58 protein-coding genes and 1 pseudogene (2 of these 59 running past the window's edge) are annotated in these 57,671 nt (G+C 34.2%); 48 read left to right on the plus strand and 11 right to left on the minus strand.

The window, feature by feature from the left end; genetic code table 11:
- The 8 genes from MHB70_RS10100 to MHB70_RS10135 form a co-directional block, all read left to right on the plus strand.
- Positions 1 to 369 carry the 3' portion of a CoA transferase subunit B gene (locus MHB70_RS10100; protein WP_000525286.1) on the plus strand. The gene continues 294 nt to the left of window position 1, outside the view, so only the last 369 of its 663 coding nucleotides appear in the window; the start codon falls outside the window, past its left edge; the stop codon is at positions 367 to 369.
- A gap of 14 nt (positions 370 to 383) precedes the next feature.
- A complete protein-coding gene (locus tag MHB70_RS10105) occupies positions 384 to 1,652 on the plus strand; it encodes a peptidase (protein WP_000811521.1) in 1,269 nt (422 codons plus the stop codon).
- Entirely contained in the window at positions 1,649 to 2,506 is an 858-nt protein-coding gene (gene ablB, locus MHB70_RS10110; RefSeq protein WP_061529947.1) for a putative beta-lysine N-acetyltransferase, read from the plus strand. The genes MHB70_RS10105 and ablB overlap by 4 nt, the downstream gene beginning before the upstream one ends.
- Positions 2,507 to 2,714: 208 nt before the next feature.
- Positions 2,715 to 4,100 (plus strand): arginine utilization transcriptional regulator RocR, encoded by a 1,386-nt coding sequence (rocR, locus tag MHB70_RS10115; protein ID WP_002038616.1) that lies wholly within the window; start codon positions 2,715 to 2,717, stop codon positions 4,098 to 4,100.
- 210 nt (positions 4,101 to 4,310) lie between these two features.
- Positions 4,311 to 5,732, plus strand: coding sequence for a lysine 2,3-aminomutase (gene ablA, locus MHB70_RS10120; RefSeq protein WP_000902144.1), 1,422 nt, complete (start codon positions 4,311 to 4,313; stop codon positions 5,730 to 5,732).
- Complete coding sequence (locus tag MHB70_RS10125; protein ID WP_000995765.1) at positions 5,729 to 6,001, plus strand: YokU family protein; 273 nt, start codon at positions 5,729 to 5,731, stop codon at positions 5,999 to 6,001. The genes ablA and MHB70_RS10125 overlap by 4 nt, the downstream gene beginning before the upstream one ends.
- Before the next feature lie 72 nt (positions 6,002 to 6,073).
- Positions 6,074 to 6,289: a YozE family protein gene (locus tag MHB70_RS10130; RefSeq protein ID WP_000750718.1), complete on the plus strand. Its 216-nt coding sequence runs from the start codon at positions 6,074 to 6,076 to the stop codon at positions 6,287 to 6,289.
- A gap of 248 nt (positions 6,290 to 6,537) precedes the next feature.
- The gene (locus tag MHB70_RS10135) at positions 6,538 to 7,200 is read left to right on the plus strand and encodes a hypothetical protein (RefSeq protein ID WP_000101503.1); all 663 of its coding nucleotides are present in this window, start codon (positions 6,538 to 6,540) and stop codon (positions 7,198 to 7,200) included.
- A 4-nt stretch (positions 7,201 to 7,204) separates the two neighbouring features.
- Here the strand turns inward: MHB70_RS10135 and MHB70_RS10140 are convergent, their stop codons facing one another.
- Positions 7,205 to 7,360 carry a DUF3930 family protein gene (locus MHB70_RS10140; protein WP_000456536.1) on the minus strand — a complete coding sequence of 52 codons (156 nt, stop codon included), beginning with the start codon at positions 7,358 to 7,360 and terminating at the stop codon, positions 7,205 to 7,207.
- A gap of 150 nt (positions 7,361 to 7,510) precedes the next feature.
- Here MHB70_RS10140 and MHB70_RS10145 point away from each other — a divergent pair, with 150 nt between their 5' ends.
- The 5 genes from MHB70_RS10145 (at position 7,511) to MHB70_RS10165 (ending at position 10,254) form a co-directional block, all read left to right on the plus strand.
- Positions 7,511 to 7,690 (plus strand): YozD family protein, encoded by a 180-nt coding sequence (locus tag MHB70_RS10145; protein ID WP_000658452.1) that lies wholly within the window; start codon positions 7,511 to 7,513, stop codon positions 7,688 to 7,690.
- A 110-nt stretch (positions 7,691 to 7,800) separates the two neighbouring features.
- On the plus strand, positions 7,801 to 7,983 hold the full coding sequence (locus tag MHB70_RS10150; RefSeq protein ID WP_000473369.1) for a hypothetical protein: 183 nt from the start codon (positions 7,801 to 7,803) through the stop codon (positions 7,981 to 7,983).
- Positions 7,983 to 8,804, plus strand: coding sequence for a serine/threonine protein kinase (locus MHB70_RS10155; protein ID WP_000871042.1), 822 nt, complete (start codon positions 7,983 to 7,985; stop codon positions 8,802 to 8,804). The genes MHB70_RS10150 and MHB70_RS10155 overlap by 1 nt, the downstream gene beginning before the upstream one ends.
- Entirely contained in the window at positions 8,786 to 9,541 is a 756-nt protein-coding gene (locus MHB70_RS10160; protein ID WP_000486638.1) for a sporulation protein, read from the plus strand. Before MHB70_RS10155 ends, MHB70_RS10160 begins: the two co-directional genes overlap by 19 nt.
- A 77-nt stretch (positions 9,542 to 9,618) precedes the next feature.
- Positions 9,619 to 10,254 (plus strand): phosphatase PAP2 family protein, encoded by a 636-nt coding sequence (locus MHB70_RS10165; protein WP_002093763.1) that lies wholly within the window; start codon positions 9,619 to 9,621, stop codon positions 10,252 to 10,254.
- Here the strand turns inward: MHB70_RS10165 and MHB70_RS10170 are convergent.
- Together MHB70_RS10170 and MHB70_RS10175 are read right to left on the minus strand one after the other, a co-directional pair.
- The gene (locus MHB70_RS10170) at positions 10,244 to 11,125 is read right to left on the minus strand and encodes a cation diffusion facilitator family transporter (RefSeq protein ID WP_000380382.1); all 882 of its coding nucleotides are present in this window, start codon (positions 11,123 to 11,125) and stop codon (positions 10,244 to 10,246) included. The genes MHB70_RS10165 and MHB70_RS10170 overlap by 11 nt on opposite strands.
- Before the next feature lie 629 nt (positions 11,126 to 11,754).
- The gene (locus tag MHB70_RS10175) at positions 11,755 to 12,069 is read right to left on the minus strand and encodes a thioredoxin family protein (protein ID WP_001206937.1); all 315 of its coding nucleotides are present in this window, start codon (positions 12,067 to 12,069) and stop codon (positions 11,755 to 11,757) included.
- Positions 12,070 to 12,705: 636 nt separating this feature from the next.
- On the opposite strand from MHB70_RS10175, the gene MHB70_RS10185 reads away from it, so the two are divergent.
- The 5 genes from MHB70_RS10185 to MHB70_RS10205 all read left to right on the plus strand — a co-directional run bounded on the left by MHB70_RS10185 (position 12,706) and on the right by MHB70_RS10205 (position 16,009).
- The gene (locus tag MHB70_RS10185) at positions 12,706 to 13,446 is read left to right on the plus strand and encodes an N-acetylmuramoyl-L-alanine amidase (RefSeq protein ID WP_000135303.1); all 741 of its coding nucleotides are present in this window, start codon (positions 12,706 to 12,708) and stop codon (positions 13,444 to 13,446) included.
- 200 nt (positions 13,447 to 13,646) lie between these two features.
- Complete coding sequence (locus tag MHB70_RS10190) at positions 13,647 to 13,925, plus strand: hypothetical protein (protein ID WP_002093762.1); 279 nt, start codon at positions 13,647 to 13,649, stop codon at positions 13,923 to 13,925.
- A gap of 414 nt (positions 13,926 to 14,339) precedes the next feature.
- Positions 14,340 to 14,606: a DUF3947 family protein gene (locus MHB70_RS10195; RefSeq protein WP_000500115.1), complete on the plus strand. Its 267-nt coding sequence runs from the start codon at positions 14,340 to 14,342 to the stop codon at positions 14,604 to 14,606.
- Positions 14,607 to 14,737: 131 nt separating this feature from the next.
- Positions 14,738 to 15,274, plus strand: a complete 537-nt coding sequence (locus MHB70_RS10200; RefSeq protein WP_001278084.1) for a C1q-like domain-containing protein — start codon at positions 14,738 to 14,740, stop codon at positions 15,272 to 15,274.
- A gap of 117 nt (positions 15,275 to 15,391) precedes the next feature.
- On the plus strand, positions 15,392 to 16,009 hold the full coding sequence (locus tag MHB70_RS10205; RefSeq protein ID WP_080451844.1) for a hypothetical protein: 618 nt from the start codon (positions 15,392 to 15,394) through the stop codon (positions 16,007 to 16,009).
- 426 nt (positions 16,010 to 16,435) lie between these two features.
- Here MHB70_RS10205 and MHB70_RS10210 read toward each other — a convergent pair whose 3' ends face one another.
- Positions 16,436 to 16,630, minus strand: a complete 195-nt coding sequence (locus MHB70_RS10210) for a hypothetical protein (protein ID WP_061529949.1) — start codon at positions 16,628 to 16,630, stop codon at positions 16,436 to 16,438.
- Positions 16,631 to 16,902: 272 nt separating this feature from the next.
- On the opposite strand from MHB70_RS10210, the gene MHB70_RS10215 reads away from it, so the two are divergent.
- The 5 genes from MHB70_RS10215 to MHB70_RS10235 all read left to right on the plus strand — a co-directional run bounded on the left by MHB70_RS10215 (position 16,903) and on the right by MHB70_RS10235 (position 21,782).
- Positions 16,903 to 17,499: a hypothetical protein gene (locus MHB70_RS10215; RefSeq protein WP_001157702.1), complete on the plus strand. Its 597-nt coding sequence runs from the start codon at positions 16,903 to 16,905 to the stop codon at positions 17,497 to 17,499.
- A gap of 488 nt (positions 17,500 to 17,987) precedes the next feature.
- Complete coding sequence (locus MHB70_RS10220; protein ID WP_061529950.1) at positions 17,988 to 18,986, plus strand: glycoside hydrolase family 25 protein; 999 nt, start codon at positions 17,988 to 17,990, stop codon at positions 18,984 to 18,986.
- Positions 18,987 to 19,184: 198 nt separating this feature from the next.
- On the plus strand, positions 19,185 to 20,036 hold the full coding sequence (locus MHB70_RS10225; RefSeq protein ID WP_000727478.1) for a peptidylprolyl isomerase PrsA: 852 nt from the start codon (positions 19,185 to 19,187) through the stop codon (positions 20,034 to 20,036).
- Positions 20,037 to 20,606: 570 nt separating this feature from the next.
- Complete coding sequence (locus tag MHB70_RS10230; RefSeq protein WP_000864289.1) at positions 20,607 to 20,825, plus strand: hypothetical protein; 219 nt, start codon at positions 20,607 to 20,609, stop codon at positions 20,823 to 20,825.
- A gap of 621 nt (positions 20,826 to 21,446) precedes the next feature.
- Positions 21,447 to 21,782, plus strand: coding sequence for a YolD-like family protein (locus MHB70_RS10235; RefSeq protein WP_033658415.1), 336 nt, complete (start codon positions 21,447 to 21,449; stop codon positions 21,780 to 21,782).
- A 208-nt stretch (positions 21,783 to 21,990) separates the two neighbouring features.
- Here MHB70_RS10235 and gerPF read toward each other — a convergent pair whose 3' ends face one another.
- Positions 21,991 to 22,206 carry a spore germination protein GerPF gene (gerPF, locus tag MHB70_RS10240; protein WP_001141565.1) on the minus strand — a complete coding sequence of 72 codons (216 nt, stop codon included), beginning with the start codon at positions 22,204 to 22,206 and terminating at the stop codon, positions 21,991 to 21,993.
- A 204-nt stretch (positions 22,207 to 22,410) separates the two neighbouring features.
- Here gerPF and MHB70_RS10245 point away from each other — a divergent pair, with 204 nt between their 5' ends.
- The 4 genes from MHB70_RS10245 to MHB70_RS10265 all read left to right on the plus strand — a co-directional run bounded on the left by MHB70_RS10245 (position 22,411) and on the right by MHB70_RS10265 (position 25,114).
- Positions 22,411 to 22,746, plus strand: a complete 336-nt coding sequence (locus MHB70_RS10245) for a hypothetical protein (protein WP_001066863.1) — start codon at positions 22,411 to 22,413, stop codon at positions 22,744 to 22,746.
- Positions 22,747 to 23,107: 361 nt separating this feature from the next.
- Positions 23,108 to 23,836, plus strand: a complete 729-nt coding sequence (locus MHB70_RS10255) for an SDR family oxidoreductase (protein WP_000238413.1) — start codon at positions 23,108 to 23,110, stop codon at positions 23,834 to 23,836.
- Between the two features lie 191 nt (positions 23,837 to 24,027).
- On the plus strand, positions 24,028 to 24,729 hold the full coding sequence (locus MHB70_RS10260; protein WP_061529951.1) for a DUF6944 family repetitive protein: 702 nt from the start codon (positions 24,028 to 24,030) through the stop codon (positions 24,727 to 24,729).
- Positions 24,730 to 24,901: 172 nt separating this feature from the next.
- Entirely contained in the window at positions 24,902 to 25,114 is a 213-nt protein-coding gene (locus MHB70_RS10265; RefSeq protein WP_061529952.1) for a YqaE/Pmp3 family membrane protein, read from the plus strand.
- Between the two features lie 68 nt (positions 25,115 to 25,182).
- On the opposite strand, the gene MHB70_RS10270 is transcribed toward MHB70_RS10265, so the two are convergent.
- On the minus strand, positions 25,183 to 25,389 hold the full coding sequence (locus MHB70_RS10270; RefSeq protein WP_000777816.1) for a KTSC domain-containing protein: 207 nt from the start codon (positions 25,387 to 25,389) through the stop codon (positions 25,183 to 25,185).
- A gap of 466 nt (positions 25,390 to 25,855) precedes the next feature.
- Between MHB70_RS10270 and MHB70_RS10275 the strand changes: the two genes are divergently transcribed.
- Positions 25,856 to 28,345 carry a transglycosylase domain-containing protein gene (locus tag MHB70_RS10275; RefSeq protein WP_001294004.1) on the plus strand — a complete coding sequence of 830 codons (2,490 nt, stop codon included), beginning with the start codon at positions 25,856 to 25,858 and terminating at the stop codon, positions 28,343 to 28,345.
- A gap of 112 nt (positions 28,346 to 28,457) precedes the next feature.
- On the opposite strand, the gene MHB70_RS10280 is transcribed toward MHB70_RS10275, so the two are convergent.
- On the minus strand, positions 28,458 to 28,739 hold the full coding sequence (locus MHB70_RS10280) for a hypothetical protein (protein WP_000270098.1): 282 nt from the start codon (positions 28,737 to 28,739) through the stop codon (positions 28,458 to 28,460).
- 237 nt (positions 28,740 to 28,976) lie between these two features.
- Between MHB70_RS10280 and MHB70_RS10285 the strand changes: the two genes are divergently transcribed.
- The 8 genes and pseudogenes from MHB70_RS10285 to MHB70_RS10320 all read left to right on the plus strand — a co-directional run bounded on the left by MHB70_RS10285 (position 28,977) and on the right by MHB70_RS10320 (position 38,658).
- Positions 28,977 to 30,131 (plus strand): MFS transporter, encoded by a 1,155-nt coding sequence (locus tag MHB70_RS10285; protein WP_000440643.1) that lies wholly within the window; start codon positions 28,977 to 28,979, stop codon positions 30,129 to 30,131.
- Between the two features lie 56 nt (positions 30,132 to 30,187).
- Positions 30,188 to 30,405 (plus strand): annotated as a pseudogene (locus MHB70_RS10290) (HesB/YadR/YfhF family protein).
- Between the two features lie 417 nt (positions 30,406 to 30,822).
- Positions 30,823 to 31,941 carry a citrate synthase gene (gene mmgD / locus MHB70_RS10295; protein WP_000642649.1) on the plus strand — a complete coding sequence of 373 codons (1,119 nt, stop codon included), beginning with the start codon at positions 30,823 to 30,825 and terminating at the stop codon, positions 31,939 to 31,941.
- Between the two features lie 98 nt (positions 31,942 to 32,039).
- Positions 32,040 to 33,476, plus strand: a complete 1,437-nt coding sequence (gene prpD / locus MHB70_RS10300; RefSeq protein WP_000598146.1) for a 2-methylcitrate dehydratase — start codon at positions 32,040 to 32,042, stop codon at positions 33,474 to 33,476.
- An 18-nt stretch (positions 33,477 to 33,494) separates the two neighbouring features.
- The gene (gene prpB, locus MHB70_RS10305) at positions 33,495 to 34,403 is read left to right on the plus strand and encodes a methylisocitrate lyase (RefSeq protein ID WP_000312644.1); all 909 of its coding nucleotides are present in this window, start codon (positions 33,495 to 33,497) and stop codon (positions 34,401 to 34,403) included.
- 155 nt (positions 34,404 to 34,558) lie between these two features.
- Entirely contained in the window at positions 34,559 to 36,268 is a 1,710-nt protein-coding gene (locus MHB70_RS10310; protein WP_061529953.1) for an acyl-CoA dehydrogenase family protein, read from the plus strand.
- A 16-nt stretch (positions 36,269 to 36,284) separates the two neighbouring features.
- Positions 36,285 to 37,175, plus strand: a complete 891-nt coding sequence (locus tag MHB70_RS10315; protein WP_000719424.1) for an NAD(P)-dependent oxidoreductase — start codon at positions 36,285 to 36,287, stop codon at positions 37,173 to 37,175.
- 22 nt (positions 37,176 to 37,197) lie between these two features.
- On the plus strand, positions 37,198 to 38,658 hold the full coding sequence (locus MHB70_RS10320) for a CoA-acylating methylmalonate-semialdehyde dehydrogenase (RefSeq protein ID WP_000633339.1): 1,461 nt from the start codon (positions 37,198 to 37,200) through the stop codon (positions 38,656 to 38,658).
- 228 nt (positions 38,659 to 38,886) lie between these two features.
- On the opposite strand, the gene MHB70_RS10325 is transcribed toward MHB70_RS10320, so the two are convergent.
- Both MHB70_RS10325 and MHB70_RS10330 read right to left on the minus strand, forming a co-directional pair.
- The gene (locus MHB70_RS10325) at positions 38,887 to 39,519 is read right to left on the minus strand and encodes a LysE family translocator (RefSeq protein WP_000572351.1); all 633 of its coding nucleotides are present in this window, start codon (positions 39,517 to 39,519) and stop codon (positions 38,887 to 38,889) included.
- A 149-nt stretch (positions 39,520 to 39,668) separates the two neighbouring features.
- A complete protein-coding gene (locus MHB70_RS10330) occupies positions 39,669 to 40,721 on the minus strand; it encodes an enoyl-CoA hydratase/isomerase family protein (RefSeq protein WP_000138562.1) in 1,053 nt (350 codons plus the stop codon).
- Between the two features lie 460 nt (positions 40,722 to 41,181).
- Here MHB70_RS10330 and MHB70_RS10335 point away from each other — a divergent pair, with 460 nt between their 5' ends.
- The 4 genes from MHB70_RS10335 (at position 41,182) to MHB70_RS10350 (ending at position 46,120) form a co-directional block, all read left to right on the plus strand.
- Entirely contained in the window at positions 41,182 to 41,439 is a 258-nt protein-coding gene (locus MHB70_RS10335; protein ID WP_002093761.1) for a hypothetical protein, read from the plus strand.
- Between the two features lie 182 nt (positions 41,440 to 41,621).
- Positions 41,622 to 41,861 carry a DUF2584 domain-containing protein gene (locus tag MHB70_RS10340; protein WP_000667358.1) on the plus strand — a complete coding sequence of 80 codons (240 nt, stop codon included), beginning with the start codon at positions 41,622 to 41,624 and terminating at the stop codon, positions 41,859 to 41,861.
- A 15-nt stretch (positions 41,862 to 41,876) separates the two neighbouring features.
- Positions 41,877 to 43,034: an exonuclease SbcCD subunit D gene (locus MHB70_RS10345; protein ID WP_000765125.1), complete on the plus strand. Its 1,158-nt coding sequence runs from the start codon at positions 41,877 to 41,879 to the stop codon at positions 43,032 to 43,034.
- Positions 43,031 to 46,120, plus strand: coding sequence for an SbcC/MukB-like Walker B domain-containing protein (locus MHB70_RS10350; protein WP_016108342.1), 3,090 nt, complete (start codon positions 43,031 to 43,033; stop codon positions 46,118 to 46,120). The genes MHB70_RS10345 and MHB70_RS10350 overlap by 4 nt, the downstream gene beginning before the upstream one ends.
- Positions 46,121 to 46,356: 236 nt before the next feature.
- On the opposite strand, the gene MHB70_RS10355 is transcribed toward MHB70_RS10350, so the two are convergent.
- Positions 46,357 to 46,530 (minus strand): hypothetical protein, encoded by a 174-nt coding sequence (locus tag MHB70_RS10355; protein WP_001142745.1) that lies wholly within the window; start codon positions 46,528 to 46,530, stop codon positions 46,357 to 46,359.
- A 371-nt stretch (positions 46,531 to 46,901) separates the two neighbouring features.
- Between MHB70_RS10355 and MHB70_RS10360 the strand changes: the two genes are divergently transcribed.
- A complete protein-coding gene (locus MHB70_RS10360) occupies positions 46,902 to 47,201 on the plus strand; it encodes an ArsR/SmtB family transcription factor (protein ID WP_000214792.1) in 300 nt (99 codons plus the stop codon).
- A gap of 179 nt (positions 47,202 to 47,380) precedes the next feature.
- On the opposite strand, the gene MHB70_RS10365 is transcribed toward MHB70_RS10360, so the two are convergent.
- A complete protein-coding gene (locus tag MHB70_RS10365; RefSeq protein WP_000646787.1) occupies positions 47,381 to 47,566 on the minus strand; it encodes a YkvS family protein in 186 nt (61 codons plus the stop codon).
- A gap of 649 nt (positions 47,567 to 48,215) precedes the next feature.
- Here MHB70_RS10365 and MHB70_RS10370 point away from each other — a divergent pair.
- The 7 genes from MHB70_RS10370 to MHB70_RS10400 form a co-directional block, all read left to right on the plus strand.
- Positions 48,216 to 48,533, plus strand: coding sequence for a hypothetical protein (locus MHB70_RS10370; RefSeq protein ID WP_000627296.1), 318 nt, complete (start codon positions 48,216 to 48,218; stop codon positions 48,531 to 48,533).
- Between the two features lie 796 nt (positions 48,534 to 49,329).
- Positions 49,330 to 50,532 (plus strand): L-lactate MFS transporter, encoded by a 1,203-nt coding sequence (locus MHB70_RS10375; RefSeq protein WP_000750116.1) that lies wholly within the window; start codon positions 49,330 to 49,332, stop codon positions 50,530 to 50,532.
- 716 nt (positions 50,533 to 51,248) lie between these two features.
- Positions 51,249 to 52,034 (plus strand): 2,3-dihydro-2,3-dihydroxybenzoate dehydrogenase, encoded by a 786-nt coding sequence (dhbA, locus tag MHB70_RS10380; protein WP_000991101.1) that lies wholly within the window; start codon positions 51,249 to 51,251, stop codon positions 52,032 to 52,034.
- Between the two features lie 26 nt (positions 52,035 to 52,060).
- Positions 52,061 to 53,260 carry an isochorismate synthase DhbC gene (gene dhbC / locus MHB70_RS10385; protein ID WP_061529954.1) on the plus strand — a complete coding sequence of 400 codons (1,200 nt, stop codon included), beginning with the start codon at positions 52,061 to 52,063 and terminating at the stop codon, positions 53,258 to 53,260.
- Positions 53,261 to 53,272: 12 nt separating this feature from the next.
- On the plus strand, positions 53,273 to 54,889 hold the full coding sequence (locus MHB70_RS10390; RefSeq protein WP_000955332.1) for a (2,3-dihydroxybenzoyl)adenylate synthase: 1,617 nt from the start codon (positions 53,273 to 53,275) through the stop codon (positions 54,887 to 54,889).
- Positions 54,890 to 54,913: 24 nt separating this feature from the next.
- Positions 54,914 to 55,807, plus strand: a complete 894-nt coding sequence (locus MHB70_RS10395; protein WP_001007270.1) for an isochorismatase family protein — start codon at positions 54,914 to 54,916, stop codon at positions 55,805 to 55,807.
- A gap of 33 nt (positions 55,808 to 55,840) precedes the next feature.
- Positions 55,841 to 57,671 carry the start of an amino acid adenylation domain-containing protein gene (locus MHB70_RS10400; RefSeq protein WP_061529955.1) on the plus strand. The gene runs 5,327 nt beyond the window's last position, so only the first 1,831 of its 7,158 coding nucleotides appear in the window; it begins with the start codon at positions 55,841 to 55,843; its stop codon lies beyond the right edge, outside the window.

The following is a 57,671-nucleotide window of genomic DNA, read 5'->3' on the forward strand; positions in this document are numbered from 1 at the left end:
TTACTAGATATAACGATTCTTGGTTCATTACAAGTGAGTGAGAATGGAGATTTAGCAAACTGGATTGTACCAGGGAAACGTGTGCCCGGTATTGGGGGAGCGATGGATTTAGCACAAAAAGCGAAGCGTGTCGTTGTTGTGATGAATCATGTTGATAAATACGGAAATGCAAAAATTGTTTCAGAGTGTACATTGCCATTAACGTCAAAGAAATGTGTAGATTTAATTATTACAGATATGGCGGTTATGGAAGTGACTTCGAGTGGACTCATTTTACAAGAATTAATGAGCCCGTATACAGTAGAAGATATAAAGCGACATACGGAAGCTGAGTTTCAAATTGGCTCTAACTTACTAGTTATTGAATGAGGGAGATGTAATATATGAAGCAATTAAAAAAGCAAGTTTGTGATTATATTGAGAGTCATGAAGAGGAAAGTGTGAAATTTTTAACACGGTTAATTCAAGAAAAAAGCGTATCTGGTGATGAAAGTGGTGCGCAGGCAATTGTGATTGAAAAATTACGTGAGCTAGGTTTAGATCTTGATATTTGGGAACCATCTTTTTCTAAAATGAAAGATCATCCTTATTTTGTATCACCACGTACAAGTTTTTCAGACAGCCCGAACATTGTGGCAACTTTAAAAGGAAGCGGCGATGGAAAATCTATGATATTAAATGGGCATATTGATGTAGTACCAGAAGGCGATGTGAATCAATGGGACCATCACCCATATAGTGGTGAGAAAATAGGGAATCGTATATATGGCCGCGGAACGACGGATATGAAAGGCGGCAATGTCGCACTTATGCTTGCGATGGAAGCGATCATTGAATCTGGTGTTGAATTAAAAGGAGATATATATTTTCAAAGTGTCATAGAAGAAGAAAGTGGCGGGGCAGGGACATTAGCGACTATATTACGAGGATATAAGGCAGATGGTGTCATTATTCCAGAACCGACTAATATGAAGTTTTTCCCGAAGCAACAAGGGTCAATGTGGTTCCGTCTACATGTAAAAGGGAAAGCTGCACACGGTGGTACACGTTATGAAGGAGTAAGTGCAATTGAAAAAAGCATGTTTGTTATAGATCATTTGAGAAAATTAGAAGAGAAGAGAAATGGTCGAATTACTGATCCGTTATTTAAAGGAATTCCGATTCCAATTCCAATTAATATTGGAAAAATTGAAGGTGGTAGCTGGCCAAGTTCTGTTCCTGATTCGTTAATTTTAGAAGGAAGATATGGTATTGCGCCGAATGAGACTATAGAGGCAGCAAAAGAAGAGTTTGAGAGTTGGATCGCTGAATTACATGATGTGGACAATTGGTTTGTTGAAAATCCAGTAGAAGTAGAATGGTTTGGAGCGAGATGGGTTCCTGGTGAACTAGAAGAAAACCATGAGTTAATTACAACACTTCAGCATAACTTTGTTGAAATTGAAGGGAAGGAACCAATGATTGAAGCATCTCCGTGGGGGACTGATGGAGGTTTATTTACACAAATCTCAGGTGTACCAACGATAGTATTTGGTCCGGGAGAGACGAAAGTAGCACACTATCCAAACGAATATATAGAAATTGATAAAATGATAGCTGCCGCAAAAATTATTGCATGTACATTACTAGATTGGTGTGAGGTGAAAAAATGAAATACTATGAATCTTTTAGAGAGCAGACAAATTGCCATACAGTAGAAGGAGTTTTAGATTATTTTAATAAACGTATTCGAATAGATCACTATACAGGAAATGTTGAAAGTATTATACAGACAATTGACGGACTAGCAAAGAAACATTCTTTCACTAAATGTATTATTAAAGGAAAGGGAGAGCATGTTTCAACATGGCTCTCTTTCGGTTTCTTATTGGAAGCGACGATACCTCATTATTTTCAAGGACACGATGCATACTTCTTTGTGAAATATAATAATGATGAAAGACGAAATAGTATTCATTGGTCTGAGGAAGATACTATTTTAAGTGGTGTAAAAGCAAAAGAAGTAAAAGAAAAAGTAGTCCCGGAGAAATTTCTGTTAAGAAAAGCGACTGAAGAAGATGCAGAAGAATTAGCAACTGTCTTTGGAAAAGTATTTGAAGTGTATCCGACACCTTTAAATGAAGCGAGTTATGTATTACAGACGATGAAAGAAGACGATACAATTTACTACGTATATGAATTCGAGGGGAAAATCATTAGTACAGCGTCTGCAGAAATGAACGTAAAGGAAGGCAATGCAGAATTAACGAATTGTGCTACTTTACCTGAATATCGTAAACATGGGTTTATGAAAAGTTTGCTCATTAAGTTAGAAGAAGAGCTTCAAGAAAAATCTATTTTCTGTTCCTATACAATTGCTCGATCGCTATCTTTCGGTATGAATGCTGCCTTTCATCAGTTAGGCTATACATATACAGGAAGACTGGCGAACAATTGCTACATTTTCGATAAGTTGGAAGATATGAATATATGGGTAAAAGATTTATCTAGCTATTCAAAAGCATGAAGGCTCCCGCCTCAAAATTCGGCTGTAAAGTAAAAAAGTTAGGTGGGAATCTGGCTGCTCGTAAAAGCCCGACTAATTAAAGTTTTACGTTATCTAATCAAAAATAAATTTCATCAAAATATTAGAACGGAATCGTCATGCTTATAATCGCACATAGGTATGCCGGAAATTCGGCATAGTATTTGCTGAATTTTCGGCAAAAGGGGGGATGACATTGCTAGCAGTTTCGACACAAGAAGTCATTGAAGCGATTTTGGGCAGTATTGATGAGGCTATACACGCAGTAGATGAAAATGGTATTACAATTTTTTATAATACAGTTGCTGCGAAACACGATGGATCCAAAATTGAAAAAGTGTTAGGAAAGCATTTGTTAGAGGCGTTCCCATCTTTAACTAGGGAAACGAGTACATTGATGAAAGTTTTAGATACAAAAAAACCAATTGTACATCAAGTGCAACATTATCAAAATTTAAATGGAGAAGATGTTTGTACCGTAAATACGACGTTACCTATTTTTATAGATGGGAATATTGCTGGTGCTGTTGAAATTGCGAAAGACTACTCTACAATTCAAAAGCTAACTGATACCATTGTCGATTTACAGTCGAAAATAAAGCGATCGTCTAGAAAAAAAGTGATTAAAAAGCATGCTGCATTTGAGACGATAGTGACAAATGATTCTCGCTTTAAACAGACGAAAGAGTTAGCGCAAAAAGTAGCGCCAACAGATGCAAACGTTTTAATATATGGTGAAACGGGAACAGGAAAAGAACTGTTCGTGCAAGCAATTCATGAAGCTTCTAAAAGAAAAAACAAGCCATTTATTGCACAAAACTGTGCAGCTTTACCAGAATCACTATTAGAAAGCTTACTGTTTGGAACGACAAAAGGTAGCTATACAGGGGCGATTGAACGGGCAGGCTTATTTGAACTTGTAGATGGAGGAACATTATTTTTAGATGAACTGAATTCAATGCCGCTCGATTTACAAGCGAAAATGCTACGTGTATTAGAGGATGGAGTCATTAGACGAATCGGTGATAATAAGACGAGGAAAGTAGATGTTCGCGTGATTACCGCGATGAATCAGCCGCCAGAAGTATGTTTACGAGAAAATAAAATTCGCACTGATTTATATTATAGATTAAATGTGTTTTCATTATATATCCCGCCACTACGTGAAAGAACTGAGGATGTATTACTATTAGCTTCTTATTTCTTGAAAGAATATAATAAAAGCTATAAAAAAGGTGTACTTCAAATTGATAAGGAAGCGAAAGAAAGACTACAAGCTTATCAATGGCCTGGAAATGTTCGTGAGTTAAAACATACAATTGAACATGCTGTCATTATTGCGGAAGGAAATGCATTAACCGCAAATTGTTTACCTCGTATATTTAAGAAAGAGAAACTTCCAAAGAAGAAAAGTATATTACCGCTTCGGGAAGCTCTTCATCAAACAGAAAAGGAATTAATAGACCAAGCGTTGATTGAAACGGAAGGAAATATTTTGCAAGCAGCAAAAATGTTAGGTATTCCGCGTCAAACTCTTCAATATAAACTGAGTAAGTACGACAAAACCGCCGAATAATCGGCGGTTTTTGTGTGTTTGCACCAATAAAAGAACGTTTACATATATAAAAGGTAATGAATATGATAGTTAATATTCTGTTATTACTGCACTTGAAAATATTTTTTCTCCTATATAATAGGGTATTTCGCACATTTACTTATCAAGAATATGAAGTTGGCATAACAATTGCTTATATAAAGGATGAGCGTATAAAAAGGGGGAATAGCAATGTTACATGATGTATACAAACCAAATCGTCACTGGAAGGATATCGAATTATGGAAAGATGTTACTGAAGAGCAATGGAATGATTGGGTTTGGCAATTAACGAATACGATCAAAACGTTAGATGACTTAAGGAAAGTGATTAACTTAACACCTGAAGAAGAAGAGGGCGTTAAAATTTCAACGAAAACGATCCCGTTAAATATTACACCGTATTATGCTTGGCTAATGAATCCTGATGACCCACGCTGTCCGATTCGGATGCAATCTGTACCGATCTCGGAAGAGTTATATAAAACGAAATATGATTTAGAAGATCCACTTCATGAAGATGAAGATTCACCAGTTCCAGGGCTAACACATCGTTATCCTGACCGCGTATTATTCTTAGTAACGAATCAATGTTCTATGTATTGTCGTTACTGTACACGCCGTCGTTTTAGTGGACAAATTGGAATGGGTGTACCGAAGAAACAATTAGACGATGCGATTGCTTATATTAGTGAAACACCACAAGTACGTGACGTTTTAATCTCTGGTGGTGACGGTCTTCTAATTAATGATAAAATTTTAGAATACGTATTAAAAAATTTACGAGAGATTCCGCATGTTGAAATTATTCGTATCGGAACGAGAGCACCAGTAGTATTCCCGCAACGTATTACAGAAAACTTATGTAACATTATTAAAAAGTACCATCCAGTATGGTTAAATACACATTTCAACACTTCTATTGAAATTACAGAGGAATCGAAAAAAGCATGTGAAATGCTAGCGAACGCGGGTGTTCCAATTGGAAACCAAGCGGTAATTTTAGCAGGTATTAACGATAGCGTTCCAATTATGAAAAAGCTAATGCATGACTTAGTAAAAATCCGTGTACGTCCATATTACATTTACCAATGTGACTTATCTGAAGGTATTGGACATTTCCGTGCACCAGTTTCTAAAGGTCTTGAAATTATTGAAGGCTTACGTGGACATACTTCTGGCTATGCAGTACCGACATTCGTTGTGGATGCACCGGGCGGAGGCGGAAAAATTGCGCTTCAGCCAAACTATTTAATTTCACAAAGTGCGGATAAAGTTGTACTTCGTAACTTTGAAGGGGTTATTACGACGTATCCAGAACCAGAGAGCTACATTCCAGGAAGAGCTGAAGGTTACTTTAAAGAAATTTATCCGAACTATGAAGAAAAACGTTCAGATGTTGGTATTGCAGGTCTTATGAGCGATAAGAAATTTAACCTTGTTCCAGATGATTTACAGCGTATGAACCGTCGTAAAGACTATGAAGATAATGATACGCATGCATCTTTAAAAGATAAACGTGATAAGCGAGACCAATTAAAAGATAAAAAATATCAATCGCAAATGGCTAAATTAGAAGAAAACGACAAAAAAACTGAGGGTGATGCAGTATGAATTGTATGTGGTGTGACAGTACAGAAGCGAAAGAAAGCTTGAATACTGTGTATTGGGAACTACCAGATGGTACGAAAGCCATTGAAATCCAAAAGACACCATGTATTTCTTGTTCCTCATGTGGAATGGACTATCAAGCAGACCATACTGTAAAAGAAATTGAAGATCAGTTGTTTTTAATTTATACGAAAGATTTGCCAAAACAACTAACATATGAAGAGTTAATGGGAAGACCAAGACTATTAAAAAGAAATTATTTCGACTTTTAACCAGCTTTTATGCTGGTTTTTTTCTTTTTTGCCTTGTATAATGTATCCAAGTTAGAAAGGCAGGGAATATTTTTGAAAAAGACATTTTACCATTATATGATGAAGCATCGCGCAGCTTTATTTAGAAATGAAATTTCAGATTTAGCAGAGGCAATGTATGATGATTTAAGTTTTCCGAAGCAATCTGAAGACTATGATGAAATTAGTTCATACTTAGAGTTAAGTGGAATGCTAGAAAGTATGTCTATATTTGATGAAGCGTGGGATTTATACATACAAGAAGGATAAAAACGATTTGAAAACATACAGAATACATTACTTTTTGAAAGTGAAGTATTCTGTATGTTTTTTTATATGAAATGTCTTGATTTAAAGCTAGTCTATTTACTAGCTTTTTTTGCGTTTCACATAAATTTTATGTAGTGATATTTTTTTATCGAAAAAATTTATGAATATAAGCTTCTGTGATAAGCGTTTTTAAGTAGGTTGCATATACTGTTATCAAAATCACGACGTCAAAAAAAGGAGAGATAGAGATGGCAAGAAAAAAACAACCTAAATACAACGTAGGGGACATAGTCGTGATTACGCTATATGGAACCGTTGGTAAAATCACAAATATGAAAGTTTTAGATGGGGTTTATGTATACGAAGTCAATAATCACGATGGATTTTATGTAGAACAAACATTGCAGCACGTTACAGAGCAAGAAATGAAAAAGGGCGATACGGAGTGGATTGAATTAAATTATAATTTCACCTTTGGTGATCTCGTGCAAGTGACTGGATATGATAAAGATGTTTTCCGTATTGTTGGTTTTCGTACAGAGGTATGGAGATACAAAAATGACGCATGGGAAGATACGATATATGAGTTATCACGAATTACGGATGGTGAATGGTTAGAAGCGGATGAATCAGATTTAACTTTACTTGCCAATGCTCAAACGGCAAATGCAATTTTGAAGAAAATGAAACAAGATAAAGCCGGCATGAATAAATTGGATTTAGGAAAATTAAAGTCAATTAACAACTCGAAAAAAGTGAGTGTTAAGACAAATCGTCAAGAAATCATAGATGGGTTACTTGATATTTATAACGATTATCAATTGTTATTTGATACATTTAAAGATGAAGAATATAAAATTGTTATGGATGTTGTTCATAATTATTTAGTTAAATTGACAGAGAAAAAATAGTTAACTAGACAGAGAGAATAAATTGAACAACAACATATGCAGTATAAGGTATGCCTACAATTATTAAAAAAATAAAAAGCCATTTAATAAGAGAGTCTGCCCATTGATCTTCATGCATGAACTCTTCTTTTGTTTGTTCTACTTCGTATTGGTATTCCATTATTATTTCCCCCTTTTGGATAGCTTGTACTACCATCGTATGCACCTCGTCCAAATGATATGACCTATAAAAAAAGAAAAACTATTTTTCTAATCTCATATACATAATTTTGAGATTTTTTCATAAAACAGAAATAAAGGAGTGATGCTCATGAAGGAAATTGAAGTCGTAATTGATACGGAAGAGATTGCGGAGTTTTTTTATGAGCAACTAATTGAAAGGGGATACGTCCCAAAGCGAGAGGAAATTGAAGATCTCGCAGATATTACATTCGAGTATTTATTAGAGAAATGCATGATTGACGAAGTTTTTGATGAAGAGGAAGATTGAAAGTAACGGCGGGCTAAACTCGTCGTTTTTTACTCTTTACAAACTTGTCACAAATGTGCTTATAAATTATTGGTATAATTAAGAGAAAATTTTACTAAAGAGGTGAAGGGATGTTCAAAAAAATTATTGATTCTTTATTAGGAAAGAAAAAAAATCGTTCGTATTCGAGTAGTGATTATCGTCATAGAGGGCGCTCTTATTCAAGTAGTGACTATAAGCGACGTTCTTCTGGTTATGGACACCAACATTATAAAAGAAAACGTAAAAGCCGTAGCTTCTTTTCAAGTAGCTGATGAAATGGCATCGTGTACTAGCTTTATTTGATAGACCACTGCGAAAAAATACAATTGTAGCAGAACGTTATAAAATTGAATCAGTAATTGGAATGGGCAGTTATGGGGTTACATATGTCGTTAATGATTTACAAATAAATAGATATAAAGTCTTAAAACAGTTAAGACAAAGTAAACAAAGATATGAGTCTGGTAGAAAATCATTTGAGCAAGAGAAAATGATTTTACAAACATTGAATCATCAAGCAATTCCTAGTTTCTATGATCAGTTCTTATGGGAGAAAAAAAGCTTTTTTGTGATGGAATATATGCCTGGTGAAAATTTTGAAGATTATATTTTCTCAGATGGGCGTGTATATAAAGAACGTGAAGTTTTTGAAATTTTATATGAAATATTAGGAATTGTTTCAGTTTTTCATAGTAAAGGTATTATTCACCGAGATTTACGTATTCCGAACATATTAATGAAAGAAAATCAAATTAGTATTATTGATTTTGGATTAGCTAAATATAAAGGTGAGGATGATGAGCGAGCTACAACGTATGAAGGTGAACAAGCTTTGATGCGAGAAGTTCACTTTCGTAGCGATTTTTATGCGCTTGGCCATTTCTCGTTATTTTTATTATATGCAGGATATGAATCTATTGAAAAACATGAAAAGCCATGGTATGAAGAGTTAACTTTGAAAAATGATAATCGTGAAATATTGATGCGAATGTTACAAATAAAAACACCGTACTATGAGAATGTACAAGATTTAAAAAAAGATATAGCTTTTGCTTTAGAAAGGATGGAGACTCCATGTTTCAAAAGTTTTTAGCGAGTGTTGGCATTGGTAGTGCAAAAGTAGATACTGTTCTTGAAAAAGAGGAGTATGTAGTTGGAGAAACGATAGTAGGGAAGGTTCGTATAACTGGGGGATCAGTTAGCCAACAAATTGAAAGCATTTACTTAACGTTATCTACATCATATGTAAGAGAAGTGGATGATAAAAAAGTAACAGCAACGTTTGACTTAGAGCGAGTTCGTTTAACAGATCCATTTTCTGTAGAGCCAAATGAAAAGAAAGAAATTCCATTTTCATTTAAGATGCCAATTGAAGCACCACTAACACTTGGAATGAAAACGGTTTGGGTTCATACAGGCCTTGATATTAAAAATAGTATTGATCCAAGTGACCGTGATTACATTCAAGTGTTGCCAAATGCACTATTGAACAGTGTATTAGAGAGTGTAAATCAATTAGGTTTTAAAGCGCGTCATATAGAATGCGAAGAATTACCATATCGATTACGTAAGCAAGTACCATTCGCACAAGAGTTTGAGTTTATTCCTGTTTCAGGACAGTATTATGGGAAATTAGATGAATTAGAATTATTAATCTTGCCAAGTTCCCACGATCGGTTAGAAATCATTATGGAAGTAGATAGAAAATCACGTGGATTGGCAGGTTTATTTGCAGAAGCACTTGATCTGGATGAGAAGGTTATTCGCTTTACAGTAACGAATGAAGATATCCCAACGATGCAGCAAAAAATTAACAATTATATTTTTTAATAAACTATGCATAAAAAAGAAATGGAGAGGAAAACTAAAACAACCGCTCCATTTTTTTGCATAGTGAGGTTATGTATGTGAAACGATATCGACATTTATACTTGTTAAGCTTTACTCTACTCATTTGTTTTGTCGCACTATCACTTTCGTATCATACCGCTTGTATTGAGAAATTTGACAATATAGTTGCACACTTTATTCAAAGTTTTCGAAACGATTATTTGACAACCTATTTTACTTGGGTGTCCTTTATCGGTTCCAAAAGAATATATTTTCCGTTACTCATTATTCTTGTAATGTATTTTCTCGTTAGAAAAAAGTTGCTTAGTGCATTACTTCTAACAATTAATTACTACGGATCTCGTTATTTAAACAGTATGCTTAAACTATGGTATGAACGGGCAAGACCTGATGTAACGCAGCTTGTTACTGCAACTGGATATAGTTTTCCGAGCGGTCATACGATGAATGCTACTGCTTTTTTAGGATTTATTGCATACGTCACAATTACTGAAGAGCGTATTTCATTGCATAAAAAACTGTTGATTATTCTTATAGCAAGCTTTGTTGTATTATCTATTTCAGTTAGCCGAATATATCTTGGCGTGCATTTTCCATCTGACATATTAGCAGGATGGGCAGCTGGCGGTAGCTGGCTCGTTTTATGTGTTATATTTCATAAAGCGTTTATAAAAAAAGAACCTATGTCATAATAGGTTCTTTTTCCATTGGTTCAACATGAATGTGGGCATGGTAAATTCCGAATTTTTTTCGAAGCATGGCTTCGATGTTGTCAGTAATACAGTGACTTTCTCCAACATCCATACGAGCGTCTACCTCGATTGTAATATCAACGTACGTTTGATTCCCGTACATACGCGCTCGAATATCTACAATGTTTTCCACACCAGAAATATGCTCAATAGCATCAGCATATTCTTCCATTTTATTAGGATCAATGCCATCTGTTAGCATATGAGAAGCTTCTACGAAAATTTCCCATGCAGTTTTACAAATAATAAGGCCGACAATTAGAGCGGCAATAGGATCTAAAATAGGCATTTGGAACTGTGAGCCGACAATGCCTACAACTGTACCAATACTTACGAGCGCATCTGATAAATTATCCTTTGCGGCAGCTTCTAATGATTTACTCTTTGTTCGAATTGCAATCTTTTTCGTATACCTAAATACACAGTACATAACGACAGCAGAAAATAAAGCTACCCATGCAGCAAGTACATTGGGCGCAGCTTGTTTCGGATTTAAAAATGATTGAATGGCACTAATAACAACTTCTAATCCGACCGTTGCCATAATGAAAGAAGCAACAAGCGAAGCTATTTGTTCTGCACGCGAATGCCCATATGGATGATCTGGATCTCGAGGTTTACGAGAAATTTTTAAACCGATTAATATTGCTAAAGAGGCACCAATATCCGTTAAGTTATTCAAACCGTCAGCACGTAATGCGCTAGAGAGGGTAATATAACTGATGATAATTTTCATAGAGGATAAAAATATGTAGGCCATAATGCTGACAATAGCACCTTTATCAGCTTCTTTATGAGAAAGAGTATCCATTTTAATCACGCACCTTTCTTTAAAGGAATTTCTTTCTATACATAGAGTATCAAATGAAACTCGTGTGGGTCTATACAAACATTGTTGACACTTTATAGCTTTTTAAGTAGGGGGTAACAATGTTTCGTTAAGGAAAAATATGTTGAAAAGTACAAAGTGAGGGTATGAATATAATTGGGAATCATTCACAATGAAAGGGATACGATGGTAGGTGGATGTAGAAACGAATACTTTTCTTACTATGTATTTTTCTAATAATGACTGGATGTAATTCATCAAATGATGAAATTGTGAAGAAGTATTATATTTCTAAATGATCAATATCTACATGTAAAGGATACGGTGGATTAAATGAAAGATATGTAATGAACATAGAAAACAAACAAATAATCAATGGGGTTCATAATTTTTGGATTGAAATGAAAAAACAAAAGGAAAGTGGCGAAATACGACAATACGATATATTAATTACATATGAAAGTGGTGATACGAACGTATACATCTATACTTAGGGGATGAAGGGGGAAAGGAGTGTAATTATATACATTGGTCATGAAGAAAGAGCTACGACAATAATTGTGAAAAAAGATGAAAATCCTCTGAAAAATATTTTTCAGAGGATTTTCATCTTAGTATGCTTCTAAAAACTCAGTAACTTGCTCTTCAGTTTTTGCATTAGCACTATGTAAGTGGCCTAGCTTCTCGCCATTTTGATATACAAGTAAACTTGGAATACCCATTACTTGATACTCTTCAGCGATACTTGGGAACTCATCTTTATTAATAGAATACCATTCAAACTTATTGAACTCTTCCATTACCTCTCCGATAAAGTTGTCCATGCGTACACAATCTGGGCACCATGTAGTAAAGAACTTAACAACTACTGGCTCCTCACTTGCGATGATGTCTTTGAATTCTTTTTCAGACTTGATTTCTCTCATGTTTTTGACTCCTCTCAATGTTACACGGATAAGCTAGTATTTGTATGCGAAATCCGTAATTGCAAACATTAGTATTTTTGAAATAGATTGTTTGCAAAATCTTCGACTGCTTTTTCTTGTAGGTCTGGTACAACTTGTGAGTAGGTGTCTAATGTGTTGCCTACTCTTTCATGTCCTAATCATTCGCTTACGATCTTTAGTTAAATACATTATTGCAACATTAATGTTAAGGGATTGCTTTAGATTATGAAACCGAATATCAGGAACCTCACTTTTCTTTATAAGCTTTTTCTTCATTTTTTGCAAGTAGCTGGGATGGCATGATTAGAAATTTCTTTAGATATTTATGGGGAAGTATCGTTAATAGAGTGACATTAAAACTAAATGGACTAGATAATTAGAAAGTGAGAGTGATTCATAATGAATTTTTCAAAAGAGAATACAAAAAAGATTCCGTAACTGAAAAAATGGGTTGCGGTTTTTTCTTTACTTGAATTTTATTATATTAAATTCGGTATGCGAAAAGATTTTAGATGAATTAGCGCCTTATTTGTCTGCACTTGGTATGGACTTAGGTATATGGACAGACCATGAGGAAATCTCTGAATATACTAATAAAAAAGGAGATGTTGAGTAATGGCGCGTTATAGTTTACATGGAGGACACAATAGTATTGTACAAGGGGCTAACTGGGGAAATCGGAAAGAGCATGTTTTGGATCGTCAAGTTAAAGATGCGGTTGCGGCCAAGTTAAAAGCTTTAGGACACACAGTCTATGATGATACGGACGAAGTAGGAAGCACTCAAGCTCAAAATTTAAATAATATTATTCGTAATAGTAATTCACATGTTGTAGATTTAGCTATTGCTTTTCACCTTAATGCAAGTGATGGGACTGGGCAGGGTGTTGAAGTGCTGTATTATGATCAGAATGAACTAGCATCTAAAATTTCAGCTCAACTAGCAAAAGATATTGGATGGCGTGATCGTGGTGCGAAACAACGTAAAGATTTAGCAGTATTGAATGGGACTAAAGCACCAGCTATTCTTATCGAATTAGGATTCATTGATAATGATTCCGATATGGCAAAATGGGATGTTGATAAAATCGCTAATTCAATCGTTTTTGCTTTAACTGGACAATCTGGTGGAGGTAGCCAACCACCTCAAAAACGTAATATTGTCGAAGTTGGTGGAATAGGTAAAGAAAACTTGGCTGAATTAGTAAGTGCTTTAAACTCAGTTAAGATGACAGGTAACTTAATTCTTAGAAGTGATGGCTATGTTTATCCTGTAACTGATCCAACTAGCGATACTCAATTAAAAGCATTCACTGATTATCTTGACCGTAAAGGCTGGGCATATACTGTTAAGTAAACATACTATGTAAATACAAATAAGCCTATGTAAAGCGAAAAAAAGAGGCCTACTCGTATGATGAGTAGGCTGCTTTTTTATTTTATAAAATAAATTAATTTGAATAGAGGTTTTCCTCAAGCATTTATTAAAGCTACGAATATTTATAAGAATATGAGTATGGAAACAGGTCTAATTTTGGAATAGCGGAGGAGATTGTTGTGGACATAACTCAAAGTGTGGCAAGAATAGTGGTAAATGGGAAAGACCTTCCGTTCACTGCAGTTCAAACTTCTGCGTGGAATAATGGTCCTGTATATGATGTAACTGTTTCAACAAAGCAGAGAGTGAACGAGCTTTATCAATTTATGTGGTCACAGGTACCAGTTACACTTACGATGTATTTTCTTCAAGGAGCAGACTTAATGCGATTTGTAAGGATTACTGGGATTAATGAAAGTGTAACGGGAGAATATATATATCATTTCTCTTGGGGATAAAAGCAATTTAAAGTAGCCTAAAAGCTACTTTTTTATTTTGTTAAGGAATTATCGGAAAATCGTGAATGAAAAGTCCCTCCAAAATATATGAAGTGACTTTTCATTCACAAATACTAATAAATTAAGAATGTATGAAAAAGGTTGTAAGTTCACCTATATAAGGAGGGCTGATAGAGCTAGCCACATATAGTTTTTTATTTGAGGTACATTTATTTTTGGATCATAAAATCACCTTTAATAGTTAAAGTATTATTAGCAGATGAAGCTTGGAAGTGAAATAGGAAATTAGGAGGGCAATAGAAACGTTTAAAATGAAAAACGTGCTAAAGGCTAGTAGACTAGCTCTTAGCACTCACTGAAATAATTATACATAACATACTTTGTAATAACTTATTCGAAAGTGAGTTGAAATTAATGTTTTATTCATATGTGGATTCTCAAGTTGGCATACGACCAGCGTATGGTACGGCTATAACGTATAGCGGGGCACAAAGTACAGTTCAAGCTGTTCAACAAGCATTGCAAATGCAACAACAAATGCAAATGCAACAACAAATGCAAATGCAGCAAGGTATACAACCGTATTATTCCTCAATGGAGTATTTTTACCCAACGCAACATTTTACACCATATGGAATTGCTTTTACTTCAATTCCATATGGAACAGTATTCAATTTATAAATATAGAGGAATAAAATGAATACAAAAGGGTGCAAGTAAAAAGCACCCTTTTAAAAATAAGAATAGCTAGTCCAAACCTCTCTAATCAATCTTGCATAATATGTAGTAATAAGCTTGAAAGGGGAACGAGTATGTCCTGTTATTACTACTGTAAGTATTGTAAGGATTATAAAAAGAAGCAACATGATTGTCGTAATAACACTAGTAAGTGTCATGCCAACAAGGATAACCTTGTTAGGGCATCAGCATTTAGAGCTAGAAATACTGTAAATCAAAATGTTCCTGCTAATACTTTTGTGAAAGTGTCATTCCAAAATGAACAATTTGATTTAGCAAATGAGTATAATCCAGCAACGTCTATTTTTATGCCGAAGACGAAAGGCGTATATTCTATTATTGGAACGATTGGTTTCTTTCCAAACGATACAAATTTAAATTATAGAGCTCGTGTAGAAATTCGTGTGAATGGAAATGCAGCAATAGCTATAGATAATGACTTTTTTGGTCCAATAGGTTTTGGAAATGTTGTAAGTGTTTCAACAATCATTCAATTGAATGCAGGAGATACAGTTGAGATTTATGCACAAAGTAGTATAGATGGTGTTTTAAGCCCCTTAGAAGATGGTTCGCACTTTGAAGCGGCAAGATTTCCGTCTCCTACTAAATAAAGTAGGTAATTTAAAAATGAATAGAAGTTTAATAATAGATCCTCACCAAACAGGTGGGGATTCATTTTTTTATTAATAATAGTAACTGCTCATCCAAGCTTTTCTAATCAATTTTGCATAGTATGTAATAATAAATTTAAAGGGGGACTTACTACGTCTTATTATTACTGTAAGTATTGTAACGAGTACAAAAAGAAGAGTCATGATTGTTATAGGAAAAGTAGTCAATGTGATGGGAAGTATGTAAAAGTAAATTGTTGTGGTAATAAGAAAGAGGAGCTTGTAAGAGCGTCGGCATTTAGAGCTGTGAATACAGTTAATCAACCTATTCTGGCAAATACGTCTGTTAAAGTGTTATTTCAAAATGAACAATTTGATTTAGCAAATGAATATAATCCAGTAACATCCACTTTTATGCCTAAGACTAGAGGGGTGTATAGTGTATTAGGGAATATAACATTCTCACCAAATGATATTAATGTGAATTACAGAGCTAGAGTAGAAATTCGTGTAAATGGAAATACAGCAATAGCTATAGATAATGATTACTTTGGGACAGGGGTATTTTTTAATAATGATGTTTCAGTCACTTCTATTCTTCAATTAGAAGCAGGGGATGTAGTTGGAATTTTCGCAGAAAGTAGTATTGATGGCGTTATTGTACAAAACGTTAATGGTTTAAATACTGTTCATTTTGAAGCGGCAAGGTTTCCTTCTCCAATTGAATGGAGCTGATAAGTAGATGTTTTATAGAAAGTTTGTTAAGACCCTCACTAAATAGTGTGGGCTTTTTATTGTTTTTCTAAAATATATAAGCAATCAGATTTAATTTCGTTTATTATATGAGTGTTTTATGAATTAGATATAATAGAAGAGAAATGAATGGTAATAGTGAGAGTATAATATATAGAAGGTTATTGTCGAATCCACACGATGGATATAAAAAAAGAGCATACATAAAAAGTATGCTCAAAAGAAAGATAGGTTTTATGAGTGGATAATCTCCATAGGATAATATATGCGTGTTTAATGAAAATGTGTAAAGAATCAATAAATTATCAATGGAATATCATGAAATGAGTAATTTTAGTTTAGGGATGTAGTTGTTTTCTTTCGAAATAATCTAGGTAACAAAGTTGTGAAAATCGTGCATGATGGGGACTAACAATGGGATAATGATTGTACTTCAGTTACATATTTCTTAAAGGTTGGATATTGCGTGATAGTTTGGCATTTAGGGGTGAGTAGTTGATTAATTATAGAAACATTTGTAATTACTTCGTTACAAGGACCGAAAAATGTAACTTTTAGTTTTGAATTCGGTGGAACTTTGAACACGATAGGTTCTTTTTTCATGAAATCAGCTCCTAATATTCCACATTATATGTGCTTCACCTTTTGATTTAAATGATTATTAAGGTGTATTTATATAATATGAAATCTTTGTTAAGTTGATTATAATATAGAACCTCATTGTCGTATAAGTACATAAACATGTGGGGAAAAGCGGAGAATACTCTATGAAATGTATAATTAATATAATATGAAAAATGATTTGATTATCTAATGCATTTTATGTCCTGATACATATTACGGTAGTAAGAATAGTATGAGGAGGTAATAAAAGAATGCAAGAAAATGTACAAGCTCAGCCACAGCTTTCACCACCGTGGATCACACATTTTAATGAACTAAGAAATTCAATTGGTGCTGATCCAACAGTTACAGTGGGGCCACTTATTCCGGTTGGCGGGAATTATATTATTTTAGTGCATGCGTTAAGTAATGAAAAAGCGAGAGCATTAGCAACGCTTCTAAAATCTTCTGTACAATTTGGAAATGTAAGTGTAACGGTTATTGTAACGAATAATGAAAATGAAATTGTAAATCCATTTCCTTGTCCACTAGATGCATTTGAAATTGCGCATTTATTTCAAGTAGCGTTAGAGAATAATCCTTATTTTGAACAAGTTGTGGTACAACCTCAGTTCCCTGGTGGAGTGAATGTTGTATTTCCAGTTTTTAAAGCGGAAGTGATTCAATTTTTTAATGATGATATTTCAAATCTATGTCAAACGTTTACAGGTGTTGCTGCAAATGTGTTTCGTGATGTAATGCAGGATGATGTTTGTGATATCCCAATATTATTTTCCACAAGTTGCGTTATGAACAGTGAAAATCCACAATTACAAAATAAAGATTTAGAACCAAAGTTGTTTTATTAAGATGCAAAAAGACATTTTCAAAAATCGGAAATGTCTTTTTTTATGTATTAATATTATTTTGTACCAAAATTTATTGCTGGCAATCAGTGGTAAAATGTAAAAAAATTATAGTTTTACTCAATTTTAAATAGGCTGGATAGCGTATGGAATTGTTGATTACAGATAGAAATGAAATAAACAATGAGTGCTAGGCTAGACTATTATAAAAAGATAGTTCACATATAGGGGTTTTCTACGTACAAGCAAATAAACATAGGACATATAGAAGATTTTATATTATCAACAGAAAAATCATTTTTAAATAAATTGATATTTTCACGCCTAATTATATGAGTTAGAGGAGAGATTGAAAGAAGTAGTTTTAAAGATTATATATTTCAAAAAATAAAGATTTCTTCTTATTTATATTATAGATAGATAGTAATAGATATATGTGGATTACGCTAAAACAAGCTTTGAATATGATAATAAAAAGGAGTTGAATTGTAATGGGTTACATTGTTGATATTTCAAAGTGGAATGGAACTATTAATTGGGAAATTGCAGCGCCTCAACTAGATTTAGTTATTGCTAGAGTGCAAGATGGTTCAAATACGGTGGATTTTATGTATCAAAATTATGTGAATGCAATGAAGAAGCATAGTGTTCCGTTTGGTAATTATGCATTTTGTCGTTTTATTTCTATTGCAGATGCAAAGAAAGAGGCACAAGATTTTTGGAATCGTGGCGATAAGTCTGCTGCGTTTTGGGTGGCGGATGTTGAAGTACAAACGATGGTAGATATGCAAGGCGGGACACAAGTATTTATAGATGAATTACGTCGTTTAGGTGCGAAAAAAGTAGGTTTATATGTTGGGCATCACACGTATGTATCGTTTGGAGCGCGTAATATTGATGCTGATTTTGTATGGATTCCTCGTTATGGAGGGAATAAGCCGGCGTATCCGTGTGATATTTGGCAATATACGGATTCGGGGAATGTTCCTGGGATCGGGAAATGTGATTTGAATCAATTAATAGGAAATAAGTCACTTTCCTGGTTTATAGATTCGAATCAAGAAAATCAATCTAATGTAGTGGATTTGCAGCAATCAAGTGGTATTGGTATTGCAGTTTCAAAATATCCTGATGGATACGGCATAAATTTATATGAAAATCCTGTGAACCCCCAGTATACAGGTGCAATCACTAAGAAAATCCCGCATTTAATTTTAAACAGTTATTGGGGAGGCGGCGATAAAGATATGATTTGCTTAGGGAATGATAAGCAGTGGGTATATTTAAACCATTTTGATGTGAGATGGTATTATGCTTCTTCAAAATATCCTGTCGGGTACGGAGTGAATTATTATGGAGAGCCTGAATGTATTAATTATAAAGGAAATATAGATGGATCAACATCTTACCGTGTGTGGGGAAGAGTAAAAAATGCGGTAGATATCGGACAAAGTAGTTGGATACCGGAAAAACATTTAATCATTAAGTAACCTTAGTCGTTAAATGTTTTTGAGGCATTCGTAAAGAGTCTTCTCATTAATAAATAGTGAGAAGATTTTTCATATTTGTGTATAAAAAATATGATACATATTTGATTCAAATGAAATGAATTACATATGGAAAACACACTGTTTTCACAATAACGGTGTATAGTTACGTTGCATAATAATAAAAGTGAGGTATTTGAATTGAAAAAGAAAAAGCTATTTTTGGGAACAATTATTTCATGCGTGGTACTCGCATTATCTGCATGTGGTTCCTCAGACAACGTAGTAACATCAAAAGTAGGAAATGTTACAGAGAAAGAGTTAAGTAAAGAATTAAAACAAAAATATGGAGAAAGTACATTATATCAAATGGTATTAAGTAAGGCGCTGCTAGATAAATATAAAGTTTCAGATGAGGAAGCAACAAAACAAGTAAAAGAAGCAAAAGATAAAATGGGTGACAATTTTAAAGAGACTTTAGAAAAACTTGGGTTAAAAAACGAAGATGAATTAAAAGAAAAAATGAAACCAGAAATTGCATTTGAAAAAGCGATTAAAGCGACTGTCACAGAAAAAGATGTAAAAGATAACTATAAACCAGAAATGAAGGTAAGTCATATTTTAGTAAAAGATGAAAAAACCGCTAAAGAAGTAAAAGAGAAAGTGAATAATGGTGAAGATTTTGCCGCTTTAGCGAAGCAGTACTCAGAAGATACTGGTTCAAAGGAACAGGGCGGGGAAATAGCTGGTTTTGGCCCTGGGCAAACTGTTAAAGAATTTGAGGAAGCTGCGTATAAATTAAATGCAGGACAAGTAAGTGAACCAGTTAAAACATCTTACGGTTACCATATTATTAAAGTGACCGATAAAAAAGAGTTGAAACCATTTGAAGAAGTGAAGGATAAGATCCGTAAAGATTTAGAACAACAAAGATTACAAGATACGACAGGTAAATGGAAACAGCAAGTAGTCAATGATTTATTAAAAGATGCTGATATTAAGGTGAATGATAAAGAATATAAAGAGACATTTAAATTTCTAGAAAAGAAATAATACGAATAAAAAAACAGAAATGTAGCATTTTGCTAGACTTCTGTTTTTTGTTTTTTTGAAAAAAGAATGCAGACTTCTTCGGTAAACACAATCATACTAGAATGATTCGGATAAGTAAAAAACAAAAAACTAAATAAAATAAAATTTTTAAAGGTAAAACTCTAGAAGTATTATGTAACTTGAATTAGAAAAGGGAACTCATATTGAGTTCCCTTTTCTAATTAGTGTGTGTGTTATAAAAAAGATAGTAAGACAATATAATATTACATTTAAATATTAAGAATTACAATGGAAAATTGTAGGAAAATGAAATTGGAAATAATAATCGTTTTAAAAAATGTTGATATAGTAATGTTTTGATTATTTTATTACATATAAATTAAGTATATAAATTTTTATAGTGGATCAACATAATTTGAAGAATAGTACATATAATATTTTTGAATAAACATTTGCAATATTATAGGAAGTGAAAAGTTGAGCATTCTATTAAAAAGGATGTTCTTTTTGTTATGAATATTTCTAAATGTATTATTTACTAGATGAATAAATGAAAGTGAGGGAGAATATATGAAAGTGATTTTTCAAAGAGAAGACGGAGGGAAAGTTTTTGAATCGAATGATGAAAATATAAGTGATTTATTAGCTATATTAAAAGAAACGAAAGGGATTAAAATTGGGATGGTTGAGTATGAAGTGTTAAAATATGAAATAGAGTATTTTCGTCATCCGAAAAGAGGAGAAACGGAGAGAGAGTTACATATAACCATACATCCTAAATATATGTAATGAATGGTAGCGATATCAAACTATTATGAAAGCAAAGGAGTATTTGATATTGTAATATGATATGTACGAAAAGAGAGTGTGGAAATCGCCCTCTTTTCACAGAAAACCTATAAGGAATAAATTGAATTACATTATAAATTTCTTAAATTTTGTGAGTTCGTTCATTATAATGTATGTTTGCGTTTAAGAATGGTTCATGCAAAAAAATAAAGGTTTGTAGTGTAGGCAGGGATTTTATATTCGATTAAACGAATATAATGTTGTAGTTTGTTGACGAATAATAAATGAAACTTTCATTCAGAAAGAAAGCTAGTCAAGATAAAAAAATAAAGTTGAAAATATAACGTATTAGAAAAAACGATTTCACTTTATGTGAAATCGTTTTTTATTCGCTAAATGTGTTTCAATGTGTAGAGAGTGAAAAGTTTGTTTTAAGGGAAAAAAATATAAATATGCTCCTTCTCAAAAGAACGTAGGTTCGTGTATAATTAGAACGAATGTTCTTTTTTTGGTGCAGACCTTATACAATTTAGAAATAAATACGAACTTAGTAATTACTAAAAATGATGGAGTAACAGTATGTGTGAAATAGAGTGGATAAATGATCAAGGAGATAAAGAAATGAATCATGTAAAGAGGCAGAAAGAAGAAAGAGAGTGGGTTCCATTTACAGTAATGTCGGAACAATTGTTAAGTATGAGAAAGGTTATTGGTGAGAAATTAAAAGTGCAAAGGCCGATAGTAACAAATGAAGAAAAAGAAAGAATTTCTGATAAATTGCTAACGGCATTATTGTCTGAGCAAGAAATATTGGTGACATATTTTGAAGATGGCTACATACTTACAAGTTATATGACAGTCGTTCATATAGACCCGGTAAGGCAGATTATAATGTGCACAGACGCATTTTATAAAACTCACGTAATGAGTTTTACAGATGTAATTGAAATAATGTAATAGAAGCTGAACTTTAATATCCAGCTTCTATTATTTCTGATAGATGGAAGAAATAATGCGAAATAGCAGCTAGCTTCATGCTAACTGCTAAGCCCCAGGGAAAGGGAGAAAAAGATAGGGTACTCCAACATTCAATAATAGCTGTGAAACAGCCTGATTATAGTATAGACAAATTTAAAATTCCTATACAGAAAGATGAAAAATAGGGTTAGGCTGTACCCACTTGATTTTGATCTGCAAGGTCCGAATCAAACGTATTAGTCGCACTAACACCGTTAAAAGTATTAACAACAAAACCAACGTTTGATGCGCCAGATCCATTGTAAGCTTTCGTATTTTCTTTCGGAGAAACGTTGTAGAAATCACCTAAGTTAAATGATCCGTTACTATTTTGTACAACTAAATTCCCTACAACTGAGGGCATAATTTTCACCTGCTTTATAATGAATTGTTAACATTACTATATGGGAGTAAAGTCCAAATGGTTCATGTAACAAAAATTGTGGAATAGTAAAACGTTTCAAGCGTGGCTTTCAATAAAAGTGTGTTAAACTTAATATGAGTTGGATAATAAAAAAGAAATAATTTGTATAATTAATATATACGAAAACAAAGGAGGCAAAATGTTATGAATAACGTTATAAAAAAAGTAGATTTATCAGATGCAAAATCAAGTAATCTTGTTGCGCTTATTTATAGCAATGAAGTTATATTGATTGAAAACGCATTTTGTCCAAATGAAATAAAATTAAAGTTTAATGAGATTGCAATTTTATCTGCAATTAAAACAGCTCATATTGCAAAAGTGTCCATCAGAAAAGAACTTGAAGCGCTTTTTCATGATACAGGAGTATTACTGGTGAAACAAAGTGCTGAAGTTGGTAGCAGTCAATCTATAACAATGCATTTTGAGCAGTTCAAAAAATTACAATATGAAATTGAGCTTTTAAATAAAAGTATGTAATCAGGCTAGTTGAAGATTTTTTCACAAAAGTGGACTGTGTTATGTTGAAAAGTGGATTGGAAATTATTTGGATGAATCGCACTATAAACATAAATATAGTTTTATGAAAATGCAGGGTAATGAGGATTTTCAAGCTGGTAAATTAGGTACAGTTTATATGTATCAATGTAAAAATGCGGGAAAGAAAAGTTGCAATTTAAAAATTAATAATGAAATAAACAACGAATTTTTAAATATGTAAACGGGAGTAACCATTATGGTTACTCTTTTGTTTATGTGTGCAATATTAAAAATACTTCTAAAGTATGAAGTGTTTTTAATACTTTAGTAAATAGATAAATGAAGGTTAAAGGAGTAAAATATGGTAAAGGGAGGCGAGGGATTGAAGCGAAATGACATTAGGAAACTCGTAATTATTACAGGAGTGACGCAAGGATTAGGACGCGCGATGGTTGATCGATTTCATGAATTGGGATGGAACATATGTGGATGTGGACGTTCAAAAGATAAAATTGAAGAACTAAAAAAACAATACGGTAATACACATGATTTTCAAATAATTGATGTTTCAGATTCGCAGCAAGTTAGTAGTTGGGCAAATGATATCCTTACTAAATATCGGGCTCCCGACTTGTTAATAAATAATGCATCAATTGTGAATCAAAATGCACCAATTTGGAAAGTTACCGCTGGGGAATTTGAAAATGTAATGAATGTAAACGTGAATGGTGTAGTAAATGTAATAAGAGCATTTGTCCCAGCAATGGTAGATAGAAAAGAAGGAATTATTATTAATATGAGTTCTAGTTGGGGAAGAGAAGGTGAGGCAGATCTTGCACCATACTGTGCCTCGAAGTTTGCAATTGAAGGTATCACGAAATCTATGGCACTGGAATTGCCTGATGGTGTGGCTGTAGTTGCTTTAGATCCTGGCGGTGGTATTAGCACTCCAATGTTGCATTCATGTGCACCACAGTATGTTAATGAATCACCCACACCTGAAATGTGGTCACATAATGCGATTCGATATATATTGAATATAACAATAGATAAAAATGGAGATTCATTGACATGCCCAGCATGTGTTTAAAAATAAGTATCTATTACTCAATGTAATTTCAGTGATATACGTTTTGGCTAAAAAAGTACCTTTAAGGTACTTTTTGTATTAGTAACACATTATAGAATGCACAAAATTACATATGGAAAATAAAATATTTGATTAAGAGTGACTTTTGGTTATTTCGAAAGCACGAGAAAATATCAAAATAGGTGATAAAAATGAATCCAAGCAGTTTAAAAGTGACAGGAGCATGGTATCAAGTAGGAGGAAATCTTACAGCTGCTATTGGAACGACAAGAGGATTTATTGGGGAAGAGAAAATTGAATCGGACCTTGTTATTATAGGAAGCTCATTACAAGCCTTCGGGTATATTTTACAAATTATAGCGAGTAATTATACCGAAGATGAAGATGAAGAAGTAGAAAATCGAAATATAAGTTTGCAGAATGAAAGTGAAACACTGGATAAAATGGGAATTGAGTTATTGGCATTAGGGAATATATCAAATGTAATAGGAACATATTTTAATAAAAATGAACAATTAACAGAGAATGATTATCTTATCATTGTCGGGAACAGTTTACAATCGATTGGTGCTTTTTTAGGAGTAGAAGCAGCTTTGATTGAGATGAAAGTAATACAGCGAATCATTGTACTAGGCAATTCTATGCAAAGCTTAGGGGCCGGACTACAAGCGTATCAAGGCATAATTAATTTATCGAAGGATGAAGTAGAAAACGAAGATCGTATTCTTGATAAGAAGGATGAGAGGATAATAGCACTGATTGGTATTTGGATACAGGCAATAGGAACGATAATTTCTGCGATTGGATTAACTGCAGTAGAGAAAGAGAAAAGTTTTGAAAATAATAAGAATTTTAAAATGCTCATTGAAAGAGCGGATGTAAAATGTAATTAAATAGGTAGGAAGAGTTTGGTCTAGTAGGTTTTTTTGCATATGGATAGAATATATATTATAGAAGAAATGTTATAATTGCTTAATTGAAATTTGTGTAACTTCAAAATCAAAGAGTGTGCTTGCATATGAAAAGAAGTGTTATAAAAAATCCAAAATAAGGAGTTTTCAAGAGATGATGTACTTATTGGCAATTCTACTTCCACCTGTAGCTGTATTATTTTGCGGAAAGCCATTTCAAGCAATAATTAATTTCATATTAACTTTAATATTTTGGATTCCAGGCGTCATACACGCGATTTTAGTCGTACATGATAAAAAGGCGGATCGGCGAGTGAGAAAACAAATTCAAGCATATGATGAAATTAATAAGAGGAATAGAAGATAATTCGTCTGTGAAAATAGTATAAAAAGAAAGGGGGATTAACCTCCTTTCTTTTTATTTGGTGCTTAAGTTTAAATTTTAGTGTAGCGGAAAGAATTTTTAATGTAAGTTTTATGGTAATAACTTTTAGATTGTGCATTTAATAAACCATTGTAAATGCTTTCAGGTACATTAAAGAAATCATACATGCCATTTTTGAATTGGATTCGTAAAATCATAGAAAAGGGATTATAACCAACAGCAATCAAATTTTTTGATATAACAGGAGATAATTTCATAAGCATACAACTCCTTAATTTTATTTGTAAATTCTTTTAGAAATGAGGATTAGGTTGTTGAAATAAGAATATGTAAAGCAGCAGTAATACGGATAGCCAATATATTAAATCTTTGTTATACCTATTTATAAAGAAGTTCACACGAAGTTCATATCGATATGCTATTTTTATCTCACCTTTGATGAAATTAATAAGAAAATATTGACCATTTGAAAAAAAGGTATATTATTTATACGAGGTATTAAAATTTTATCTCTTCCATTTTATGCGTAATGGGGCAGCTTTATTTGAAGGAATAGAGGTAAAAAATAATTTGTTTAAGAGTATCTAAAATTTATAATCTGTGAATTAGGAAAATATTGAATGCTTCCGATGAACACACTTTCTAAATGTAAAGATATTTGGGAAGGTGGCCTCAATATTTTTAGTAAATCAACGGGAGAATTGAAAGGCAGGAGAAAGTAACATGTCAGAAAATTATCGTTCTCGAGAGGAGCGACGACAAGTTAAAAAGAAAAATCAGCCAGCTTCTAAAAAACAAAAACCAAAGGGTAAAACATCATTTTTCCGTAAGTTTTTAATTAGTTGTTTATTACTTGGTATTGTAGGTTTAGTGGCGGGGGTTGCTACCTTTTTTGTAATGATTAAGGATGCACCAAAACTTGAAAAAGCAAAACTTGTTAATCCGTTATCCTCAAAAATTTATGATAAAGACGGGAAGTTGGTATATGAATACGGAAAAGAAAAGCGAACCAACGTTACGTATGATCAAATCCCTAAATTAGTAGAAAATGCTTTTTTAGCTGCGGAAGATGCACGTTTTTATGAGCATAGTGGTGTGGATTTCAAAGGTACTGCTCGTGCAGTTTTAGTTAGTTTAAAAGGAGATTACGGTTCGCAAGGCGGAAGTACAATAACGCAGCAAGTTATTAAAAACTACTTCTTATCAATGGATAAAACACCAAAGCGTAAGGCGCAAGAAGTGTATTTAGCTTATAAGCTAGAACAACAGTATTCAAAACATGAAATATTAGAGATGTACTTAAACAAAATTAATTTAGGAAACCGCTCATACGGAATCGCAACAGCAGCACAAAACTACTATAATAAAGAATTAAAAGACTTAACATTACCAGAAGTTGCGATGCTTGCAGGTTTACCGAAAGCACCAAATAATTACGACCCGTCGAAACCACAAAATATTCAAAAGGCAACAGAAAGAAGAAATGTTGTACTAAAGTTAATGAATCGACATGGTTATATTACAAAAGCAGAAATGGAAGAAGCGTCGAAAGTACCAGTGGACAAAGGTGTTCAAAAGGCAGCTGAATTACAAGCGATGCCACATCCTGCATTTATGGATGCAGTTGTGAAAGAAGTTGAAAAAGAATTACCTGATGCTAATATTGGTTCTGATGGTTTAGAAATTTATACAACATTAGACAAAAAGGCACAAACATTGGCTGATAATATTTTAAATACAAATATTATTGATTATCCAAGTGAGAAATTCCAAGGGGCTTTCACATTTATGGATACGAAAACAGGTGAAGTACGTGCTATAGGTAGTGGGCGTGGTGAAAATAAGGCTGTATTTAAAGGTCATAATATGGCAACTGAATTAGATCGCTCAGCAGGTTCAACAATGAAACCGATCTTTGATTATGCTCCTGCAATTGAATATTTAAAATGGGCTACTTATCATCAAGTCGATGACTCGCCATTTAAGTATACTGGTGGTCAAGATGTCAGAAACTCAGATAGAGGGTATTTAGGACAAATTACAATGCGTGAAGCATTAAAATTATCACGTAATGTTCCAGCTATTAAAACTGCAAAAGAAGTAGGAATAACTAAATCAAAAGCTTTCTCTGAAAAGTTAGGTATTACATTTAATGCACCACCGACAGAATCAACAGCGATTGGTACAAATGAAGTATCGCCAACTGAGATGGCAGGTGCGTATGCTGCATTTGGTAATGACGGTAAATATACGAAGCCGCATTTTGTTAAAAAAGTGGTTTATCCAGATGGTAAATCGAAAAGTTTTGAGCAAAAGTCAAAACGAGTGATGGAAGATTATACAGCTTATATGATTACAGATATGCTTCGTTCCGTCGTAACATCTGGTACTGGTACAGCTGCTAATATAAGTTCTTTAGATGTAGCTGGTAAAACAGGAACAACGAACTATTCTTCGGAAAAAGCAGCGCAATATAAATTACCAGACAGTGCGACTCGTGATAGCTGGTTTGCAGGATATACACCGCAGTATACGATGGCAGTATGGACTGGTTATATGAAAGATAGTAAAGACGATTATATTAGTAGTAAAAATACGAAAATTGCACAGTTGATCTTTAAAGAAATGATGAGCGAGATGGCTACTGATAAATCACAATTTAAGATGCCAAGTAGTGTTGTGAAAGAAGGTAATGAATTACGTATAAAAGGTGAGAAACGTGATTCTTCACCAAATACGAGCGTACCGAATACAACTGAACAGCCGAAACAAGATCAGCAGCAAAAAACTGAAGAAGAGAAAAAGCAAGAAGAACTTAAGAAACAGGAAGAATTAAAGAAACAAGAAGAACAAAAGAAACAAGATGACCTTAAGAAGCAACAAGAAGAACAAAAGAAACAAGATGACCTTAAGAAGCAAGAAGAACAAAAGAAAGAAAATGAACAAAATAATGGAAATGGTCAAGGAAATACAACGCCTCCAAACAACGGAGGAGGCGGGAGCACAACGCCGCCGAACAACGGAGGAGGCGGGAACACAACGCCGCCGAATAACGGAGGAGGCGGGAACACAACGCCGCCGAATAACGGAGGAGGCGGGAACACAACACCGCCGAATAACGGGGGAGGTCAAGGGAATCCAACCCCACCAGTGACAACTCCACCGAATAATGGGGGGAATGCAGGAGAAGTCCCTGCTAATACTGGCCAATAAGAAAAGTTAATAAAAAGCAATTAAAAAAGTCGAATTTCTTACATAAGGAATTCGACTTTTTTATGTTGAAAAGGGATTGGAAGTAAATATAGGAGCTATGCAATGATGCTATTTAAATGTTAAACGTACCATAGAAATTTTGAAAATAAATGGATGGAAAATGATAAAAGACTTGAGTCGGGGGTAATGGAACATAACTGGGGTTATAAAAGGTAGTGCTACTTGGGTGTGTACCGTGATGCCAAAATGAGGGAGTAACTTGACCGGGAACTTGATATTGTTGCCAAGTTGCGGGAAGTTCAATGCCAACATCAGAGCTAGCTGTATGGACGGCGGGCACATGTATTCCGGGAGTTGAAGGAACCACGGCAGTTACTCTTGATAATACCCACATAAAAATAATCACTCCTAAGTTGAGATAATAAAATAGTATATTCTCTTAACACGTATAAAGGTACAAATACATAGGACTTTCGGTTAAAGCATACGTACAAAGTCGTACGACCAATCAATGCTGAGAGTGGACTATTTAATATGAAAAGATACGTCTTTTTGCTGAGGGAAAAGAGACAGAGAAAATGTACAATGGGAGTGTTAATCGTAAATTTCACGTGTTTATGGGGGGGGGTTTATGGAACGATTATGGACGAAGTCATTTATTCAAATGTCTTTCGCAATGTTATTTTTATTTACAGGGTTTTATTTACTTGTTCCAACGCTTCCTCTATTCATTAAAGAGATTGGTGGAAATGAATCACAAGTTGGATTGATGATGGGAATGTTTACAATAGCTGCTGTTGTAATACGACCGATTATTGGAGGTATGTTAGATCAATATGGTAGAAGGTCTTTTATTATTTTCGGACTCATCCTTTTTGGGCTAACGATGTATTCCTATAATTTAGCATCGACTATAGTCCTTTTAGCAGTTTTACGCGTTATTCACGGAGTGACATGGGCCGTTTCTACAACAGCTGTTGGAACTGCGATAACTGATATTATTCCAGATTCACGCCGTGGAGAAGGTATGGGCTGGTACGGGATGGCTATGACAATTGCAATGGCAATCGGACCGATGATTGGATTATGGGTAGTACAATATTATTCATTTCATGGTCTATTCCTTTTAGCAACTCTTTTATCTTTCATGGCAGTTATATTATCGTTAATAACGAAAATGTCATTCACGCCACAAAAGGAAAAAGGGAAAATTCAACTATTTGAAAAATCCGTTTTATCAATTACGGTTGTTGTTTTCTTTTTATCATTTGCATATGGTGGCATTACAACGTTTTTACCGTTATTCGCTTCTTCAATTAATGTGAATCCTGGGATGTTCTTTCTTGTATATGCAATTGCATTAACAATTGTAAGACCGATTTCAGGTAAATTATTAGATAAATATGGAGAAGTATTCATCATACTTCCAGCACTATGTATTACTATTTTAGCTATAGTTGTATTAACGATGGCAAATGGTTTGACGGGCATCATTATTGCAGCGACATTATACGGTGTGGGATTTGGCTCAGCACAGCCAGCTTTACAAGCGGCGATGCTTACAATTGTTGACCCTAGTAAAAGAGGAGTTGCTAACGCTTCGTTTTTTACAGCATTTGATTTAGGTATAGGATTAGGTGCAATTTTACTTGGATTTGTGTCACAAATTTTTGGCTATCGTATTTTATTTACAGCAAGCTCTGTTTCAGCTGTAATAGCTTTACTTGTTTTTGGTATGTTTGTAAGACAAAAGTTAAGTGAAAAAGAATTAAGCCGAGAGGGATAAAATTGAATATTATCGTTGAAAACGAAGCTGTAAAATGGTTTAAAGAAGAATTATGAATCAATCGCAATGAATGTATTCGATTTGTCATAAGATATGGTGGAAACAGTTCAATTCAGCCCGGATATTCTTTAGAGATTGTTTCTGAGAAACCAGATGGGGAAATAGTGTCAGTGAAGAAAGATGGTATTCTATTTTTGTAGATTTTGATGATCTTTGGTACTTTCAAAACTATGATTTAGTTGTAAGTTATCATAAAGAAACAGAAGAAATTTAATTTAATTATGTAAAATAATAACTTTATTAAAAATGAATAAGTTTTATATAAGAATTATATTTAGAGGATAGTGAAATAAATATCATATAGAAACGAGCTGTACATGTGTGCAACTCGTTTTTTCTATTTTGTAATAAAATTCGGAAAAAAGATATGTTTGATGGGATTATATGGTTTATCTCTATATTTTGTTTTAAAAAGAAGTGTAAAGAAGTCTATCCTTTCTTTGAAAAATATGAAAATTATTTTCAAAAAATTGTATTGTTACATCAATAAAAGTATAGGAAACTTATCATTATAAAATAAATTGAAATCTTCTAAAAACTCTGATACATTGAAATAGAAATGTAGTTCTAAAGTATTGTAAAGGCTTACAGTTATGTGCACGAAGATCTATTAGGATTGGAGGAAATAATAATGAAAGCTGAAGAAAAATTTTCCCCGGGATTAGATGGTGTAGTAGCAGCGGAGACGAAAATCTCGTTTCTTGACACAGTAAAAGGTGAAATTGTAATTCAAGGGTATGATTTAATCGAACTCTCAAAAACAAAAGAGTATTTAGACATTGTGCACCTTTTATTAGAAGAACATCTACCGAATGAGGATGAAAAAGAAACACTTGAAAAGAAATTAAAAGAAGAATATGCAGTGCCAGAAGGGGTATTCAACGTTCTAAAGGCGTTGCCTAAAGAAACGCATCCTATGGATGGCTTGCGTACAGGTGTGTCTGCATTAGCTGGTTATGATAATGATATTGAAAATCGCTCGTTAGAAGTAAACAAAGATCGAGGTTATAAGCTTTTAAGTAAAGTACCAAATATTGTAGCAAATAGCTATCATATTTTAAATAATGAGGAGCCAATTGAGCCTCTTCAGGAATTGTCATATAGTGCGAATTTCTTCTATATGTTAACTGGTAAGAAACCGACTGAACTTGAGGAGAAGATCTTTGATCGTTCCCTTGTTTTATATAGTGAACATGAAATGCCAAACTCTACATTTACAGCGCGTGTAATTGCGTCAACACAATCAGATTTATACGGTGCTCTAACTGGTGCGGTTGCATCTTTAAAGGGAAGCTTACATGGCGGTGCGAATGAAGCTGTTATGTACATGCTTTTAGAGGCTGGCAATGTTGAGAAGTTTGAAGAGTTATTACAGAAAAAACTATATAACAAAGAAAAAATTATGGGCTTTGGACACCGTGTTTATATGAAGAAAATGGATCCAAGAGCACTTATGATGAAGGAAGCTTTAAAACAGCTATGTGATGTAAAAGGCGATTATACACTATATGAAATGTGTGAAGCTGGAGAGAAAATCATGGAGAAGGAAAAAGGCATTTATCCGAATCTTGATTATTATGCAGCACCAGTATATTGGATGCTTGGTATCCCAATTCAACTGTACACACCAATCTTCTTTAGCTCTAGAACAGTAGGACTATGTGCGCACGTTATTGAGCAACATGCAAATAATCGCTTGTTCCGTCCACGTGTAAATTATGTTGGCGAGCGACATGTACTTAGTAAATAAGAACAACTGGGGAGTTGTTAGCGCCGCCCGCCAGATGGGTGTTTGACAGACACCCATCATTAATAATAACGAATTTTCGACAGAAAGGGAAGAATAGCATGATTAAAACAAATGAAATTAAACAAAAAGATGCATTATTAGAAGAAATTACGGATTATGTATTAAATAAAGAGGTTACTAGTGCAGAAGCATTTAGTACTGCTCGCTACGTATTATTAGATACACTTGGATGCGGAATTTTAGCACTGCAATATCCAGAGTGTACGAAATTATTAGGTCCAGTTGTACCAGGAACGGTTGTGCCAAACGGTACACGTGTACCAGGAACGTCTTATGTACTAGATCCAGTAAAAGGTGCATTCAATATTGGATGTATGATCCGTTGGTTAGACTATAACGATACTTGGCTTGCAGCAGAATGGGGACATCCATCTGATAACTTAGGCGGAATTTTAGCAGTTGCAGATTATATTAGCCGTGTTCGTATTTCAGAAGGAAAAGAACCATTAAAAGTACGTGAAGTACTAGAAATGATGATTAAAGCACATGAAATTCAGGGTGTACTTGCTTTAGAAAACAGCTTAAACCGCGTTGGTCTTGACCACGTATTATATGTAAAAGTAGCAACAACTGCAGTAGTTGCGAAAATGCTTGGTGGAACACGTGAAGAAATCTTTAATGCATTATCACATGCGTGGATTGATAACTCTAGTCTTCGTACATATCGACATGCTCCAAATACTGGATCACGTAAATCATGGGCAGCAGGTGATGCGACGAGTCGCGGTGTTCATCTTGCAATGACTGCTCTAAAAGGTGAAATGGGTTATCCAACAGCATTATCTGCGCCAGGATGGGGATTCCAAGATGTATTATTTAACAAACAAGAATTAAAATTAGCTAGACCACTAGAGTCTTATGTAATGGAAAATGTATTATTTAAAGTATCATATCCAGCAGAATTCCATGCACAAACAGCTGCAGAATGTGCAGTGAAATTACATCCGGAAATTAAAGAAAGATTAGATGAAATTGATCGTATTACAATTACAACTCATGAATCAGCAATTCGTATTATCGATAAAGAAGGTCCATTAAATAACCCAGCTGATCGTGATCATTGTTTACAATACATTACGGCAATTGGTTTATTAAAAGGAGATATCGTAGCGGACGATTATGAGGATGTAGTAGCAAATGATTCACGTGTAGATGAATTACGTAATAAGATGGTTGTTGTTGAAAACAAACAGTACAGTTTAGATTATCTTGACCCGAACAAGCGCTCAATCGCCAACGCTGTTCAAGTTCATTTTAAAGATGGTACTGTAACAGAAAACGTGGAATGTGAATACCCACTTGGTCACCGTTTCCGTAGAGACGAAGCGATTCCAAAAGTTGTTCAAAAATTCACTGCAAATATGGCAGGTCATTATTCTAGTAAGCAACAAGAACAAATTCATGAAGTTTGTTTAAATGAAGAAAAACTAGAAAATATGAATGTAAACGAATTTGTAGATCTATTCTTAATTTAATAATAGGGGGAATTTAGAATGGCTTGGGTTGTGAATAAACAGTCAACACAAGAGGAGCTTGCGAATGGCTTCCGAGCTTTAGTAGAAGCAAATGAAATTTTGCAAATTCCAGGTGCTCATGATGCAATGGCCGCTCTTGTTGCAAAAAATACAGGTTTTTCAGCTCTTTATTTATCGGGAGCTGCTTACACTGCAAGTAAAGGTCTGCCAGATTTAGGTATCGTGACATCTACTGAAGTAGCTGAAAGAGCAAGAGATCTAGTTAGAGCTACAGATTTACCAGTTCTTGTTGATATTGATACAGGATTTGGTGGAGTACTAAACGTAGCGAGAACAGCTGTAGAAATGGTAGAGGCAAAAGTAGCGGCTGTTCAAATTGAAGATCAACAATTACCGAAGAAATGTGGACATTTAAATGGTAAGAAACTTGTTACGACAGAAGAATTAGTTCAAAAAATTAAAGCGATTAAAGAAGTTGCGCCAAGCTTATATATTGTTGCACGCACAGATGCTCGCGGTGTAGAAGGACTAGATGCTGCGATTGAAAGAGCGAATGCATATGTTAAAGCAGGTGCAGACGCAATTTTCCCAGAAGCGCTTCAATCGGAAGAAGAATTCCGTTTATTTACTAGCAAAGTGAATGCACCTTTACTAGCAAATATGACTGAGTTTGGGAAAACACCATATTATAGTGCTGAGGAATTTGCGAATATGGGCTTCCAAATGGTGATTTATCCAGTAACGTCGCTTCGAGTTGCTGCAAAAGCATATGAGAATGTATTCACGCTAATTAAAGAGACTGGTTCTCAAAAAGATGCACTTTCAAATATGCAAACGAGAAGCGAGCTATATGAGACAATTTCATATCATGACTTTGAAGAATTAGATACTGGAATTGCAAAAACAGTATTATCAGAAGATCAATAGATAAAACAACTAGGGCGATGAGAATACATCTTTGGCAAAATGAACTGCTTGATGTGAAAATTCATCGCCTTCTGTTTTCAATAATAAGATATTCCACTCATCGTAGACGAGCATACGCAAAAAGCAATGAAGGTCGAAATGATAGGGGGATTCAGATGGAGAAAACGAAGTTACCTTGGGATGAATTTTTTTCAATCAATAAAGATGTGAACAATACTTTCTTTACACCAGAAGATTTTTCAGGGGATGAAGACTTAATCGCAAAAACGACAGAACAATTCGTTAAACAGGAAATTGCTCCACAAATTGAAAACATTGAAAAACATAACTATAAAGTTTCTCGTCAATTATTTGAGAAAGCTGGGGAACTTGGATTATTAGGCATTGAGGTACCAGAAGATTATGGCGGGTTCGAGTTAGGAAAGGCTGTCTCAGGTCTTGTAGCAGAGAAGATGGGTTACGCTGGTGCATTTAGTGTTTCTTTTAATATACACGCTGGTGTCGGTACATTGCCTTACATATATTACGGAACGAAAGAACAGAAAGAAAAATATTTACCAAAAATCGCATCGGGAGAATGGATTGGGGCTTATGCTCTAACTGAGCCAAATGCTGGTTCTGATGCATTAAGTGCAAAAACAAGCGCAATTTTGAATGAAGAGGGTACAGCTTGGAAGTTGAATGGTGAGAAGCAGTGGATTACAAATGCTCATATGGCAGATGTATACGTTGTTTTTGCGAAGACAAATAAAGGAATGACAGCGTTTATTGTCGAAAGAACATGTGAAGGTGTATCTATTGGATTAGAAGAAAAGAAAATGGGGATTAAAGGTTCTTCAACAGCGACGCTTATTTTAGAAGATGTAGTTATCCCTGCTGAAAATGTGTTAGGGGAAGTTGGGAAAGGGCATCACGTAGCCCTTAATATTCTTAACTTCGCTAGACTAAAACTTGCTTTTGGAAATATTGGAACAGCAAAACAAGCAATTGGTTTGTCAGTTCAATATGGAAAAGAGCGAAAACAGTTCCAAACGGAATTAGTAGACTTTACGATGATACAAGAGAAAATTGCAAATATGATCATTATAACATATGGAGCAGAAAGTGCAGCTTATCGTACAGCAGGTGTAATTGATGACGCAATTCATGAGAGTGATGAGGACCTTATGAAAAAAATGTCCCAATTTGCAATTGAATGTGCACTGAATAAAGTGAACGCTTCTGAAACACTTGCTTATATCGTAGATGAAGCTGTACAAATTCATGGCGGTTACGGTTATATGCAAGAATACGAAGTAGAACGATTATATCGTGATGCTAGAATTAGTCGTATTTTTGAAGGAACAAATGAAATTAATAGATTAACAGTTGCCAAAATGTTAATGAAGCAAATCGAACAAATAGAAGATACTGAAGTAGAAATTGATATAGCAACTGTAGAAAGAAACCATCGTTACATTTTATTAGCGAAAAAATTGTTGAAACAATCTTTGAAAACGCTCTCTAAAACTCCAGGATTAAAAATTGATCAAGAGCAAGAATATTCACGTGTATTATCAAATATGTTGACGGACGTGTACGTCATGGAATCAGCATTTTTACGTACGAGTAAAGCAATTAATAAAAATGGTGAAGAAAAAGAGCGTACAAAACAAATGATAACGGATGTTATTTGTGAGGAAGGCTATCGTAAAGTAGAAGAAGCGGCGATTTCTATACTTTCAGCGGCTGTCACAGAAGAACAAGATAGACACGTAATGTTAGCTGAAATCCGTCAATTATTAGTGCCTTTATACACGAACGTATTTACGAAAAAGAGAGAAATTGCGAAAGCTATTATAAATCGTGGGAAATATATTGTGTAAATAGGAGGAAAGCGATATGAAAAAGATTGGTTTTATCGGTTTAGGTAACATGGGCCTTCCGATGTCTAAAAATTTAGTTAAATCAAGTTACACAGTATATGGTGTGGACTTAAATAAAGAGGCTGAAGCTTCCTTTGAAAAAGAAGGAGGAATTATCGGCTTATCAATCTCAAAATTAGCAGAGACATGCGATGTGATTTTTACAAGTTTACCTTCACCTCGTGCTGTTGAAGCAGTATATTTTGGGGAAGAAGGATTATTTGAAAATAGCCACTCGAATGTCGTATTAATTGATACAAGTACTGTATCTCCACAATTAAACAAACAGTTAGAGGAGTCGGCGAAAGAAAAGAAAGTAGACTTTTTAGCCGCACCAGTTAGCGGTGGGGTAATTGGTGCAGAAAATCGTACATTAACGTTTATGGTAGGTGGATCAAAAGACGTATATGATAAAACTGAATCTATCATGGAAGTGTTAGGAGCAAATATTTTCCACGTAAGCGAGCAAATTGATAGTGGTACGACTGTTAAATTAATTAACAATCTATTAATTGGTTTCTATACAGCTGGTGTGAGTGAAGCTTTAACATTAGCGAAAAAGAGTAATATGGATTTAGATAAAATGTTTAATATTTTAAATGTAAGTTACGGTCAAAGTAGAATTTATGAGCGCAATTATAAAAGTTTCATTGCAGCAGAAAACTATGAGCCAGGATTTACTGTAAATCTATTAAAAAAAGATTTAGGCTTTGCAGTTGATTTAGCTAAGGAAAGTGAACTTCACTTACCTGTAAGTGAAATGTTATTAAATGTATATGAAGAAGCGAGTGAGGCAGGATATGGTGAAAACGATATGGCTGCTTTATATAAGAAAGTTAGCGAACAATTAATTTCTAATCAAAAATAAATCATAAAAAGGAGAGAATACAATGATTACAACTGAAATTAAACGAGTAAAAAATCATATTAATGGCGAGTGGGTAGAATCTACTGGTACAGAAGTAGAAGCGGTTCCGAATCCAGCGACTGGAAAAATCATTGCTTACGTTCCACTTTCTCCAAAAGAAGACGTTGAAAAGGCTGTTGAAGCGGCAAAAGCGGCATTTGAAACATGGTCTAAAGTACCAGTTCCGAATCGTTCAAGAAATCTATATAAATATTTACAGCTATTACAAGAAAATAAAGATGAGCTTGCAAAAATCATTACGCTAGAAAATGGTAAAACGCTAACAGATGCAACAGGTGAAGTACAACGTGGTATTGAAGCGGTAGAACTTGCAACATCAGCTCCAAATTTAATGATGGGACAAGCTCTTCCTAATATCGCAAGCGGAATTGATGGATCGATCTGGCGCTATCCAATTGGAGTTGTTGCGGGTATTACACCGTTTAACTTCCCAATGATGATTCCATTATGGATGTTCCCACTTGCAATTGCTTGCGGTAATACGTTCGTATTAAAAACATCTGAGAGAACGCCACTTTTAGCAGAGCGACTTGTAGAGTTATTCTATGAAGCTGGTTTTCCAAAAGGGGTATTAAATTTAGTACAAGGCGGAAAAGATGTTGTAAATAGCATTTTAGAAAATAAAGATATTCAAGCTGTTTCGTTCGTTGGTTCTGAGCCGGTAGCTCGTTACGTATATGAAACAGGTACGAAACATGGAAAACGTGTACAAGCGTTAGCAGGTGCGAAAAATCATGCGATTGTAATGCCAGATTGCAATCTTGAAAAAACGGTACAAGGTGTAATTGGATCTGCGTTTGCAAGTAGTGGAGAGCGCTGCATGGCATGTTCAGTAGTAGCAGTAGTAGATGAAATTGCTGATGAATTTATCGACGTACTAGTAGCAGAGACGAAAAAACTAAAAGTAGGTGACGGTTTCAACGAAGATAATTACGTTGGACCATTAATCCGTGAATCGCATAAAGAGCGTGTTTTAGGCTATATTAATAGCGGTGTAGCAGATGGAGCAACTTTATTAGTAGATGGTCGTAAAATTAATGAAGAAGTTGGAGAAGGTTACTTCGTTGGAGCAACAATCTTTGATGGCGTAAACCAAGAAATGAAAATTTGGCAAGATGAAATTTTCGCTCCAGTATTAAGTATTGTGAGAGTGAAAGATTTAGAAGAAGGTATTAAATTAACAAATCAATCTAAATTTGCGAATGGTGCTGTTATTTACACTTCAAATGGGAAGCATGCACAAACATTCCGTGATAACATCGATGCTGGTATGATCGGTGTAAACGTAAATGTTCCTGCACCAATGGCATTCTTCGCATTTGCAGGAAATAAAGCTTCCTTCTTTGGTGATTTAGGTACAAATGGTACAGATGGCGTTCAATTCTATACACGTAAAAAGGTTGTAACGGAGCGCTGGTTTTAATAAAGAGTAGACTGCCAGATTAGTTGTTAAATGCGAAAAACACCACTATTAATAGTGGTGTTTTTCGCATTTATCCCGCTATTAGCGAGCAGTAAAACTCCCATCTCCAAATTCGGCTAGAGCAAAAAAGTTAAGTGGAAGCCCTGTGCAGTCCGTAAACGCCCGATTGGTGAAGGCTAATAATTGGCGGGGGATGAACAAAACCCCATTGATTAAAGTTTCACTTTATTAATTATTTTTTTCTAATGCTAGTTTAATACCAAATCCAATTAAAACGATTCCTGTTAGCCCTTGAATATAACGTTGCGTCTTCGGTTTCTTCATAAAAGCACTAATTTTATCAATTAAAAATATATAAAAGGCAAACCAAATGATTGTTAAAACGAGATAAGTAAGACCCATTACGAGAAGCTGAATAAATGTATTATGACTTGGATTTAAAAATTGTGGTAAAAAAGTTAAAAAGAAGACTGCAATTTTAGGGTTTAATAAATTCGTAAGAAACCCTTGGCGAAAACAAGAAGTATGTTCTTTATCATTATTTATAGATACATCATTTGTATTTACACCTTCTTTGTTTTTCACTGCTAATAGGGCTTTAATACCAATATAGATTAAATAAAGGGCCCCAACATATTTGAAAATAGAAAATAAAAGAGCTGACTTTACAATAAGTGCGGAAAGACCAATTACAGCAGCTAAAGTATGAATCAAAAGTGCTACACATGTACCGAATACTGTTTTAACACCGCCCATTTTACCAGCAACTAATGTGTTCTTCGTAGCCATCGCTGTATCAGGTCCAGGTAAAATGATTAGACAAATAGACATAATGATGAAAAGAAGATAATTTTCTATCATATTCGTCCTCCTTCTTTATTTTTAGAAAATTTGATTAAAATTAGTTTAGCACAAAATTTGATTTAATAAAATTAAATTTTGTTAAAAAATATTAAATAAGAAGAGGCTATATTCGTAGTGGTGAATACACTACAAATATAGCCTCACTGTTAGGCATTAAGTAAGTTAAAGAAACGATTTACGTCGTCTTCTGAAACATCGCTTACCTGTTTATATTTATAATTCGGATTTTGGTCTTTATCAACGACAACGGAGCGTACGCCCTCGAAGAAATCTTCATGTCTCATGAAATTTTTAGCAAGTATAAGATCTGTAGCGAAACATTCTTCAACAGATTTTCCTTTGCCATCTAATAGTTGTTTTAAAGTTACTTTTAATGAAATTGGAGATTTTGATAATAATATTTGTTTCGTTTGTAAAGCGAATTCGCTATCTCCTTTTTCTAATGAGTCGATAATTTCTTCAATCGTTTCTAAGGCAAAGTGTGTATTAATTTCCTCTAATGAAGCAGCAAGTTTGCTTTCTAAGTCAGGAGTAGATGTAAAGGTTTGAAGAACTGCTTTTAAATGAGTATGTACATCTTCAGTATGCCAATTTACGTTGTCAAGTTCGGCTAGAAAAGCTGGTAATGAATCAGACGTCATAAAGTAATCAGCAGCATGAATAAATAATACGTCAGAAGCTTTTAAAATAGATGCTGTTAAAGCAACGTAATATCCTGTATATCCAGGTGCTTTATTTAAGAAATATGCGGCGCCGACGTCTGGAAAGAAGCCGATGTTCATCTCAGGCATCGCCCATTTTGTGCGCTCCGTCACAATACGATACTTCGCACCATTTGTAAGTCCGACACCACCACCCATTACAATTCCATCTAAACAAGCGATAATCGGTTTTTTATATTGATAAATATATGTATCAATTTCATACTCTTCTTCAAAAAAACGTTCTGCATGCTGTAAAGCAACTTCGTTTGAACGTGCTTCGTAAAGAGTTTTAATGTCACCGCCTGCGCAAAAACCTTTCGTTCCGGCTCCCTTTAATACGATAATTGCAATGCGCTCATCGTTCTCCCATTCTTTAAGTTTTTGCCCAATTGGTTGTAACATATCATAAGATAAAGAGTTAAGTGCTTTTGGGCGGTTTAAAGTAATTGATGCAACGCCGTTTTCACTAACAGAAAATAAAACGTTTTCAGTCATGATTCATCCTCCCTTATATATCTTCTTATTCTTAATTCTTGATACGTATTGAAATGTCCTGTATAAATTTTGTCTAAAGTTGACGGTAAGTGTTATTTTATTCCGCTATTTGTGGATAAGAAGGCCCACACCTTGAAATTCGACGCATACGAGAAAGTTAGGTAGAAGAGAATGGCTGTTAAAAGTTTGATAGGTACGAGCGATAGGCAGTGGGAGTTTTGTTCATACCTATTAATTCATGCTTCACTTTATTCAACGCATATTTTGCCGAGTTATCTTTGCAGGATTTTGAATATTGAAGATGAATAATACATTATTAATGTAAGTGATATTATTTGAAATTATTATGGCAAAAGCGCTATTATAAATGTGTAAAATGTAAAAAATTTCTTGAAAACAGATGGTTTAAATGATAAAGAATGTTTACATGGAATTAGAAATAGAGAAAGGAGAAATCGGAATGCCAGGACCTTTATTATTGTCGGTTATTATCTTGTCATCATTAATGATAGGGATTACTCAGTTTTTTCATCATACAGATACGACAGAAGAAGTAAAGGATAAAGTTCGTCTCGTATTTCCGATTTTTATCGTATCTATTTCCTTATGTTTTCTATTAAATAAAGATGGGTATATTGTGGTGGTTTTTTCATTTTTCGTAGCGAGCGTTTTAATAACGATTTTATATTATGTAATGAAAGATTATATGCAAAAATAAAAATGTCTATTTAGACATTTTTATTTTTGCATAGCATTAAATTTCACATACCGTAATTTTAATAAAAACATAAAACATATAGCAACAGAAAAGTGTGTACTTTACCGTGTATGTACTTGTCAATCTTGCATAGCCACTATACTATTAAAATGTAGAGATTATAAGAAGGGGTTGTATCTATTATGAAATTTGAGATGCACACAAAAATAGTTTCAAATGAAAAAGAAGTAAGATTACATATGGAAGAAAACATATTTCAATTAAACTTGAATGGTTATCATTTATTTGCAGTTCAAGAAATATTACCTTTATATAAATCAAATGAAGAAAGAATTGGTAGTGCGATTATACAAAAGTTAGAGTGGGAGAACGGAAAAACTACAGTAAACTATCAACTCGTATCACTAAACTCAGTAAATTAAAAGGAGAAGGAAATTATGAAGTTATTTCATACAGCGGATTGGCATTTAGGCAAGCTTGTTCATGGCGTGTATATGACTGAAGATCAAAAGATTGTATTAGATCAGTTTGTACAAGCTATTGAAGAAGAAAAACCAGATGCCGTAATTATTGCAGGGGACTTATATGACCGAGCAATTCCACCTACGGAAGCAGTAGACTTATTAAATGATGTATTACAAAAAATAGTGATTGATTTACAAACACCAGTTATCGCAGTTGCAGGAAACCATGATAGTCCAGATCGTATACATTTCGGTAGTAGTTTAATGAAGAAACAAGGATTATTTATTGTGGGGCAATTTCAATTTCCATATGAACCCATTGTATTAAATGATGAATATGGCGAGGTTCACTTCCATCTAGTTCCCTATGCGGATCCAAGCATAGTTAGACATGTATTGAAAAACGAAGACGTCCGATCTCATGATGATGCGATGCGTATTTTTATGAATGAACTTTCTGAAACGATGGATAAAGAAGCAAGACATGTATTTGTAGGTCATGCATTTGTAACTTCTGCGGGAGAAGCGGAGGAGAATACAAGTGATGCAGAACGTCCGCTTTCAATTGGTGGTGCTGAATACGTAAATAGTCATTATTTTGATAAATTTCATTACACAGCGCTTGGACATTTACATCAAGCGCATTTCGTACGTAATGAGACAATTCGATATTCAGGTTCGCCACTTGCATATTCTATTTCTGAAGAAAAACATAAAAAAGGATATTATATCGTGGAACTGGACGAAAAGGGTGAAACAACAATTGAAAAAAGATTACTTACACCACGTCGTAAAATGCGAACAGTAGAAGCGAAAATAGATGAATTATTACAACATCCGGTAAGTGAAGATTACGTGTTTGTAAAACTATTAGATGAAAATCCTGTTTTGCAGCCAATGGAAAAAATACGCTCTGTATATCCAAATGCAATGCATGTTGAAAGGTCTATTCAAAGGCGAGAGTTCACAGAGTCAAATGAAGTAACTGTTTCAAGACATAAAACGGATGATGTATCTCTTTTAAAAGCTTTTTATAAAGAAATGAAAGGCTTAGATTTATCAGAAGAGAAAGAACGTCTATTTGTAGAAGTATTACAAACAGTGCAAGAACGGGAAGGTGAACGAGGATGAGACCGATTCAGCTAATTATGACAGCATTTGGGCCATATAAACAGACAGAAGTAATCAATTTTGATGATCTTGGAGAGCATCGTATCTTCGCCATTTCTGGAAATACGGGAGCTGGAAAAACAACGATTTTTGATGCGATTTGTTACGTATTATATGGTGAAGCTAGTGGGGAAGAACGTAGTGATACGAGCATGCTTCGAAGTCAGTTTGCTGATGATAATGTTTATACAAGTGTAGAACTAACTTTTCAGTTAAAAGGGAAGCGCTATGAAATAAAACGGCAACTTGGCCATAAAAAACAAGGGAATAAGACGATTACAGGACATGCAGTAGAATTATATGACGTTATGGATGGAGAAAAAATTCCAGCTGTTGATCGTTTTCATGTAACAGATGTAAACAAAAAAGTGGAAGATTTAATTGGGTTAAGTAAACATCAATTTAGTCAAATTGTTATGTTACCACAAGGAGAATTCCGAAAACTATTAACATCTGAGACAGAAAACAAAGAAGAGATTTTACGTCGTATTTTTAAAACAGATCGTTATAAATTAATGCGTGAATTACTTGATCAAAAACGAAAACAATGGAAAGACGTTCTGCAAGAAAAACAAAAAGAGCGAGAGTTACATTTCCGCAATGTATTTAAACTACCAATTCGAGATGGAGCATTATTAGAGACATTAGTGGAACAAGAACATGTAAATACGCATCAAGTAGTAGAGGCGTTAGAGCAAGAAACAACGGCATATAAGACAGAGGTTGCGCAATTACAACTAGAACAAGATGCTCGAACAAAGCAATTAAAAGAAGCTGAAACACGTTTTCATGCAGCAAAATCTGTAAATGAGAAATTTACAGATTTACAACAAAAGAATGAGAGATACAACACTTTACAAGAAAACCGTGCAGTCATTGAAAGGAAAGAAACATCTTTTAGACGTGCGGAACAAGCAAAGCATTTATTACCATTTGAGCAATGGCACGAGGAAGCAATGCAAAATGAACAGAAGGCTGAAAGTTTATTAAAGCAGATTATCGTAAAAAAAGAGAATATAATAACCAGTTTTACACTTGCACAGCAGAAATACGAAGTAGAAAAAAATAAAGAACTTGAACGAGAAGATGCTAAAAAACTTGTTCAAAGATTAGAAGAATTACAATCAATTATTGCATCATTAGCTGAAAAAAAGTTGAATTTACAAAACGCTGAAATTCAACTAGGAAGATTAAAAGAAAGTATGCAAAAGCTCGATCAACTACTAGAAGAGCATACAAATCAAAAACAGAGAATGTCTGGTGAATTACAGCAATTGGAACAAGCACTTGAGCAGTATGTAGCGAAAGTAGAAGAACTAACGAACATGCGAGAAGATGCAAAAGTTTTAAAGCAAGCATATGACGTTTGGCAAGAGAAACAAAAATTCGAGCAAGAAAAAGAAGCAGCATATACTAAGATGCAAGAGGCAGTTCGTGCATATGAAAATATGGAACGCCGCTGGCTAAGCGAACAAGCAGGCATATTAGCACTTCATTTACATGATGGTGAATCTTGTCCAGTTTGTGGTAGTACGAATCATCCGAAAAAAGCGACAGAGCAAAGTGATGCGATTGATGAAAAAGAGTTAAATGATTTAAGAGACAAGAAAAATGTCGCTGAAAAATTACATGTTCAAGTAGAGGAGAAATGGAATTTCTATCGACTACAATATGAACAGGTGATCGAAGAAGTCATGAAACGAGGGTATCACTCAGATGAATTAGTTGAAACGTACAGTGCACTCGTTCAAAAAGGAAAACAATTAGCGGCAGAAGTTAATACGTTAAAAGAAAGCGAAGAAACGCGTAAGCAAATTGCTGTGAATATAAAAAGTGTAGAAGAAAAAGTAGATGAACTTCAAAAACAAAAGCGTGAAGCAGAAACATTGCAGCACCGTACAGAAATGGAGTGCATGCAACTTCGTACGTCATATGAACATGATAAGCAAAATATTCCAGATAACTTACAAACAGTACAAGCTTGGAAAGCACAGTTTGACCAAGCAATGCAACAACTTAGGTTAATGGAAGACGAATGGAAGAAAGTGCAAGAAGCATATCAACATTGGCAAAATGAAAATATACGTATTCAAGCAGAACATGAAGGTGCATCTAATCAATTTGAAAGTGCAAAATTGAAGAAAGAAGAGACTCTCGCGCGCTTTATGAAAGAACTAGAGCAGAGGGGATTTATAGATCAGCTAACGTATAAAGAAGCTAAGTTAAATGATGCTGAGATGGAGATGTTACAAAAAGAAATTCAAAGTTACTATTCATCTCTTGAAGTACTTGCAAAACAAATTGAAGAGTTACATGCTGAATTAAAAGATAAAAAGTTTATAGATATTACATCGTTAGGTGAGCATATAAAAGAATTAGAAATCAATCTCGATATAAGTAAAGAAAAACGACAACGTGCGCAAAACGCTGTAACATATATTTCTGATTTACATGAAAATATTAGACGTATTGATGAACAAATTCATGAGGAAGAAAAAGCTTTCCAAGAACTAGTTGATTTATATGAAGTAATGAAAGGCGATAACGAAAGTCGCATATCATTCGAGCGTTACATCTTAATTGAGTATTTAGAACAAATTGTTCAAATTGCAAACGAACGATTACGAAAATTATCAAATGGGCAATTTTATTTAAAAAGAAGTGAGCGAGTTGAAAAAAGAAACCGTCAAAGTGGATTAGGTTTAGATGTATACGATGCATACACCGGCCAAACACGTGATGTGAAAACATTATCTGGCGGTGAGAAGTTTAACGCATCGCTTTGCTTGGCGCTTGGAATGGCAGACGTCATTCAAGCGTATGAAGGTGGTATTTCCATTGAAACGATGTTTATCGATGAAGGTTTCGGTTCATTAGATGAGGAATCATTAACGAAAGCAGTAGACGCTTTAATTGACTTACAAAAATCAGGCCGATTTATCGGTGTCATTTCACACGTTCAAGAGCTGAAAAACGCAATGCCGGCTGTATTAGAAGTAACGAAGCAGAAGGATGGGTGTAGTCAGACTCGGTTTGTGGTGAAGTAAGTTCAATTTTAGTTCATACTAAAAGATTTAATCACGCTTTTCTCGAATTGTTACATAATTTTATTATGTAAGTAATGGTTTATATTTTAAAATGTTTTATTTACATTTGAATTTAAATAAAAGTATGTAAGCTGGTTCTAATCGTTATTAAATGTAGAACTTATGAAAAATCAAAGGCCGTCTCTTTTTTTAGAGACGGCCTTTGTATGTTTGTTATTCAAAATTTGATAACTCACCTATGAATTATCAGAAGAAGGCGGTGTATTTTCCAAACGATTATAAGCTTTAAAAGCTACGATTGCCGATATAACACCACCTACTAAAAATAGAGTTGATCCACCAACTAAAATGATACGACTGACATATGTCTCACGTGCTTCTTCAATTTCTTCTTGTAACATTGTAGGCATATGAAATCCTCCTTTGCCAAATTGTTTTGTAAATAGTATATACAAACGCCTAAAATGTGTTAAGATTACTGGATAGTTTTATGCGGAAGATACAAAATGCATAAAACTATCCAGCACGTAGTAGGATGCAAGTCATTAAATAAATCTTCATCATAAATTTATGCTAACTTCACATAGAGCACATATTAACATTGTATTATGTATATGTACCAAATAAATAAATGAATAAATAAAAAAAGTGAATAATTGTAAGTTCTATTTTTGAAAATTTGAGATCCTATTATTTCTATATGAAGGTCTTGAGCGGGAGTATTGAATTTTGTAGAAATGGATCTTAATAAAAAGGAATTCATATAAAAGGGGAATGTCTTATGACAACATATACGAGTGAAATGAAAAAAAGTGTAGTTTCAGAAGAGGATGTAGATATTTTAAAAATTATGGCGCATCCAATCCGATTACAAATTGTAAATGAATTAAGTACTAGAAAAACTTGTAATGTAACACAATTAACAGAATTGCTGAATATTCCACAATCGACTGTTTCGCAACATTTATCAAAAATGAAAGGTAAAGTGTTACGAGCTGAGCGAAAGGGTTTAGAAATTTATTATCACATTAATAATTTAAAAGCGAGTAAGATTGTTAATGTTTTAGGATATATAAACTAATGAAGTATTATGATATAAAATAGCCTCTGCTGGTGAGCAGAGGCTATTTTGTGTTGTTTTATCCCGCATTAACGGGCAATGAAACTTCCAGCTCAAAATTTAGCTTGAGCAAAGAAATTTGGATGGGAGATAAACTGCCCGTAAATGCCCGATTGGTGAGGGTTGATTAAAGTTTTACTTTATGTATTTGCATTTAAAATTTTATAGTTTTTATGATTTACTATCGTTCGATCAAATTCAAAAGTACCACCGCTTACATCTGTAATTTCAACTAAGACCGATTCAGTATATAGTTTTAGTACAGACCCAGTAATCTTTAAATTATTTCGTTGAAAAAGTATAGTATCCCCTACGTTTGCTTTCATAGTACCTCCTTATAAAAGACAGAAATATTTGTTTATTACATATATTAAACCACGGATAGTTATATTAGTGAATATTTAGTTTTGTTTATCAATGAAAATTTTTTTATTTAATAGAAAAGTATAGAGTGCTCCTATGGTAAAAGTTATATTTTGTTTAAGGTTATTATATGCAAAGTAAAATTTTTCAGAATTGGCGAACCAATATTTCTATGTAAATTATGTAGCTAAACAAATTAATCAAAAGAGAGATAATATGTAGCTCTAAACGTAAAGTAGATCAGCAAAGTTTTATAGGGAAGGCAGCATTGTTTTTCGGAGTACAGGAAGTAATTTCTTCAATAAGTATAAATAAGCGTTTCTCAAAAGTAATAGTATTCAGGTGAATATAGTATAAGAAATGAAAAGAAATGGAGTTATGATCTGTATAAATCTGACTAAAAATATAGAAAAACTCAAATATAAAAAGGTATTCAATTAAAAATGGAGAAGTAATATATATGAAAGGAGAGATTCATATGAGTAAAGGGAAAAAGAAAGTTAAGCAAGCTAGTTTTCTGGTGAATTTTTTGAACGGCAAGGGGAGTCTCGTGAAATTTTAATAGTATTATAGTTATCCCCTTGTGAAAAAATTGGTTGGGGGAATATATAAATGATAACAGAAATGAATATTAAAGTAGTTTGTGAGGAACAGTTTTCAAATAGAGAAATAAAAATTTTAGAGACGTTTCTTTCAACTCTATCGGGGCATTCTAACGCTTTCGTTACAAAAGAGGGGATGTTTTTAAATCCTTTAAGTAAAGAGAAGAGTGTGGTCTATTATCACAATTTTGTATTTGTAAAATCACTTACAGAAGAAAAGTGTGCAGAATTAAAAGAAGTTTTAACAAGACGTATTAAAAACGCTTTCGTTATGATGGAATTTGTAGAGCCAATCGTTACATTTGAAGAAACAATTATAAACGTATAAAGAAAATCAGCTTTATGAATTGACCTAATAAAACCTTCTCTTTACTAAATAGTAAAGAGAAGGTTTTATTACAGCCCAGTTTAATTTACGAAAATACAACAACTCAATTCAAATAGTACGTGTATTAACAAAGGCTGACAATGATTTCATTTGTGTTCTACTATTTAAAGTTCAATTCAAAGATGGTTGTCAAACAGATATTCATATAGGCCGAATTTTTGAAAGTAAAGTTTTTAATAAGATAGGTATAGATGAGAAGTCATTCTGAGATTAAAGAGGACACTATAGGATTGTAACCATTACACTTTTAATGTAATGGTTTTTTTCATGCAAACAACCAGAAACTTCGAAAAGAAGTTATATATATTCGTATCCAATTAAGTAGGGAACCTTTTGTTTGCATAAGGTAATCAAAATTTGACTGGAGCAAAGAAATTAGGTGGGAGTCGGGCTGCCCGTAAACATCTGATTGGTGTGGCCTAATAATCAATGAGAGGTGAATAAAATCCTACAGATTAAAGTTTCACTAAATGAAAAAGATTTCAAAAACACTTGTAAGCCGTACTTATATAACACAATACGAACGGCCGCTACGTATTTAATAAGTAGTTCTTTGTATTTCACCCTTCGTTTTCTGTAACTGATTTCATATTTTTGACGCTTTGTATTGTAAGTGCTTACATAAGCGGAAACATCTTATACAATGAAGTTGTCAAATCAAAGAGGTGGACAAAATGAACATAAAAAAATCAAATGTAGCGAATAGCATTGAAATAGAAGGAGGAGGCGGGATAATATGAAAAAATCAACTGTTAATCCATGGCTTGTTGTCCTTGGTACAGTCATAGTACAAATGGGACTTGGAACGATATATACTTGGAGCTTGTTCAATCAGCCTTTAGTTAGTAAATTTGGTTGGAGTCTGAATGCTGTTGCTATAACTTTCTCGATTACAAGCCTTTCTTTAGCGTTTTCAACATTGTTTGCGAGTAAATTGCAAGAAAAATGGGGACTTCGTAAACTCATTATGATAGCTGGACTAGCATTAGGACTAGGATTAATACTTAGTTCACAAGCTTCCTCATTAATATTGCTTTATGTATTAGCAGGAGTTGTCGTAGGGTATGCAGATGGTACAGCATATATCACTTCACTATCGAATTTAATTAAGTGGTTTCCAGAGCGTAAAGGTTTAATTGCTGGTATATCTGTCTCTGCATATGGTTCAGGTAGCCTAATCTTTAAATACATAAACGCACAGTTGATTGAATCAGTTGGTGTATCACAAGCGTTTATATACTGGGGTTTAATTGTTACAGCTATGATTGTGATTGGCGCTTGTTTAATCCATCAAGCTGCTGATCAAGGGGCAGTTCATGAAACAAAAACGCAGGAATATACAACGAAAGAAATGCTAGGTACAAAACAAGTATACTTATTATTTATTATGTTATTTACATCATGTATGAGTGGCTTATACTTAATTGGCATGGTAAAAGACATCGGTGTTCAACTTGTAGGGCTTAGCGCAACAACAGCAGCTAATGCAGTGGCTATGGTTGCAATCTTCAATACATTAGGTCGTATTATTCTAGGACCGTTATCAGATAAAATCGGCCGTTTAAAAATCGTTACTGGTACTTTTGTTGCTATGGCGACTTCAGTCTTGGTCCTAAGTTTCGTAGATTTAAATTATGGTATCTACTTCGTCTGTGTAGCAAGTGTAGCGTTTTGCTTTGGCGGAAATATCACTATTTTCCCAGCTATTGTTGGTGATTTCTTCGGCATGAAAAATCATAGTAAAAACTACGGAATTGTGTATCAAGGTTTCGGGTTTGGAGCGCTTGCAGGTTCCTTTATCGGTGCAATTCTAGGTGGATTTAAACCAACTTTCATGGTGATCGGCGTATTATGTGTCGTGTCATTTATTATCGCAATTTTAATTCAAGCACCTAATAAGAAAAAAGAAAAAGAAGAAGAATATCGCAGTGTAGCGTAACGATTTAAACCTTCTATGGCACTACGATAAGAAAAAGCACTCTATGAAATAGGGTGCTTTTTTCTATATGAACTTTTTTAAATTATTTTTCCCTACCAAGTCCTTGTAATCGACGTAATGATACGAATAAAAGCGCGAGTAAAACATCAATTTGGATTATATTAGGATTTTATTAAGGGATGCATAATATAGGAAAATCTAAATAAATCTTAGATTATACATAGAATATTTATTGAGAAATGAAAGATGTAAAATAAAATATTTTCAGAAAAATGTTGAGAAAAGAAAAAATGAATTTTTGGTAAAGCATTGTAGGCGAAGAAATCTACAAGTTATCTTTTTGAATTTCAAAAAGATGATAAGGAATTATGGATTTATTTTGTATCCTTTATTACAGCCCGTAAAACCCCCAATGAATAAAGTTGCACTTTATTTAAAGTACTTTTTAATGCTTATAGATGTAGACTTACATAGAAACATAAAAAATATTTTGTCTGAAAAATAAAAAAAGATTGACAAGATTATTGAGAAACATTATCATTTCGATGTAAGAGCAGTAAATGAAAAACATTATCAATTAATTGCATTTTAATGAAAAGTACACTTGACCAATTAGTTTAGTAAGTGTATTATTTTTTACATTACCAATGATAATGAAAATCGTTATCATTTAATTTGTTTTATTAGATTAATTTTTATATGAAAGGATAGAGGAAATGAATGCAGGGGAATTTGATGGAAAAACCGTTTTCGTAACAGGTGCAGCGCAAGGTATAGGTAGTGTTGTAGCAAAAATGTTTTTAGAAAGAGGGGCTACAGTTATTGCGGTTGATCAAAATGAAGAAGGGTTAAATGTGTTATTAAATCATGATGCATCATATGAAACGCGTATGAAGACATTTCATTTAGATGTGAGTGATAGCAATGCTGTTGAAGAGGTAGTAAACCGAATTGAAAATGACATAGCGCCTATAGATATATTAGTAAATGTCGCAGGAGTTTTACGAATGGGAGCGATTAACTCTTTAAGTGATGAAGATTGGCATAAAACATTCTCTGTAAATACTACAGGAGTTTTCTATATATCTCGATCGGTAAGTAAACGTATGATGGTAAGAAAATCAGGGGCAATTGTTACAGTTGGCTCAAATGCAGCAAATACTCCGAGAATGGAAATGGCTGCGTATGCTGCATCAAAAGCTGCAACGACAATGTTCATGAAATGTTTAGGATTAGAGCTTGCATCATACAATATTCGCTGCAACTTAGTTTCTCCTGGTTCTACTGAAACTGAAATGCAAAGGTTACTATGGGCTGATGAGAATGGAGCTAAAAATATAATTGCTGGTTCCCAAAATACATATAGAATCGGTATACCATTACAAAAAATTGCACAACCTTCAGAAATTGCTGAAGCAGTATTGTTTTTAGCTTCTGATAAAGCGAGTCATATTACAATGCACAATTTATGTGTCGATGGCGGAGCTACATTAGGAGTTTAATAAAAAATTCAGGAGGTTTTCATACTATGAATGAACTTACAGCCGTAAAGGAACTGTCAGAAAAATTATTAGAAGATTATAAGACTGAATCTTCGTTCTTTTTCGCTTCACCAACTCGAACGATATTGACAGAAGGAGAGGTTACTACAGTAAAACATCATGAAATTGAAAGTTTTCCAGAACTTGTACAAGCGGTATTAAGTAATGCAAAACAATCCGGAAATCCGAATCCTATCGTTGTTGGTGCTTTGCCTTTTGATCGTAGAAAAGAAGTTCAACTTATTGTACCGGAATATTGCAGAATTACTGAGCGTTTACAGTTGGAGACAACAAATGAGATAAAACCAAATGAGAAACTGACATTTGAAATGACACCGGTTCCAGCTTCTGAAACTTATATGAATGGTGTGAAGCAAGGGATTGAAAAAATTCAGGATGGAGATTTAAAGAAAATCGTTCTATCTAGATCGTTAGATGTTAAATCTTCAGAGAAGATTGATAAACAAAAACTACTTCGCGAATTAGCAGAGCATAATAAGCACGGTTATACATTTGCTGTGAATTTACCGAAAGATGAAAAAGAGAACAATAAGACATTAATTGGAGCAAGCCCTGAATTGCTTGTTTCACGTAGTGGTATGCAAGTCGTTTCTAATCCATTAGCTGGTTCAAGACCAAGAAGTGACGATCCAGCTGAAGATAAAAGAAGAGCAGAGGAACTACTCTCTTCACCAAAAGATTTACATGAACATGCGGTAGTAGTTGAAGCGGTTGCTGCTGCGCTTCGTCCGTATTGTCATACATTGCATGTGCCAGAAAAACCATCAGTTATTCATAGTGAAACAATGTGGCATTTGTCTACCGAAGTGAAAGGTGAACTTAAGAATCCAAATACTTCTTCTTTACAATTAGCAATTGCTCTCCATCCTACGCCAGCAGTTTGCGGAACTCCAATGGAAGCAGCAAGAGAGGCTATTCAAAAAATTGAGCCATTTGACCGTGAATTCTTTACAGGAATGTTAGGGTGGAGCGATCTAAATGGAGATGGCGAATGGATTGTTACAATTCGTTGTGCGGAAGTGCAAGAGAATACACTTCGTTTATATGCAGGAGCTGGAGTTGTTGCTGAGTCAAAACCAGAAGATGAGCTAGCAGAAACATCAGCTAAGCTCCAAACAATGCTGAAGGCTTTAGGGTTAAGAGATAATTCGTTGAATGAAAAATAGGGGGAAGAAAGAATGTTAACAGGTTATACGGAATGGCCAAAAGAATTCGTCGATCGTTACCGAGAAGAAGGGTGTTGGCTTGGTGAAACATTTGGCGGAGTGTTAAGAGAGCGTGCTGAAAAATATGGAGATCAGATTGCAGTTGTAAGCGGTAATAAGCATATAACGTATAGTGAACTTGATAAAAAGGTAGATCGCTTAGCTTCAGGTTTACTGAATGTAGGAATAAAGAAAGAAGACCGAGTTGTAATCCAGTTACCTAATATTATAGAGTTTTTCGAAATATGTTTTGCACTATTTCGAATTGGAGCGCTTCCTGTTTTTGCGCTACCTTCACATCGAAGCAGTGAAATTAGTTATTTTTGTGAGTTTGGCGAGGCGAGCGCTTACGTTATTTCAGATAAGGCTCTCGGTTTTGATTATCGAAAACTAGCAAGAGAAGTGAAAGAGAAAGTGCCAACTTTACAACATGTAATTGTAGTGGGAGAAGAAGAAGAGTTTGTGAACATAAATGATCTGTATATGGATCCCGTCTCATTACCAGAAGTTCAGCCAAGTGATGTTGCGTTTCTTCAATTATCAGGAGGGACAACAGGACTTTCTAAATTAATTCCTAGAACACATGATGACTATATTTATAGTTTACGTGTTAGTGCTGAAATTTGTAATTTAAATGCAGAAAGTGTCTATATGGCCGTTCTTCCAGTAGCACACAATTACCCGATGAGTTCTCCAGGAACATTTGGAACTTTCTATGCGGGTGGAAAGGTAGTGTTGGCAACTGGAGGGAGTCCAGACGAGGCATTTGCTCTTATAGAAAAAGAAAAAGTGACGATTACAGCGCTCGTTCCACCATTAGCAATGATTTGGCTTGATGCTGCATCTTCCCGTAATAACGATTTATCGAGCTTGCAAGTGATTCAAGTAGGTGGTGCGAAATTTAGTGCCGAAGTTGCGAAGCGTATTCGTCCTACATTTGGATGTACGTTACAGCAAGTGTTTGGTATGGCAGAAGGGCTAGTAAATTACACAAGATTAAATGATCCGGAAGAAATCATTATTCATACACAAGGTAGACCGATGTCTACATCCGATGAAGTAAAGGTTGTTGATGAAAATGATAACGATGTAAAACCGGGTGAAGTAGGTAGTTTATTAACACGAGGTCCATATACAATTCGTGGTTATTATAAAGCGGAAGAGCATAATGCACGATCATTTACAAAGGATGGATTTTATCGCACAGGTGATCTTGTAAAAGTAAATGAACAAGGTTACATCATTGTAGAAGGAAGAGATAAAGATCAAATTAATCGTGGTGGTGAGAAAGTTGCTGCGGAAGAGGTTGAAAATCATCTATTAGCACATGATGCAGTACATGATGTAGCAATTGTATCTATGCCTGACGATTATTTAGGTGAACGCACCTGTGCTTTTGTTATAGCTCGCGGACAAGTTCCAACTGTAAGTGAATTAAAAATGTTTTTAAGAGAACGTGGTATAGCGGCTTATAAAATTCCAGATCGAATTGAATTTATTGAATCATTCCCGCAAACAGGAGTCGGAAAAGTCAGCAAAAAAGAACTACGTAAAGTCATTGCTGAAAAACTTATTACAGTAAAACAATAATAAAAACCGGAAGGAAGTGATTAGATGGCTATCCCATCTATTTCAGTATATAAAATGCCAATTGAATCAGAACTACCAAAAAATAAAGTGAATTGGACACCAGACCCGAAACGTGCAGTACTTTTAATTCATGACATGCAAGAATATTTTCTTGATGCATATAGCGATAAAGAATCACCAAAAGTAGAACTTATTTCAAATATTAAAATGATAAGAGAAAAATGTAAACAACTTGGTATACCAGTTGTTTATACAGCGCAACCTGGTGGACAAACGTTAGAACAAAGAGGTTTATTACAAGACTTTTGGGGTGACGGTATTCCTGCTGGACCAGATAAAAAGAAAATTGTTGATGAACTTACTCCTGATGAGGATGATATATTCCTAACAAAATGGAGATATAGTGCATTTAAAAAGACAAATCTATTAGAAATTTTAAATGAACAAGGAAGAAATCAACTCATTATTTGCGGTATTTATGCGCATATTGGATGCCTTTTAACAGCTTGTGAAGCATTTATGGATGGTATAGAGCCGTTCTTTGTAGCAGATGCAGTTGCTGATTTTTCACTAGAGCATCATAAACAAGCATTGGAGTATGCATCTAATAGATGCGCAGTAACGACATCAACAAACCTATTGTTAAAAGATTTACAAAGTGTAAAAGGTGATGAGAGTGAAGGAATCACTATACAGGAAGTACATGAACTAGTTGCACAACTACTTCGTGAGCCAGTAGAGAGTATTGATATTGATGAGGACTTATTAAATAGAGGGCTTGATTCGGTCAGAATTATGAGTTTAGTAGAGAAGTGGCGTCGTGAAGGGAAAGAAATCACGTTTGCAGATTTAGCAGAACGTCCAACTGTTGCAGGTTGGTACAGCTTACTATCTTCACAAACAGCACAGGTGCTGTAACAAATAGACTACATAATAAAGGGGTAGTAAAGAATGCCTAACAGTCAAAAGATTCGTCATTCGTTATCATCTGCGCAGTCTGGTATGTGGTTTGCGCAACAATTAGATCCGCTTAATCCGATATATAATACTGGGGAATATGTAGAAATAAACGGGAATATTCATCAAGACATTTTTGAATTAGCTGTACGTAAAGTTGTAATGGAAGCAGAAGCACTTCATGTTCGCTTCGAAGAGGATGAAATTGGCCCATGGCAAGTTATTGAAGAATCACAGTTTCATATGCATTTTATTGACGTTCGTAAAGAAGAAAATCCTGAAGAAGCTGCTAAAGTATGGATGAAAAATGATTTATCTATGCCAGTCGATTTGAAAAAAGATACTTTATTTACTGAAGCACTTATTCAAGTTGAAAATAATCGTTTCTTTTGGTATCAGCGCATCCATCACATTGTGATGGATGGCTATGGATTTTCACTTCTTAGCCAAAAGGTAGCGAATGAGTATACATCACTTATAGAAGAAACAAACAAGAATGAAAAGCCATTTGGTTCTCTTGCAAAAGTTGTGCAAGAAGATATTGAGTATCGTGAGTCTAAACAATTTCAGGAAGATCGTACTTTTTGGTTAGAAAAATTTGCGGATGAACCAGAAGTTGTAAGTTTGGCAGAACGAGCACCGAGAACATCAAATGGATTTTCACGAGAAACAGCTTATTTATCTAGTTCTAGCACGAAAACTTTACTAGAAGAAATCAATATTTCGTTAACAAGTTGGCCGGAATTCATTGTCGCTGTAACAAGTATTTATATGCATAAATTAACAGGTGAAAATGATATTGTTTTAGGTTTACCAATGATGGGACGTCTAGGTTCTGTATCTATTCATACACCTAGTATGGTAATGAATTTAGTTCCACTTCGTATTACAGTAACTCCAAATATAACTCTTGCGGAATTATTGCAACAAGTTTCTAAAGAAATCCGAGATGTACGTCGCCATCATAAATACCGTCATGAGGAATTAAGGAGAGACTTAAAGTTACTAGGTGAAAATCAAAGGTTGTTTGGACCGTTAGTGAATGTTATGCCATTTTATTACGGGCTTAATTTTGCTGGGAAGCGTGGTATTACGCATAACTTATCAGCAGGACCTGTCGATGATTTATCGATAAATGTATATAAACGTTTTGATCAAAAGGAGTTAATGATTCATTTTGATGCGAATCCCGAAGTATATAATGGCGCGGAGCTAGCATTGCATAAAGAAAGATTTATGAATCTATTTGAATTAGTAATAAATAATTATGAGAAAAACGAGTCTGTTGGAAAAATAAACATTACTCTGCCTGAAGAAAACCATAAAGTTTTATTGGAATGGAATGAAACACAGGAAGCTGAAGAGCTAATCAATCTACCTTTATTATTTGAAAAACAAGTACAAAAAAATCCGAATAAAATAGCGGTTACTTGTAACGGAATAAAACTTACGTATAAAGAGCTAAATGAACGAGCGAATGAACTAGCACACTATTTAGTAGAAGAAGGAATACGACCAAATCAGTTTGTAGCTTTAGTATTCCCTAGATCAATAGAAATGGTGGTTAGTATGCTAGCGGTCTTAAAGGCTGGTGCAGCATATTTACCAATAGATCCAGAATACCCAGCAGAAAGAGTTAATTATATAGTAAATGATGCAAAACTAGTTTGTATCATAACACATTCATCTGTTTCATCTAAGTTAGTTATAGAAAATGATATGAAAAAAATTGTATTAGATGAAGAAGAAACGAAACTAGCGTTACATACATATTCTCGTATGAATATAGCATGTAAGAATGATGTATCACTTTTAAACCCAGCCT

This window comes from Bacillus sp. FSL M7-1020 (genome assembly GCF_038050415.1).
Taxonomy (GTDB): domain Bacteria; phylum Bacillota; class Bacilli; order Bacillales; family Bacillaceae_G; genus Bacillus_A; species Bacillus_A toyonensis.

Bases quoted from the DNA above. Each gene is read 5' to 3' on its own strand.
- MHB70_RS10105 (WP_000811521.1), top strand. From the start codon at position 384: ATGAAGCAATTAAAAAAGCAAGTTTGTGATTATATTGAGAGTCATGAA.
- ablB (WP_061529947.1), top strand. From the start codon at position 1,649: ATGAAATACTATGAATCTTTTAGAGAGCAGACAAATTGCCATACAGTA.
- rocR (WP_002038616.1), top strand. From the start codon at position 2,715: ATGACATTGCTAGCAGTTTCGACACAAGAAGTCATTGAAGCGATTTTG.
- ablA (WP_000902144.1), top strand. From the start codon at position 4,311: ATGTTACATGATGTATACAAACCAAATCGTCACTGGAAGGATATCGAA.
- MHB70_RS10125 (WP_000995765.1), top strand. From the start codon at position 5,729: ATGAATTGTATGTGGTGTGACAGTACAGAAGCGAAAGAAAGCTTGAAT.
- MHB70_RS10135 (WP_000101503.1), top strand. From the start codon at position 6,538: ATGGCAAGAAAAAAACAACCTAAATACAACGTAGGGGACATAGTCGTG.
- MHB70_RS10140 (WP_000456536.1), bottom strand. From the start codon at position 7,360: ATGGAATACCAATACGAAGTAGAACAAACAAAAGAAGAGTTCATGCAT.
- MHB70_RS10145 (WP_000658452.1), top strand. From the start codon at position 7,511: ATGAAGGAAATTGAAGTCGTAATTGATACGGAAGAGATTGCGGAGTTT.
- MHB70_RS10150 (WP_000473369.1), top strand. From the start codon at position 7,801: ATGTTCAAAAAAATTATTGATTCTTTATTAGGAAAGAAAAAAAATCGT.
- MHB70_RS10155 (WP_000871042.1), top strand. From the start codon at position 7,983: ATGAAATGGCATCGTGTACTAGCTTTATTTGATAGACCACTGCGAAAA.
- MHB70_RS10160 (WP_000486638.1), top strand. From the start codon at position 8,786: ATGTTTCAAAAGTTTTTAGCGAGTGTTGGCATTGGTAGTGCAAAAGTA.
- MHB70_RS10170 (WP_000380382.1), bottom strand. From the start codon at position 11,125: ATGGATACTCTTTCTCATAAAGAAGCTGATAAAGGTGCTATTGTCAGC.
- MHB70_RS10175 (WP_001206937.1), bottom strand. From the start codon at position 12,069: ATGAGAGAAATCAAGTCTGAAAAAGAATTCAAAGACATCATCGCAAGT.
- MHB70_RS10185 (WP_000135303.1), top strand. From the start codon at position 12,706: ATGGCGCGTTATAGTTTACATGGAGGACACAATAGTATTGTACAAGGG.
- MHB70_RS10195 (WP_000500115.1), top strand. From the start codon at position 14,340: ATGTTTTATTCATATGTGGATTCTCAAGTTGGCATACGACCAGCGTAT.
- MHB70_RS10200 (WP_001278084.1), top strand. From the start codon at position 14,738: ATGTCCTGTTATTACTACTGTAAGTATTGTAAGGATTATAAAAAGAAG.
- MHB70_RS10210 (WP_061529949.1), bottom strand. From the start codon at position 16,630: ATGAAAAAAGAACCTATCGTGTTCAAAGTTCCACCGAATTCAAAACTA.
- MHB70_RS10215 (WP_001157702.1), top strand. From the start codon at position 16,903: ATGCAAGAAAATGTACAAGCTCAGCCACAGCTTTCACCACCGTGGATC.
- MHB70_RS10220 (WP_061529950.1), top strand. From the start codon at position 17,988: ATGGGTTACATTGTTGATATTTCAAAGTGGAATGGAACTATTAATTGG.
- MHB70_RS10230 (WP_000864289.1), top strand. From the start codon at position 20,607: ATGAAAGTGATTTTTCAAAGAGAAGACGGAGGGAAAGTTTTTGAATCG.
- MHB70_RS10235 (WP_033658415.1), top strand. From the start codon at position 21,447: ATGAATCATGTAAAGAGGCAGAAAGAAGAAAGAGAGTGGGTTCCATTT.
- gerPF (WP_001141565.1), bottom strand. From the start codon at position 22,206: ATGCCCTCAGTTGTAGGGAATTTAGTTGTACAAAATAGTAACGGATCA.
- MHB70_RS10245 (WP_001066863.1), top strand. From the start codon at position 22,411: ATGAATAACGTTATAAAAAAAGTAGATTTATCAGATGCAAAATCAAGT.
- MHB70_RS10255 (WP_000238413.1), top strand. From the start codon at position 23,108: ATGGTAAAGGGAGGCGAGGGATTGAAGCGAAATGACATTAGGAAACTC.
- MHB70_RS10260 (WP_061529951.1), top strand. From the start codon at position 24,028: ATGAATCCAAGCAGTTTAAAAGTGACAGGAGCATGGTATCAAGTAGGA.
- MHB70_RS10265 (WP_061529952.1), top strand. From the start codon at position 24,902: ATGATGTACTTATTGGCAATTCTACTTCCACCTGTAGCTGTATTATTT.
- MHB70_RS10270 (WP_000777816.1), bottom strand. From the start codon at position 25,389: ATGAAATTATCTCCTGTTATATCAAAAAATTTGATTGCTGTTGGTTAT.
- MHB70_RS10275 (WP_001294004.1), top strand. From the start codon at position 25,856: ATGTCAGAAAATTATCGTTCTCGAGAGGAGCGACGACAAGTTAAAAAG.
- MHB70_RS10280 (WP_000270098.1), bottom strand. From the start codon at position 28,739: ATGTGGGTATTATCAAGAGTAACTGCCGTGGTTCCTTCAACTCCCGGA.
- MHB70_RS10285 (WP_000440643.1), top strand. From the start codon at position 28,977: ATGGAACGATTATGGACGAAGTCATTTATTCAAATGTCTTTCGCAATG.
- mmgD (WP_000642649.1), top strand. From the start codon at position 30,823: ATGAAAGCTGAAGAAAAATTTTCCCCGGGATTAGATGGTGTAGTAGCA.
- prpD (WP_000598146.1), top strand. From the start codon at position 32,040: ATGATTAAAACAAATGAAATTAAACAAAAAGATGCATTATTAGAAGAA.
- prpB (WP_000312644.1), top strand. From the start codon at position 33,495: ATGGCTTGGGTTGTGAATAAACAGTCAACACAAGAGGAGCTTGCGAAT.
- MHB70_RS10310 (WP_061529953.1), top strand. From the start codon at position 34,559: ATGGAGAAAACGAAGTTACCTTGGGATGAATTTTTTTCAATCAATAAA.
- MHB70_RS10315 (WP_000719424.1), top strand. From the start codon at position 36,285: ATGAAAAAGATTGGTTTTATCGGTTTAGGTAACATGGGCCTTCCGATG.
- MHB70_RS10320 (WP_000633339.1), top strand. From the start codon at position 37,198: ATGATTACAACTGAAATTAAACGAGTAAAAAATCATATTAATGGCGAG.
- MHB70_RS10325 (WP_000572351.1), bottom strand. From the start codon at position 39,519: ATGATAGAAAATTATCTTCTTTTCATCATTATGTCTATTTGTCTAATC.
- MHB70_RS10330 (WP_000138562.1), bottom strand. From the start codon at position 40,721: ATGACTGAAAACGTTTTATTTTCTGTTAGTGAAAACGGCGTTGCATCA.
- MHB70_RS10335 (WP_002093761.1), top strand. From the start codon at position 41,182: ATGCCAGGACCTTTATTATTGTCGGTTATTATCTTGTCATCATTAATG.
- MHB70_RS10340 (WP_000667358.1), top strand. From the start codon at position 41,622: ATGAAATTTGAGATGCACACAAAAATAGTTTCAAATGAAAAAGAAGTA.
- MHB70_RS10345 (WP_000765125.1), top strand. From the start codon at position 41,877: ATGAAGTTATTTCATACAGCGGATTGGCATTTAGGCAAGCTTGTTCAT.
- MHB70_RS10350 (WP_016108342.1), top strand. From the start codon at position 43,031: ATGAGACCGATTCAGCTAATTATGACAGCATTTGGGCCATATAAACAG.
- MHB70_RS10355 (WP_001142745.1), bottom strand. From the start codon at position 46,530: ATGCCTACAATGTTACAAGAAGAAATTGAAGAAGCACGTGAGACATAT.
- MHB70_RS10360 (WP_000214792.1), top strand. From the start codon at position 46,902: ATGACAACATATACGAGTGAAATGAAAAAAAGTGTAGTTTCAGAAGAG.
- MHB70_RS10365 (WP_000646787.1), bottom strand. From the start codon at position 47,566: ATGAAAGCAAACGTAGGGGATACTATACTTTTTCAACGAAATAATTTA.
- MHB70_RS10370 (WP_000627296.1), top strand. From the start codon at position 48,216: ATGATAACAGAAATGAATATTAAAGTAGTTTGTGAGGAACAGTTTTCA.
- MHB70_RS10375 (WP_000750116.1), top strand. From the start codon at position 49,330: ATGAAAAAATCAACTGTTAATCCATGGCTTGTTGTCCTTGGTACAGTC.
- dhbA (WP_000991101.1), top strand. From the start codon at position 51,249: ATGAATGCAGGGGAATTTGATGGAAAAACCGTTTTCGTAACAGGTGCA.
- dhbC (WP_061529954.1), top strand. From the start codon at position 52,061: ATGAATGAACTTACAGCCGTAAAGGAACTGTCAGAAAAATTATTAGAA.
- MHB70_RS10390 (WP_000955332.1), top strand. From the start codon at position 53,273: ATGTTAACAGGTTATACGGAATGGCCAAAAGAATTCGTCGATCGTTAC.
- MHB70_RS10395 (WP_001007270.1), top strand. From the start codon at position 54,914: ATGGCTATCCCATCTATTTCAGTATATAAAATGCCAATTGAATCAGAA.